Here is a 57671-nt window from a genome sequence, read left to right as displayed (position 1 = left end):
GTGTGCGTTTTTTCATGGACTGTTTGTTTTTCTGAAGCTCACATAGTATACTATCGTCAATTATTAGGGATGTGACTGCGTTTGAATCTACTGAAAAAATGGTTGAATACAGAGCCTTATTTAATTATCATGCTCATTGTTCTGACTCCGATTGGGGGAGAGCTGAAATTTTATCCATTTGAGGATAGCTTTCGGGTCAGCTTTGGAACCGTTGTCTTTTTCTTTATCCTGCTTCAAATGAAAAAATTCCCGGCATGGGCAAGCGGCATCATTGCGGGGGGATCAGTGTTTGCATTCCGGGTGCTTCTTGATACTGCTGTGTCAGGCCACCTAGCGCTGGAAGAGGCCGTTTCTTTAAGGTTTCCTTCCCTGCTGTATTACGTCGTCTATGGTACGCTTTTTTATGTATTACAGGTCAGACGTTTCCGTGATAAGCCTTGGCTCATTGGGGCGACAGGGATTATCATGGAACTATGTGCAAGTGTAGTCGAAATGATTGCACTCAGGGGAGCCATTGATGAAATTTTAACAGTGAGAACGCTGTTTCAACTATTTGTATTGGCGATTTTCAGAAGCTTTTTCGTATTGGCTTGTTATACGATGATTCGATTATACGAAGAACAGGCGAGAGAACGCCAAATGAAAAAGGAAAAGGAACACCTGTTGATGCTGCTGTCGAATCTTTATACGGAATCTACATATTTTTATAAAACCCTTGCACATGCTGAGCACATTACAGCTACTTCCTATCAATTGTATCAATCACTGCATCATGCAAAGGATACGGAATCATTAGATTTAAAAAAACTCGGAAAAACAGCCCTGCAAATTGCAGGTGAGGTACACGAAATCAAAAAGGATAATCAGCGGATTTTTTCTGCCTTATCAAAACTGATTCATGAGGAAAACTTTCAGGAGTATGCAAGTCCTGCTCATATCGCTGGACTTGTGATTCGTATCCATGAAAATTATACGGAATCTCTTAAAAAACACATCGTTTTTCATTATGATGAAGAAGGACAGCACCCTGCTTATCATGTGTATACCATTCTATCTTTATTAAATAACATTGTATCCAATGCCGTTGAAGCGATTCCAGTAAATGGAGAGGTATCACTATCCATTTTGCGGAAAGAGAATGATGTGATCTTTCAAGTCAGTGACAACGGGCCAGGCATTAAAGAGCGTAACCATCATGTGATCTTTAAACCGGGCTTCACTTTAAAATACGACCAAGCCGGGAACCCATCAAGCGGCATCGGTCTTTCCTATGTGAAAGACACAGCCGAGAAGCTTGGCGGAAGTGTTGAAATGAAGAGTATCCCAAATCAACAAACGATGTTCACTTTAACGATACCAATTGATCAAGTCAGCAGAAAAGAGGGGAATGGGAGATGAGATTTTTTATTGTTGATGATGATGAAGCTGTTCGTTCTTCACTGGCACAGCTCATTGAAGATGAAGAACTTGGCATTGTGGCAGGGGAAGCAGAGGATGGTGCTGAAGTAACAGCGAGCTATTTAAATGATTTGCACATTGATATCTTGTGTATTGATCTTTTGATGCCGGAAAGGGACGGGCTTGAGACGATTCGAGCGATCAAGGATGAATTTCATGGGAAATATTTAATGCTGTCACAAGTAGAAACAAAGGAACTCATCGGTCAGGCATATACACTCGGTGTCGAGTATTATGTGACAAAGCCGATCAATCGAGTAGAGGTCTTAAGTGTGCTCCACCTCATGATTGAACGTCTGCATTTAGAGCACTCAATTGAAAATATTCAGCATTCGCTCAAATCGGTCATGCAGTTCCAGCAGCGCGGACAGACCACGAAAACGAAGCAGCGTGGGAAAAGTCTTGCAGAGGCAGGTCAGTTTTTGCTGGCGGAGCTTGGGATTGTCGGCGAAAAAGGGTCTAAGGATTTACTAGATATGATTCTTTTCACAGATCAGTATTTAGCGTTACATGCCGATCAGCACGACTCTTTTCCTTCATTAAAAGTGATTTTCACTGGCATCACAGAGGATAAATTAAACGAACCTTTTACATCAGCAGACATCGCAAGAGAAGCAAAAGCAGCGGAACAGCGGGTAAGACGTGCGATCAACCAATCATTGAAACACATCGCCTCGCTCGGGTTAACCGATTTTTCTCACCCAACCTTTGAAAACTATGCATCAAAATTTTTCGATTTTACCATTGTGCGTAAGAAAATGAGTGAACTCACAAAAGAGACAACTGGAAGAGAAGAGCACACACGTATCAATGTGAAGAAATTTGTACAGGTGCTCTATTACGAGGCAAAACGCATTTTTATGGAAGATTAAAAAAGACATGCTCTCTATAAGGAGGGCATGTCTCAGCGTGTAGACAAACCCTCGCATTCTTTGTCAGTCCTGCGCTTCGGTGCTCACGAATGTCAAATTCGCTCCGCGCCAATGCTCGTCCTTCCTAGACTGCAAAGGTTTTCTATCACGCTGAAAAGAAGACATGCTCACTATAAGGAGGGCATGTTTTTTTTTGTGATGGATTGAAGATGCATCTGTAGCACGGAGCGCATGAGCTGAGGCGGTAAACGATGGGGCTGTACGATTCCATTCAATGCAAGCCCATTGATGACCGCATAAAGCCGCTCAGTTTCTAATAAAAGATCGACATGATCTAGCAGTAGCTCATCCTCTTTCAATTTCATTAAGCAAAATTGAACGGTTTGAAAAAGCTCGTCATACATCTTTGCATTGAGCGGCTGTAAATCTGGTTCAGTCAGTGCCTTGACTGTAAAAGCCTGCCACACCTCCATTTCAAATATTCGTTCTTCGTCTAGTGGAAGAACCTGCTCCAATAAAGTGAATACATTTTCCTCTGTTGAACCGTTTAATGGAAGCTTAGCGATTCGCTCCTTCACTCTTTCCTGAATTAAATTCATGGAGAATAGAAATAATTCTTGCTGTGTGGAAAAATAATGACGCATAGAGCCGGCTGAAATGCCAGCTTCAACGGCTATTTTTCGTACAGAAGCGCTTTCCAATCCCTCTTGTTTAATCACTCTCATAGCAGCTTGAGCGACCTTTTGTTTTTGTTTATGGTGATCGACGATTTTTGGCATACATTGATTTTAGCACAGCTATTGTTTTTTTAACACAGTTGTGTTATTTTTTATTTAATACAATCGTGTTAAAAAGGATGTGGGGAAATTGGTCGGTTTATTGATTGTGGCATGTGAAATTGGTTTTTGGCTGTTTATTCTTATGGGCTTAACACTGCGTTATGTGTTTAAACAGAAAAAATGGGGTGCTTTCTTTCTTGTCTGTACGCCGGTTTTAGATCTCATCCTTCTTGCGGCTACTTATATAGATTTAAAGCAAGGGGCTGTGGCGAGCGTCATTCACGGGCTTGCGGCTGTTTATATTGGTGTGAGTCTGGCCTTTGGACATCAAATGGTGAAATGGGCGGATGCTAAGTTTGCTTATCGTTTTGCAGGAGGCCCTAAGCCAAAGGGGAAACCAAAGTACGGGAAGGAGCGGTCTTTGTATGAAATGGTGGGCTGGACGCGTCATTTCATCTCTTATGTCATCGGAGCGGGGCTATTATATGGATTGACCTATCTCATCCAAGCACCAGAACGAACGGAATCTCTGATGCAGCTTGTCAGTGTGTGGGGGATGGTCTTAACCATTGATTTCATCATTAGCATCAGCTACGTCATTTGGCCGAAAAAACACCCGGAGAATATAGCAGGATGACAAAAAAGACAGGCGGATTTACTCCACCTGTCTTTTCTTATGATGACAGTCCTTTATAAATGGTGTCAATATTCCATTTCATCATCTTATAGTAGCTGTCCCCATCTTCACCTTCTTTGCCAATAGAATCCGTAAATACTTTCCCCTTAATCGGAACTCCGGTTTCCTCAGATAGGCTTTCAAGGCTGCGCTTATCTACACTTGTTTCAAGAAAAAGGGCAGGAACTTGATGGTCTTTGACAAAATGAATGATGCGCTTCATTTGTCCAGGTGTTCCTTCACTTTCTGTGTTGATCTCCCAAATGTAGCCGGCTTTCAGTCCATACGCATCCGCAAAATATTTGAATGCCCCTTCGCTTGTGACAAGGAGTTTTTTGTCTTTTGGTAGTTGATCAAACTTGTCTTTTGCTTCATCGTGAAGCGTTTGAAGCTTTTTGATATAGGTTTCAGCATTTTTCTCGTAATCCTCTTTATGCTCAGGATCTGCTTGAATGAGCGCATCTCTGGCATTTTGCGCATAAAGAATCCCATTCTCGACATTCAGCCATGCGTGTGGGTCCTGCTGGCTTTCAAGCCCTTTTGAAGACAAATGCTTCACTTTGACACCTTTACTCAGTTCGGCTACAGGTGCATCATCCCCGTCCTTGCCGCTCGATTCAAGCAGTTTTTGAAACCAGCCATTCCCTGTTTCAAGGTTCAAGCCATTAGATAGAACAAGGTCTGCATCCGTCGTATACTGAACATCCTTTGGCAGTGGGTCAAATTCATGTGGGTCTGTACCAATGGGAACAATGCTGTGAATAGAGACATGCTGTCCTCCTACTTCCTTCACAATGTCATAAAGAATGGAGTAGGTCGTGACAACTTTTAATGTACCGTCATCTTTTCCGGAACTTTTTTGCTGAGTAGAACAGCCTGTGATGACCAAAAGGGCAATACATACTGCGGTCAAACGGATTGCTAATACCTTCTTCATATATGTCCTCCTTTTACATAGACGCTTCCTTTTTTAACTGTGTTCGTTTTCGCTTCGATTTTAAGGATCTCCACAATATCCCTTGTTTCGGTGAAAAGATAAAGGCACTGCCGAATAATATGGTCGCGACCAGTACAATGGAAGCACCAGACGACAAGTTATACGTAAAGCTGAGCCCAAGTCCTACGACGGCTGAAACTGCTCCAAAAAAAGCAGATAAATAAATCATGATCCATAGCCGGTCTGTCAATAAATAAGCGGTGGCAGCTGGTGTAATAAGCATTGCAACAACAAGAATAATACCTACAGTTTGCAGGGATGCCACGGTCACTAAGGTCAATAAGGTCATGAGGAAATAATGGATCATGCGATTCGGTAAACCGTAAACGGAAGAAATCACTGGATCAAATGAACTAATGAGCAGTTCTTTGTAGAAAACAATGACAGCCAGCAAAATGAAAATTCCGATGCCAAGCGTGATCCACATATCAGATGAACGAACGGCTAGTACGTTTCCGAATAAGATATGATATAAATCGCTGGAACTTTTCAAAAATGTAATCAAAATGATCCCAATGGAAAAAAAAGCAGTGAATACGATCCCGATGGCAGAATCATTTTTAATGCGGCTGTTTTGACTGACATATCCGATGCCGATGGCTGTCAGTACACCGGTTAGAACCGCACCAAAGAAAAAGTTAATGCCGAGCATATAAGAGATGGCGACACCTGGAAGTACAGCGTGTGAAATCGCATCTCCCATCAAAGCCATTCCCCGTAATATGATAAAGCAGCCAATGACGCCGCAGATGATCCCTACCATAACGGATGTAAATAACGCTTTTTGTAAAAACGCATATTCAAAAAGTCCGGTTAAGAATTCCATTACGCGTCTCCTCCTGCTGATTTTAAAAATGGCAGCTGTGTTTCGTATGCTTGGAGCATGACCTCAGGACGAAGAATATCATGGACAGGCCCTGCTTTGACCAGCTTCTTATTTAGAAGAACGAGATGGCTGAAGTAATCATCAGCTTTACTTAAGTCATGGTGGACGACCAGAATGGTTTTTCCTTCATCTCGTAATTCCTTCAAAATGCCGATCATCGTTTCTTCACTTGCCATATCAATTCCGACAAATGGTTCATCTAAACAAAAGAGCTGTGCGTTTTGAGCGAGTGCTCGTGCAAGGAAGACACGCTGCTGCTGACCGCCAGATAATTCCCCAATCTGTCTTTTGGCAAAGTCCTGCATTCCGACTTTTTCTAAGCAATGGTACGCATAGGCACGGTCTTCTTTTTTCGGTCGTTTGATCAATCCGAGCTTTGGGTATGTGCCAAGCAGTACGGTATCCAGCACATGGATAGGAAACGTCCAGTCTAGATCATTTCTTTGCGGTACATAGGCGATCTGTTTTCTCACTTGTTTAAAGGGTTGTTCAAAAAAACGAATATCCCCTTGATCCTTTTCAATTAAATCTAAACATGCTTTCAATAAAGTCGATTTACCAGCACCATTTGGACCAATGATTCCAGTCATCGTTCCTTCCTGTATGGAAAGAGAGACGTTTTCTAGTGCATCCTGTCCGTGGTATGAGACATACAGGCGGTCGATTGTTAAAGCGTTTGACATCTCTTGCGGCCCCTTTCGATCATCAATTGCGTTTCCTAAAAATATATGCATACATTTAATAATTTTGACTAAAGGATGAAATGATTCTCTAACGCTAATTTGTTTCCTTAAGGAAACTTTTATCTTATTCTAATCGTATGTCCTTCTTTTGTAAAGAGAAATGCTGAATATTCCCATCAAGCGATCGTTTTTATGTTATGCAACGAAGAGGGGACATGAGCATGGATTATTGAAAATTCACGTGACATCCTTGAATACGAAAAATCTCAAACATTTGCTTATAAATGATTGACAGTTTGTAAGAACTCCTCATATAATAAGGGTAATTCAATATATGAATATGTGCTCATATATAATATCTACAGCAGCTGATAGGTTTGATTGAATCAGGGAAGGCTACTTATATAGAAAAAGGTGAGAACATGAAAAAGATGAAGGATGAATACGTATTAAGCGGTCTCGATTGTGGAAACTGTGCACGTAAAATTGAAACAGGTGTCAGCAAACTCGAAGGAGTGGAAGCTTGCTCAATTAATTTTGCGACGGGTACATTAACTGTGACACATGCTGATGCACAAGAAACGATGTCAAAGCGTATTGAAAAAACCGTTCAGTCCATTGAACCTCATGTGAGTGTATCACCAAAAGAAGAAGGACATCACCACGATCACGATCATGGAACAAAGAATTTAAAAACGATTGTACTGAAATTAATTGGTGGTGCAGTCATTGGAACGGCGGCTTATTTTATACCTGACAATGGCTTACTGAAGTTCATCATGTTTTTCGCCGCGTATTTACTAGTTGGCGGAGATGTTGTCTTGAAAGCACTGAAAAATATTGTGCGCGGTCAAGTATTTGATGAGAACTTCTTAATGACCATAGCTACAGTTGGTGCTTTTGTGATTCAGCAGTATCCTGAGGCACTGGCAGTCATGCTGTTTTACCAAATTGGAGAACTGTTCCAAGGGGCAGCTGTGAATCGCTCTAGAAAATCAATTAGCGAATTAATGAATATCCGTCCAGAATACGCAAACCTCAAAGTGGGGCAAGAAACAAAAAAGGTAAAGCCGGAAGAAGTCAAAGCTGGTGACCGTATTGTCGTTAAACCAGGTGAAAAAATTCCTTTGGATGGACGTGTGATAGACGGTTATTCTCTTGTGGATACCTCTGCACTAACTGGGGAGTCTGTTCCAAGAGATGTGGAAGCAGGAAAAGAAGTGCTTGCTGGATTTGTGAACCAAAACGGTATTCTTGAAATTGAAGTGCAAAAAGAGCTCAGTGAGTCAGCGGTTACGAAGATTTTGGATTTAGTCGAAAATGCAAGCAGCCGTAAAGCGCAGACAGAAAACTTTATCACAAAGTTCGCTAAATATTATACACCTGCTGTGGTCGTGCTAGCTTTATTGCTTGCCTTTGTACCACCGCTTCTCATCCCATCAGCTCAATTGTCTGATTGGGTGTACCGGGCACTTGTCTTTCTTGTCATTTCGTGTCCATGTGCTCTCGTTGTATCCATTCCATTAGGTTTCTTTGGCGGGATTGGTGCCGCATCAAAACGAGGCATTTTAGTGAAAGGCAGTAATTACTTAGAAGCCTTGAACTCTGTCCGCTATGCGGTGTTTGATAAAACAGGTACTTTGACAAAAGGGAACTTTACAGTCACTCATATCGAAGCAGCGAATGAGAAATGGTCAGAAGAGGAATTGCTTTCTTTTGCAGCGCTGGCAGAAGCGCATTCTTCGCATCCGATTGCGGAATCGATTAAGGCGGCTTACGGGGCGTCTCTTGATGAGAGCCAGATCGAATCTTACGAGGATATTGCGGGTCATGGGATCAAAGCGACAATTCGCGGAGCTCATGTATTGGCAGGTAACCATCGCCTGATGGAACGAGAGGGCATTGCTTTTGAAAAAGAAAAACGAAGCGGAACGGTTGTGTATTTAGCAATAGACGGTGAGTTTGCGGGATCGATCTTGATTGCAGATGAAGTAAAAGACGATGCAGTTGAAGCGATATCTTCTCTAAAAGCTGCGGGCATTCAAACCGTGATGCTTACAGGGGATGCTGCGCAAGTAGGAAATGCAGTCGCACAACAGATCGGCATTGACGAAGTTCACACTGAATTATTGCCACAGGATAAAGTCGCCAAAATCGAAGACATGTATGAGAAAAAAGCATCTCAAGACAAATTATTGTTTGTTGGTGACGGCATAAACGATACGCCGGTTTTGGCAAGAGCGGATATAGGTATTGCCATGGGTGGACTTGGTTCAGATGCAGCAGTTGAAGCGGCTGATATTGTGATTATGACAGATCAGCCATCGAAGGTAGCGGAAGCTATTGCTGTCGCTAAAAGAACGAGAGCCATCGTATGGCAGAATATTGCGTTTGCTCTTGGGGTGAAGGCCGTCTTCCTCATACTTGGTGCATTCGGTATTGCAACGATGTGGGAAGCCGTCTTCTCGGATGTTGGTGTTACTGTTCTGGCTGTTTTAAATGCGATGAGGGTCATGAAATAAAATTGTAAGGAAAAATTCATGAATAGCGTCTTTCATAATAGACCCCCTCTTGTTAAAATAGAAGAAGTTGGATAATGGCATTTTCCTGAGCTGTTATCCTTTTTCTTTGTAAAGGAATGAATGAAAAAGATAAGGTAGGTGCTTTTGTGAGTAAAAAAAATAATCAATCTTCATCCATCAAGTTTGCAGTTATATTAACCATCATTGCAGCTCTTCTCATCGGTATTTTCGTTGTGATCGGTAACAACAACAGCCAAGAAGCACAAACAGTCGACAGTAAGCCGTCTATTAAAGGACAGCCTGTCATGGGAGATCAAAAGGCAAAAGTGCAAGTTGTCGAGTTTGGGGACTACAAATGTCCATCATGTAAATCATTTGAGACAGACATTTTCCCAAAATTGAAAGCAGACTACATAGATAAAGGCGATGTATCCTTCTCATTTATTAACTTACCACTGCCTGTTCATGGGGACGGTGCGGTATTAGCAGCACTGGCTTCTGAAGAAGTGTGGAAAGAAGATCCGAAAAACTTCTGGGCATTTCATGAAGCGGTCTACAACGCACAACCAGATAGTGAAGCAGAATGGGTAACGCCAGCAAAGCTCACCGAATTGGCGAAGAAGACAACGAAAATTGATACGGACAAGCTGAAAGATAACCTATCAAAGAAAACATATCAGCCACAGCTGAACACAGATGATCAGCTGGTGAATCAATACAAAGTAAATGCAACACCAACTATTTTCATTAACAATAAACAAGTCCAAAACTTTTATGACTATGATGAAATCAAAGAATTAATTGATCAAGAGCTGAAAGGGAAAAAATCATGAAGAATAAACTGATTTACTTATACAGCGCTTGGATCGTCTCGATTGTGGCGACGATGAGCAGCCTGTATTTAAGTGAAGTAAAGAAGTTTATTCCATGTGATATGTGCTGGTTTCAGCGCATTTTCATGTATCCGCTTGTGCTTTTACTTGGAATTGCTACATTCCGTGGCGATGTCAAAGTGAAGTACTACGTTCTCCCTTTGGCCGGAATTGGTGCTTGCTTTTCCATCTATCATTATATGGAACAAAAGATTCCAGGCTTTGCATCGATTCGCCCTTGTCTAAGCGGTATTCCTTGTTCCGTTGATTATCTGAACTGGTTTGGTTTTATCACCATTCCACTCTTAGCTCTCATTGCATTTATTCTGATCATCATTAGTATGCTGCTTTTAAATGCAAAAGAAGATTGAGGAGATAGCCTGCTTTTAAGCAGGCTGCAGCGTGTAGACAAACCCTCGCATTCTTTGTCAGTCCTGCGTGCTGGTGCTCACGAATGTCAAATTCGCTCCGCGCCAGTACTCGTCCTTCCTAGACTGCAAAGGTTTTCTATCACGCTGAAAAGAAGACAAAGGGATAAAATCAAGTTCATTTTAGCCCTTTGTCAACAATCTGAGCCTGCTTTTAAGCAGGCTATTTTTTATTTTTGCAAAAAGATAAAATTTAAAGAAAATTTGTATTGCTTTTCATTTGTGTCAGATATACATTAAGGGGAGAGTGTTAGATGATCAGACAATGGTAAGGAGATAAGCGGAAAATGGCATGGGAAGTCTTAAGTATTATAGGCATTGTGGCATTCGCCATTAGTGGTGCGATTGTCGCAATGGAGGAAGAGTACGATATTCTTGGTGTGTACATTTTAGGGATTGTCACAGCATTTGGCGGTGGAGCGATTCGGAATCTATTAATTGGTCTTCCGGTGTCTGCTTTATGGTCGCAGGGCAAAATGTTTACCATTGCCCTTGTATCCATTACGATCGTGTTCCTATTTCCAAAGCTTTTACTCAAGCACTGGAGCACGTGGGGGAATTTCTCGGATGCGATCGGTTTAGCAGCCTTTGCGATTCAAGGTGCATTATTTGCTGTACAAAGAGAGCTCCCGCTCAGTGCGGTCATTGTGGCAGCCATTTTGACTGGAAGCGGCGGCGGCATTGTGCGTGATTTATTAGCAGGACGAAAGCCGCTTGTACTAAAAGCAGAGATTTACGCAGTATGGGCAGCCCTAGGCGGCTTACTCGTCGGACTCGGCTTAGCGCAAGGGGAGCTTGCTTTATATCTGCTGTTTGTCATCCTCGTCATATGCAGGGTTTGTTCCTACTTATTCAAATGGCGGCTTCCCGCAAGGTCTTATTTTTTAAATAAAGGGTAAAACGAAAAAAGGGCGATGTCGCTCTTTTTTTTATGTGTTATTCGAGCTTGATGTCAGCAGGTCAAGCTGTTTTCGTGTAAAATAAAAGTAGGTTCTTTATTCATCATTGGAACAATACACGAGATGAAAATGTTGTCATTTGACTGAATATGTAGATTCAGTCTTTTTTTGCCTAGATGGATTGTTATGTGTTGGTTTCGCTTTTTGCGGGATACTAAAGAAACGCTCATGACCGAACGGATGGATCTGAAAGAAATGAACACATCTTTGCATGTAAGCAAAACATGACGGAAAAAATGAAATGGGAGGGACATGTACTAGTGGAGATTTTTTTGGCAGTGCTCGTACTACTAGCACTCATTGCATCATCTAATATTATCAATCGTTTTCTGCCCTTTATTCCAGTTCCATTAATCCAAGTGGGTTTAGGGATATTGGTCGCAGCTTTTCCTTCAGGTTTACATATTTCTTTAAATCCTGAGCTATTCTTCGTTTTATTTATTGCACCGCTGTTATTTAATGATGGGAAGCGTACCCCAAGGGACGAGCTGTGGAAATTAAGAGCGCCCATTCTTCTATTAGCTTTAGGGCTCGTATTTGCGACAGTCATTGTCGCAGGATATACCATCCATTGGATGATTCCAAGCATACCACTTCCAGCTGCATTTGCGCTTGCAGCGATTTTATCACCGACAGATGTGGTTGCTGTAAGTGCACTTTCCAGCCGTGTGAATATGCCAAAGGGGATCATGAGACTGCTGGAAGGCGAAGGGCTGATGAACGATGCGTCAGGACTTGTTGCTTTTAAATTTGCTATTGCAGCAACGGTTACAGGGGCATTTTCCATTGCAGAGGCATCCTTTAGCTTTGTTCTGATTGCTGCTGGCGGATTATTGACCGGATTTATTCTGTCGTTTTTTATCATTCGTTTCCGCTATTTTCTCCGCCGTTTAGGCATGGACGATGTCACAATGCACATCATCCTGCAAATCCTCACGCCGTTTGTGATTTATTTAGCAGCGGAAGAAATTGGCGTATCCGGCATTTTAGCCGTTGTTGCCGGTGGTGTGACACATGCCATCGAGCAAGACCGAATGGAAGCGAATTTAGCAAAGCTGCAAATTGCTTCTTCAAACACGTGGAATATTATTTTATTTATTTTAAATGGCCTTGTTTTCGTTTTACTTGGGTTACAAATTCCTGATGTATCGACCGTCATTTTCCAAGATGAAGCCTTTAATAATATGCAGGTCATCAGTTACATTTTAATCATTACATTCTGTCTGATGATTCTCAGATTCCTATGGGTATGGCTGTTCTGGGCAGGGAACTGGAGTGTATCGAAAAAGAAGAACGCGAAAAAACCGAAGCTGCGTGCTTCCATGCTGATGACATTCTCTGGTGTTCGTGGTGCTGTTACATTAGCAGGTGCTTTCTCCATCCCATTTACGCTTGCAGACGGCTCACCATTCCCTGAGCGCCATTTAATTATTTTCCTCGCAGCAGGCGTCATTTTATGTACACTCATTTTAGCGAGTGTCTTGCTGCCTATTTTATCGGAGAAAAAAGATAAGCAAGTGGATGTGGACTTAGATACAAAGATTCAGCACGCAAAACGGAAGCTGCTGAGAAGTGCCATTAAAACCCTAAAAGAAGGAATGAATGAAGACAATCGAGAAGTCTCCCTTGCACTCATCAATGATTACCGAATGAAGCTACGAAATATTCAGCGGGAACCGTACCAGTTTGGGATGAGAAAACAAGAGAGAAAAATCAGACTGCACGGCATTAAAGCAGAACAGATGAAACTTCAGCAGTTGATTGAGGAAGAGAAAATCGACAAAGAAGAAGCATATGAGCTGCAGGAGAGATTTCATGAGCTGGAAATGCTCTATTCCAACTCCTTTAAAATTCGTTTCTCAAAAGTGAAGTTTCTGCGCTTACTACAATGGCTTCAACTATGGCGTCCGCATCAGCGTATTTCAAGCGGCATATTAGAAAACGAGGAATCGTATAAACAAATCCGCAAGAAAACGGCTGAAGCTGCGGTGGATTCTATTAAGCACCATATGACCGAAGACAATCAACAAACGTGTCATCAAGTCATTGGGTTTTACAATCAAGTGATATTCCGCTGTGAACATGGTCCTTCTTTCTTCCAGCAAAAGGATCGCACGTTTGACCGGAAGAAGAAAGAGCTTAACTTCCAAGCCGTACAGTCGATTCGTAATGAAATCCAAACCTTATATGAAAATGGCGAAATCAATCGTGATATTGCCCATCATTTAAGGGAGTATATCAATGACATGGAAGCAGTCTTACTGACCAATACATGATGTTGTCATCTTCTCCCCTATGTTTTATGATGAAAAAAAGAGACGAGCAGGGGGAGAGGCAGGATGACATATTACGGAGCGATTGAAGCTGGGGGGACAAAGTTCTGCTGTGCCATTGGCAATGAGCATGGGGATATCATAGAGGAATTAACCATTCCAACAGAGCACCCGGAAAAAACCATCCAATCACTTATTCCATTTTTTCAGCAACATGAAATTGCAGCATTAGGGGTCGGTTCCTTTGGACCGATTTGTGTCCAGAAAGACGATCCTTCTTATGGTTACATCATGAATACGCCGAAGGTTGAATGGAAGCATTACCCGTTGATACCTGAGCTGGAGAAACAATTAGGCGTACCGGTGTCCTTTACGACAGATGTCAATGCCGCAGCATTAGGTGAACTGACAAAAGGGGCCGCCAAAGGGCTAAGCAGCTGTCTGTATATCACGGTCGGTACGGGGATCGGTGCCGGGGCTGTTGTGAAACATGAGCTTCTTCACGGTCACTCACATCCAGAAATGGGACACATCCTGGTCAGGCAGCATGAATCAGATCAGTTTGAGGGTGTCTGCCCAGCGCATGGTACTTGCTTAGAAGGACTGGCGGCAGGACCAGCTATTGAGGCAAGGTGGGGAAAGCCGGCTAAAGAGCTTACCGAAGAAGAAGCAGTTTGGTCTCTTGAAGCAGATTATTTAGCACAGGCATTAATGCAATACACGCTGATATTAAGCCCAGAGCGCATCATAATGGGTGGAGGCGTCATGAAGCAAAAACAGCTATTTCCGCTCATTCGAGAGAAGCTGGCTGCGTATGTCAATGATTATGTCGACATGCCGCCGCTTGATACATACATTGTCTCTCCTGGACTTGAGGACAAGGCAGGTATGACAGGTGCTTTGCTGTTAGCGATTGAAGCGAAGAGAAACGCCTGATAATAGAGTTTTCAAACGCAACATGAGATAATGAAAAAGATGGAATCTATGAAAAGGTGGTTGTTAACATGGTCAAAAGCTTGAATGATACCGTAACACTAAATAACGGAGTAAAAATGCCATGGTTTGGTTTAGGTGTATTCAAAGTGGAGGACGGCAACCAAGTGGTTGATGCCGTCAAAGCAGCCATACGAAACGGTTATCGCAGCATTGATACGGCTGCCGTTTATAAAAACGAGACAGGCGTAGGGAAAGCCATTAAAGAATCTGGCGTCAAAAGAGAAGAATTGTTCATTACGTCAAAAGTATGGAACACAGATCAAGGATATGACAAAGCACTCGCTGCATTCGATGCAAGCTTAAACCGGCTCGGTCTTGATTACTTAGACCTCTATTTGATTCATTGGCCTGGACCAAATGCAGATACATTTAAAGAGACATGGCGTGCGCTTGAGAAGCTTTATAAAGATGGAAAAGTAAGAGCGATTGGTGTCAGCAACTTCTATGTGCAGCATTTAGAAGAGCTGTTAAAAGATGCGGAGGTTGTTCCAGCGGTGAACCAAGTGGAGTTTCATCCAAAACTGACACTTGTCGAATTACGACAATATGCGAAAGAAAAAGGCATTCAAATTGAAGCATGGTCTCCGCTGATGCAAGGAAAGCTTTTGGATCATGACGTATTAAAGGAAATTGCAGCACAATACAACAAATCTGTGGCTCAAGTGATCTTGCGTTGGGATCTGCAAAGCGGCGTTGTCACCATTCCAAAATCAATCAATGAAGAACGCATTAAACAAAATGCCGACATTTTTGACTTCGAGCTTTCACAAGAAGACATGGAAAAAATCAATGCACTTAATAATAATGAACGTGTCGGGTCTAATCCAGAAACGATGACGGTTGGGTTTGAATAAATATAAAATCCCCTTTGCGTGTAGACAAACCCTCGCATATTTTGTCAGTGAGTACTGGTGCTTCCTAGACTAGCAAAGGTTTTCTATCACGCTGAAAAAAGACAAAGGGCTAAAATTAAGTTCATTTTAGCCCTTTGTCAACAATCTGAATCCCCTTTCTCAAAAAGAGAAAGGGGATTTTTTAATTCCTGCTTCGGCGCACAGCCAACAGCATGAGAAAAGACAAGATCACAATACAAATGGTCCAAGCCCACGCAAGTTCCATTCGTCCAGAATCAATCGCCACATAGATGGCTGTTGGGAGGGTTTGCGTTTTCCCAGGAATGTTGCCGGCGAACATTAAAGTCGCTCCAAATTCTCCTAAGGCCCTTGCAAAACTTAGAACCGCACCAGAGAGAAGAGATGGCAGTGCGAGTGGGACGGTAATATAGGCAAAGACCTGGAAAGAATGCGCACCATCAACTTTTGCAGCACCTTCAATGTCTGACTCAATCGTAGAAAAACCAGCTTTTGCTGATTGATACATGAGTGGGAATGCGACAACCGTCGATGCAATGACCGCTGCCCAATAAGTGAAGATGACAGGCTGATGGAAGATCCATTCAATGGCTTGTCCAATCACACTGTGCTTTCCGAACACGACGAGCAGCAGAAATCCTACGACCGTTGGCGGCAGGACAAGCGGCATCATGAGGAGCGTTTCCACGATCATTTTTCCTTTGAAAGATGTACGCGCCATCCAAAAACCAATGGACGTTCCTAAAACGACAGCCAATAACCCGCTGAAAGCAGCCACTTGTACGGACAGCCAGATAGGTGAAAGAAAATCTTCGGTCAGCATCGGCATTATTTCACTTGAAAGCCGTACTTTTTAAAAATCGCTGCGGCTGGATCTGATTGGAGATATTGAAAAAATGCTTTCGCTTCCTTCATATGTTCGGTCTGTTTGACAATGCCAACTGGATAAATGATGGGGGAATGCATGTCCTGATTTGCCTCATCTACTATCTTTACTTTGCGAGAAACGAGCGCGTCCGTCTTATACACGACACCAGCTTCCACATTTCCTGTTTCGACATAGTTTAATACTTGACGAACATCCTTGCCATAGACAGCGTTCTGTTTCACTTGGTCCCATATATTCAGTTTTGTAAAAATCTCTTTTGCATATGTACCAGCAGGAACAGATTCAGGTGTGCCAAGCGCTATCTTTCCTTTTATGTGCTGAACATCGCGGAAGGTTTTGATAGAAGAGGAACCTTCTTTTGGCACGATGAGAACAAGCTCATTTTGTATGGCATCCTTTGTATGATCCTGATCGATGTCGCCAGATTGAACAAGGTTATCAAAAGGCTCTTCAGCTGCTGAGAAGAAGAGATCCGCTTTTGCTCCTTGAGCGATTTGCTGCTTCAATGCACCTGATGACCCGAAATTATTCGTTAGTTTCACGTTTGGATGATCATCTTCATAGGCAGATTCAATCTCTTTCAAAGCATCCTGCAGGCTTGCCGCCGCTGAAATCACAAGTTCTGTCTTTTTGCTTTGATCTGATGACGTCGACTCCGTTTGACACCCAGTCAGGAGCAAACAGATGGTGACGTAGGTTAAGAATAAATATTTCATGATCACACCTCTTTATCATTCAACATCATGTGTATCCTTTATTATAATCAAACTTATTTGACCATTCATAGGTTTTCAGGAAAAGAGAAAAGAAAAAGCCGCCAGAGGGCAGCTTTTAATGCTGATAAAAACGTAGTAAGTTCCCGTTGATCACTTTATCTGATAGAGACAGCTCTTTATTGGCTTTTTCTATATAAGGCTGGCATACTTCATCTTCTTCAACAGGTTGTTTTGTTTTTTGATCATAGCACGTGTTCTTTGTATAAAGATAATCATCTGTAATAAAGTTTCCATTTCTCAGCACAGCGAACGGTGTACGCTCATTGGAGAAAAGGTCATTTCCAAATTGAATGGCATCTTTTGATTCAATGCCGAGTAAATGAAGAAGTGTCGGTTTGACATCCATTTGACCGGCTGTTTCAGAAATGGTTTGAGGGGCCTCGTCTGTCACCCCAGGAATGTAAATCAAAAAAGGGACCCGCTGCAGTTTAACCGCATCAAACGGTGTGATTTCATCCTGCTTCAGCAGCTCTGCCATTGCCTCATGATGTGCTTCTGAAATGCCATAGTGGTCTCCCATCAGGACAAACATTGTATTTTCATATAGTCCTTCTTCTTTCATTCGTTCAAAGAACCTTTTGATGGCTTCATCTTGATAGCGGACGGTGGTCACATAGCGGTTTAAAATGGTGCTAGTCGAATCATATTCATCAATGAACTGATCCTTTGGATCAATTTCAAATGGGAAGTGATTGGTTAAGGTAATAAACGTGCTGTAATAAGGCGCCTTCAGCTTTTTTAAATAATCAATGGATTGGTCAAAAAAGTCGATATCTTTTAAGCCCCAGCCAGTCGAATTCTGTTCATTGACATCAAATGAATCGACATCATAAAAGCGGTCAATCCCAAGAGATTCATACATCACATCACGATTCCAGAACGTTTTATTATTCGCATGAAATTGGACGGATTGATAATTCTCTTTTTTCAATTGCTTGTACAGTGTGTCATATTCGTTGTCACTCGCTGTGAAAAAGACAGCGCCACTGCTAGATGGATAGAGGGAGTTTGCGACGATAAACTCTGAGTCCGACGTTTTGCCTTGCTCTGTCTGCTGATAAAATTCATCGAAATAGAAGCTTTTTTTGGCAAGTTGATTTAAAAATGGGGTGATGTATTGTCCATTCACCTTTTGATTCATGACAAATTGCTGTGTTGATTCAAGTGAAATGAACACGACATTTTTGCCTTTAGCAAGTCCAAAATAGTCTTCATTCGGTGCACTGTAATCAGCTTTTGTGTAGTTTGCCACTGTTGAAAGTGTATCTTCGTCAGCAAAGGCTTTTTGTCCAATACGTGCTGTTTGAGCGGCACCGTCATACAAATGGAATTGAAACAGCCCAAGGTTGCGTACAATGACTTCTCGATCATATGAGCTTGTCAAAAATCGAGGGTGATCCATCATGGCTGAGCTGACATGGAACAATAGAAAACTGCAGCAAACCACATAGTATGTTTTGATCGTCTTAAAAGACGCTTTTGGTGATAACGGTTTCCGTTTTAAGAGCCATGCCAGCACCACAAAATCAATCAGCATGAGTATAAATAGCGGATGAAACAATTCAGTCATACTGCTGCCCATATCTCCCATGTTCTTTGCTTGAAATAAGACAGGAATGGTAATGAAATCAATATAAAAACCGTAAAAGATCGTATTCGATATCAAAATGGCTGTCAAAATAAAATTTGTGGTCAATAAAAAGACCTTTTGTTTCGTTTCATTTAAGAAAAGAGCAATCCCAAACAAAGGGAGCAAAAAGCTAAGTGGATTGATCAAAAGCAGCCACTCGTGAAACAGATTGGCCGTTCGTATATGAAATCCGAATTGATAAATGATGTATGTTTTCATCCACATAAAGAGGATGGAGTACACTAAAAACCAGTGATTTTTGAAAAACGCTTTCATTTATGTAGCTCCTCACCATTCTGTATTCAGCTGCAAGGCAAAAACACTTATCTTAAAACTACTAAAAAAATGAGGAATGATCAATTCATATCCTGCTTTTTTGCAAAACTCTTTTTTCTTTTTCTAAAACGGCAATGGGATGGATATTCCGCAAATGACAGCCATGTAATAGCAGGTGACAATGGTCAGAGCAGCTAGTACGACTTGTTCTCCTGTGCTGCCTGTTTTGACATAAAAGGGGAGACGTACTTTTATGGTCGCGGGGAACAAAAATTTAATACCGTTCACTGTGCCTGCATCAAGGATGAGGTGGCTTGCCATCCCAACTAGTAACCCGGTACTGAGGCTGTCATTTGGAATGTATGTTGTCGCAATAAAATAAATGATCAGCAGAAATAATAAACTATGTGTAAAGGTGCGGTGCCCGAACACACTACTGATCAGTGTGGAAAGGAGCGGGAATTTCCTGCCGATTTTGCTTTTTGTATGACATAGATCTGGGATGAGGGCACCTACTGATCCTGCAGCAGCCATCGTCACTGGTTCGAATCCGTAATAATAGGCGACGGCTGTGGAGGCGGCAATTCCGCCCATAATATGTGTTTTTCCTGTCATGATGCGTACTCCTGTTCTGTTTTTTGTTCAAGTACTCACTATATCAAGGGTGAATCCATTCAGCAAGGCTTATTTCTAAAGAAAAATGGGATAAAATAGTTGGCTGTTTGGAAAAACATTCTATAATAAGAAGGAAGTCATGTTGACACTAACGATAAGGATGCGATTCGGATGAGTAATGCAGACATTTTAAAAGAAATTGTTCTTGTACATTATGAAGTCAGCCGTAAATTAAACCGCAAGTTACTTGAGTTAGAAAAAGACATCACGCCTCCACAGATATATGCTCTTTCTATATTGATACAAGGAAAAGTATCATATGCTGAAGAGCTCAAACAAAGACTCTCTCTCAACCCAGGTGCCGCTTCTATTGCCCTCAATAAATTATGTGAGCAAGGCTACATTCAGAGAGAAAGGGACAAGGACGATCATTCCCTGGTCCGGCTAGAAGCCACGGAAAAAGGGCTGGCTATTTACGAAAAGCATACACGTCTTTTTGGAAAGGTAATTCAGCATATGATGTCAGACTTCACAGAGGAAGACTTAAAAACCTTTCTAACATATTTACAAAAAATGAGACAGACCTTTCACGATGAATGAACCGCTCCTCTTTGTATAATGCTGAGCGCTGTAGCACAAATTAAACAGGCAAAGGCATTTTAAGAAAAGGGGGGAAATAGCGATGTCATTTTTCCAAAAGGATAAAAAGGCGAAAAGCGAGAAAGACCATCAGCAGGTAGATCAGCTGTTAGAAGAAGCAAGTAAAGAACTAGCAGGCGATCCGCTTCAGGAAGCTGTCCAAAAGAAGAAAAACAACCATCAATAAGCTGACAGAAAGGCGGAGAATCATTTCTCTGCCTTTTTTCTATGTTTTTCCCTTTGACAGATATGAGAATGTTTGATAACCTTCGTGTAGTAAAAATGAATAGAAATCCTCACGCTATGTCTCAGTGAGGTAGAGGTTGCGCGGATGATGAGTCACTCATGGGAGAGATGGAATCGTTGATCATGAGAAAAAAGGCATCAGCGCCGAAGTGTAGAGAGAGCTCCAACTTTCTTTATGCTGGGTCTGCATTGAACAAATGCAGGACTGCCACGTCTTTGAAGCGTGGAGGGCTATCCGGAGATCAAGGTGTATGTTTTGAAAAGCATGGACTTTTGTTCAGGCTTTTTTTTATGTTCTGATTGCCTAAGAAAAGGGTATGCTGGTAAGAAAGTGACCCAACATGAACATAAAGAATGCAAGTCATTGCTTCACAAATATATCAATGAAGATACTGCCGGGTCTGGTCCAAAGTGAATATAACGGAGGTACGAAAATGGAACAGACAAAAAAATGGGGTTTTTGGTTATTGACGGCTTTTGTCGTCGGAAATATGGTAGGTTCAGGTATCTTTATGCTGCCTAGTACACTTGCCCAGCATGCAAGTCCTTTAGGTGTGACGATGGCATGGCTTGTCACAGGTGGTGGCGTACTGATGATTGCCTTTGTGTTTGGACATTTGTCCATTCATAAACCGCAGCTAACAGCTGGACCACAAAGCTATGCAAGAGCGCTTTTTAAAGATCCGAAAAAAGGAAAAGCAGCCGGTTTTACAATGGTTTGGGGATATTGGGTGGCAAGCTGGATTAGTAATGTCGCCATTATCACAAGCCTAGCCGGTTATTTAACAACCTTTTTCCCAATTTTAACCGTGAAAACGGAGATCTTTACTTTTGGAAAAGAAGCGATCACACTTGGTCAGCTCACAACGTTTATCGTATGTACAATCCTTCTATGGGGGACTCATACGATTTTAATTACAAGCTTAAGCGCAGCAAGTAAGCTGAACTTTATTACGACCTTTTCAAAGGTGCTTGGATTCGTCCTTTTTATTGTCGCAGGCTTATTTGCATTCCAAACAGCATTATTTGAACATTATTACTTCCCTGTTGAAGCAGCAAGTGGTGAAGGAGTGCTCGGACTTGGAGGCCAAATTCATCATGCGGCCATTTCCACACTATGGGCATTTATCGGCATCGAATCTGCTGTCATTTTATCAGGAAGAGCTTCCTCGCAGCGTGATGTCAAACGTGCGACGATTACAGGACTTTTAATTGCACTGTCTATTTATATGATTATTACCTTGATTACAATGGGCGTTCTGCCGCATGATCAATTGCAAGGTTCTGATAAACCATTCGTAGACGTGCTTCAGCTGATTATCGGACCGGCTGGCGGCATTGTCATGGCACTTCTTGCGATCATTTGTTTATTTGGTTCGATGCTTGGCTGGATTTTGCTTGGTTCTGAAGTCCCTTATCAAGCAGCAAAAGCTGGCGATTTCCCAGCAGTGTTTGCGAAAACAAACAAAAAGGGGAGCCCTGTTTTTGCTTTGACTGTCACAAATATCATGTCTCAGCTGTTTATTTTCTCAGTCATGTCACGTACGATTAATGAAGCCTTTACTTTCTTAACAACATCAGCGACACTTGCGTATCTCATTCCGTATATCGTGTCGTCGATCTACAGCTTTAAGGTCATCATGCAAGGTGACACATATGAGCTCCAAAAAGGAAACCGGACAAGAGACGGGATCATTGCGCTTGTGGCCATGGGGTATTCCGCTTGGGTCATTATTTCAGGCACAGCTGATTTCAAAACATTTGGTCTTGGTATTGGATTGTTCTTAGTTGGCATTTTACTCTACCCATTCATGTCCAAAAAATTTGCCAAAGGTACAGTTTAAAAAATACGTTTCTCCAGCATTGGAGAAACGTATTTTTTTATGAGGCAGATGTTAATTGATCCACAATAAATTCGAGCTGACCTTCTAGTGACACAGGGTCATTAAAGAAGTAACCGACTGTATCTGTTTCAAATACGCGTTTGTTTTGGACAGCAGGAAGTGATGCCCAGATGCTGCTTTTATACACTTGATCGCCATTACTTTTTGATCCACTCCATGGGCTGGTGAAAATATAATCACCTGCAAATTCTGGAAGCTTTTCAAGAGAAATGTTTGCATAACCGACACCACTGTCGATGGCTTCTTTTTGGACGGCCTTCGGAGCTTTTAATTTCAGCTCGTCATAAATGATTTCACCACCGCGTGCAAAAGTGTTACCGAAAATGTAAATGCCCTTATCGAATGGTGATACGATCGAAACGGTTTTGTTTCCTACAGCTTTTGTTACTTTTGGTTTCACTTCAGCAATTTTGGCATCCCATTTTGTGATCCAATCCGTTGCTTTTTTTGATGTGCCTGTCATTTTACCGAATTCTTTTAGCTGGTCTTTAAACGAATATTGATTGTATTGAATGGCAACTGTAGGTGCAATTTTTTTGTATTGATCAAATTTCTCATCTTCTCCCCAAGCAATGATCATATCTGGCTTCAAAGAGGCTACTTTCTCAACAGAGGGAGATTTTCCGAGATTTTTCACTCCATCTGTTTTCCCTTTATAGAAAGGGTTTTTAAAGATGGGCGCAGTGGCAGCAATTGGGGTTTTGCCGAGTGTGACGAGATCCCCGTAATAGCTTTCCGCCAGAAGCACAATTCGTTGTGGGTTTTGAGGCAGTTTCACTTCACCCTTTACATCTCGATAGGTGATCGTGTCATTTTTTTTGGCTCCCGATTCTTTATTGGAAGTGCTGCCGCAAGCAGCAGTAAAAATCATAAGGGTCATGAAGGAAATCAAAAGAAGTCCAGTTCGTTTTTTCACAAAAGTTCGCTCCTATTCAATTGTTTATGATAATGATTCTCATTCGCGATTATATCTTAACATGATAGAAGAAAAAATGCATCGGCTATTTTATGACCAAAATGAAAATGGTGAAATTCTCCCGGTTTTTTGATGAAAATAAAGAAATTTATCAGAACAAGGATTTCAAAACGTGAAGAAAGTGATATACTAGACTCCGAGATTGATAATCATTATCACTAATAACGAATAGATATGAACGGAAAGGAAGAGACTGGTTTTGGGCTCACAATCGAATAAACAGCTGTCAGCTAAAGATGATGCGATAGATATTGTGACAAAGCCTTTTGGTACAGCAGCTGTTGTCATCATAGGAATCATTGCTTTAGCATTCGGTCTTTTTTTATCAGTATCGCTAGGAGCGGCAAATATTCATTTACACACGGTATGGGAAGCCGTCTTTCATTTTGACTCACAACAAACCTCACATCAAATCATTAGGGAACTGAGGCTGCCGCGTACAGTTGGTGCCGCACTTGTCGGTGCCTTTTTAGCAGTATCGGGTGCCATCATGCAAGGCATGACAAGAAATGCGCTTGCGTCTCCTGAAATCATGGGTGTGACAAATGGCTCTGCATTTGCGATTGCCATTGCGTTTGCTTTTTTCCCAGGCCAATCTTCTTTTACATTAATTCTTTGGTCATTTTTGGGTGCAGCACTTGGCGCCTCTATTGTATTTGGGGTTGGAACCCTTTCAAAAGGGGGGCTTACTCCTGTGAAGCTCGCATTAGCCGGTACGGCTGTTGGCGCACTTTTAAGCTCAATTTCCTCAGCGATTGCCATTCGATTTGACGTCGCGCAAGATATGAGTTTTTGGTACGCAGGCGGTGTGGCTGGTGTGAATTGGAGCAATATTAAGATCATCATTCCAGTTGCGGTTGTAGGACTGATCATCGCTATGATTCTTGCCCGCTCCATCACGGTTTTAAGCTTGGGCGATGAATTAGCAAAAGGGCTTGGACAATATACACGAACAGTCAAGGTACTTGGCATATTGGTCGTGATCCTTTTAACAGGTGCAGCCGTGTCAGTTGCAGGTTCTATTGGCTTTATCGGGCTTGTGATTCCTCATGTTACGCGTTTCTTGGTCGGCGTTGACTATCGCTGGATTATACCTTGCTCAGCTATTTTAGGGGCTATTTTGCTCATTTATGCAGACATTGCGGCAAGGCTTGTCAATGCGCCGTTTGAAACGCCAGTTGGTGCCATTACAGCCATTATAGGCGTTCCTTTCTTCTTATATTTAGCGAGACGTGAAAGGAGCGGAATTTAAATGGAAATGGTGCAGCAGGCAAAGAAAAAGAAATACAAACGAACGATGGTCATGATCTTTTTAGCCATCGTGGCTGTGTTCCTGATTAGTTTAAATACCGGAGAGATAAGGATTTCTCCGATGGATACATTCAAAACATTTTTTGGACTCGGAAGTGAAATGGATGAGCTTGTATTATTCGAGTTCAGACTTCCAAGGATGGTCATCGCTTTACTTGTTGGCGCTTCTATCGCTGTATCAGGTGCCATTTGGCAAGGTGTTTCTCAAAATGGTTTAGCTGATCCCGGCATTCTAGGTGTAAATGCGGGTGCAGGTTTTGCGGTTGTTTTGTTTATCTTTGCCTTTCAGGGCTCGATGTCGAACTTAGGTGATTTTACGATATTTGTACTGCCGCTTTTCGCTTTCGCAGGTGCAGCCTTTGCTGCATTTCTCATTTATGTGCTAGCGTGGAAAAAGGGCATTACGCCTGTTCGATTGATTTTAACTGGTATTGGGATCAATGCTGCATTTTCGGCAGCGATTGTGGTCATTCAATTAAAGATGAGCCCAAATGATTTTAACCAAGCCATTGTGTGGCTGTCAGGAAGTATTTGGGGCTCAAGCTGGACATATGTCTTATCAGTCGTGCCATGGATGCTGATTTTTCTTGTATTAGCGATGGTGAGGGCACGCTACTTAAATATCATGAATTTGGGTGACCAGATATCTTATGGTTTAGGGATTTCAGTTCATAAAGAAAGAAGTTTTCTCATGCTGATTGCAGTTGCATTAGCCGGTGCAAGTGTCGCTGTTGCAGGGAGTATATCGTTCCTAGGGTTAGCGGCACCACACCTCGCAAGAAAGCTAGTTGGACCGAAACATCAAGGAATGATACCGGCGTCCGCTATGATTGGTGCACTGCTGTTATTACTTGCAGATACACTTGGGCGTGTCATACTTGCTCCATCAGAGGTGCCCGTTGGACTTGTCGTTTCTGCTTTAGGCGCACCTTACTTCATTTACTTATTGATGAAAACGAACTAATGAGGAAGGAGAGTACAACAGATGAAATCACTTGAAACAGAAAAGCTTTGTATTGGCTATCATGACCGTTTGATTGTAGACGATTTAAATATCAGCATCCCAAAAGGCAAGGTGACCACATTAATTGGGCCGAATGGGTGCGGGAAGTCAACGATTTTAAAAACAATGTCTCGTATTATGAAGTCCCATCAAGGTGCTGTTTATTTAAATGGCCAGGCTATCCATCAAACACCAACAAAAGAAATTTCAAAACAAATGGCTATCTTACCGCAGACGCCTGAAGCCCCAAGTGGTCTGACCGTTTATGAGCTTGTGTCATATGGACGTTTCCCACATCAAAATGGATTTGGCCGTTTATCAAATGAGGACAAACGAATCATCAGATGGGCACTTGAGGAGACGGGAATGATTGCATTTCATGACCGGCCAATTGAAGCACTCTCCGGTGGACAGCGTCAGCGGGTATGGATTGCGATGGCACTCGCTCAGGAAACAGAGCTGCTTTTATTAGACGAACCAACGACGTATTTAGATCTTGCTCATCAGCTGGAGATCCTTCAGCTATTAGAACGCTTAAACAGAGAGCAGGGCAGAACGGTGCTGATGGTGATTCATGACCTGAATCATGCTGCACGCTTTTCACATTACATGATTGCCCTCAATCAAGGGAAAGTTATTAAAGATGGTACGCCTCATGAGGTCATGACAAAAGAGGTGCTCAGTCAGGTGTTCCACATCGATGCAGAAATTGTTCTTGATCCGAGAACGAATAAGCCGATCTGTTTAACATATGACTTAATGAATCATGAAAGAAAGCTTGAAGCTGTGAACGGATAATAGATGGACAAAAAACTCGGTATGTATGACCGGGTTTTTTTTTGCATTTTTTGATATTACCTTGTTATGCCATTTTCTCCAGTCGATCTTTTTTCGCTTTTATGTAGAAAAGAGGTACTTTTTTACTTTGGACAATGGTAATATACGGTTAGAGATCATAGCTAGAAAGGAAAGAGATGCGTGGAAACAGCAAAAATATTGATTGCAGATGACGAAGAAGCAATTGTAAAAATGGTTGAACGCGTATTAAAAAAAGAAGGGTTTCAACATATTTATAAAGCCTATCATGCAGATGAAGCATTAGATATTGTCAAAAACGAGGACATCCACCTCTTACTTCTAGATGTGATGATGCCCGGTAAGTCTGGCTTTGATGTTCTGCCTGACATCAGGAAAATGACGAAGGCACCGATTTTCTATTTAACAGCAAGAACGTCTGATGTAGACAAATTGACTGGATTTGCACAAGGTGCAGACGATTACATCACAAAGCCATTTAATCCGTTAGAGCTAGTAGCTAGAATTAAGGCGCACTTAAACCGAACTTATATCTCCTTACAGGAGGAGCAGGAAGAAGCGCACAGTCAATATGAATATGCTCATTTCTCGTACCATCCTCATGCAGCCGAATTGAAAGTAAGGGGAAAGGTGACGGCTTGCTCAGCGCAGCTTTTGTCCTTGCTGAAGTATTTTTGTGACCATCCGAATGTGGTACTTTCAAAAGATCAAATCTATGAGAAAGTATGGGGTGTTCCGTCATATGGTGACAACAACACCGTCATGGTTCATATCCGAAAGCTGAGAGAAAAAATAGAGTTAGATCCAAGTCAGCCTGAATATATTGTGACGATCCGTGGTATGGGCTATAAGTTCGTTCCACAGCCTGTGAAGGTTCTTCAATAGTTTATGAATTTACGAACAAAACTTTTCTTTCACTTTGTCGGACAAATGTTTATTGTCATCGTTATTCTGACGATCGGACAAACATTCTCTGAAAATCTTTATTTTCAAAAACGCTATGAGAATATGACTGAAACTGGTTTAACGAAGGCAGATGGAGATACACTCATGAGCTGGCTTTATTTTAACGAGGATGGAAAAATGGAAGCCGATGATCAGCTCAAACAAGCAGTGAAAAAACGTGATGGCTGGCTGCAAGTGATTGATTCCAAAAAACACAACGTCTATAGCTATCAACTCCCTAAAAACATTCCAACATCCTATCAAAAGGATGAAATGATCAAGATCTTTGAAAAAAGGCAATTTAAAGATTACAAGATGTACTTTTGGCCAATTGAGATTGATCAAGAAAGCTTTATCGTCTTATATGGATTTAAAACGAACAGCACAAAGGTAGCCAATTATCTCAAGCAGCATGAGAAAAATCTGGCTGCATTGTCTCAATATTCAGTTGAAACAAGAGAATTTTTGAAAAGAATGAATGGATCGGTGCATCTGTTTAATGAAGAAGGAAAATACTTAAAAGGTATCCGAGCCAAAAGTAATTTGAAAAATAACGTAACGGATGTTGAACTGCTCAAGTATCAATCGAAGCCTTGGGAGTTTAGAAGTGACCTGTCTTATATCAGAGTGAATAAAGATCTGTATATGATTGTTTCGGTGCCAAACAAAGTATACAGCCCAGACGAGCTTTATGATAAAGAGACAGAGGCTTTAAACCAATATACAACGCTTTTGATTGCAGGTCTTGCGCTTACGATTATTATCGTTATGACATTATGGTACTCGTATCGCTATGGGCTACCGATCTATCACATTATCCGCTGGCTGATTTTCTTATCAAGAAATAAATTGCAGGAGCCAACAAATAGAAAAGGTATTCCAGTAAGTAAAAATAAAAAGGGCCGTATTAAGCGGGAGTACCGGCTGTTTGAGGATATCCTCAAAACAATGGATCAGCTCACCAATACGTTAAAAGAGAATGAAGCAAACCGAAGAAAAATTCAAACCACAAGGGAAGAATGGATCGCAGGGCTGTCTCATGATCTAAAAACGCCTCTTAGCACGATTTACGGCTATGGATTAATGCTAGAATCAGATCAATACCAATGGTCCAAGGAAGAAGTCATGGAAATGGGACAAGTCATTCGTGAGAAATCAGAATACATGTCGACCTTGATTGAGGATTTAAACCTCACGTATCGATTGAAAAATGGTGCATTGCCTATTAATCGAAAACCTGTTGAGCTTGGTGAATTTTTAGCCTCCATTATGGACGAGTTTTCAAGAAGCACGCTTTCTGAAGATTATATGTCATCCTTTGAAGACCAAACAGAGGGTGTCATGTTTGAGATCGATAAAGCCTGGTTTAGACGAGTCATTGAGAACCTGCTGGCGAACGCAGTGAAGCATAACCAGAAAGGTACTCTTATTCAAGCTGTTCTATCTGAAACAAATGATGAAGTTCGGATCGAAATGAAAGATAACGGACGCGGAATGGCGCAAGAAACGGTGGATCATTTATTTAATCGTTACTATAGAGGGACAAATACGAATGATCCAACAAATGGAACAGGATTAGGACTTGCGATTGCAAAAGAGCTTGTCTTACTGCACGATGGCGATATTCAAGTAGAAAGTGAATTAGGTCAAGGAACAACTATTGCGATTATCCTAAAGAAAACACCATCTGTAAAATAGCCAAAAAACGATTTTCTTTTCTAAAGGAAATCGTTTTTTCTTGTTTTAGGATTGAAATCGATTTTGTAAACGATTACAATAAAATTGTTAACGTGAACAAATTGATTTTCATCATTATAAGAGATGGGGGAGTTTGATGAAAGCCTTTTTAGATGAACAGTTTTTATTAAACAGTCAAACGGCAGAAAAACTATACCATGAGTTTGCAAAGAACCTTCCGATTATTGATTACCATTGTCATTTAAGTCCAAAAGAAATCTATGAAAATAAAACGTTCCAAAATATAACCGAAGCATGGCTTTACGGAGATCATTACAAATGGCGAGCCATGAGAGCAAATGGGATACCTGAAACACATATCACAGGGGATGCCTCAGATTATGAGAAATTTTTAGCATGGGCGAAAACTGTTCCGATGACGATTGGAAATCCTCTCTATCACTGGACCCATCTAGAGCTAAGACGATATTTTGATGTCGAAGAACTTTTGAATGAAGAAAGCGCAGACATCATCTGGAAAAAAGTAAATGAAAAGTTGCAAGGAGACGGATTTGGTGCGAGAGATTTCATTGTGAAATCAAATGTTGAAACGGTTGTGACGACAGACGATCCGGTTGATTCGCTGATTTATCACCAACAACTGCGGGAAGAAGGCTTTTCTGTGCAAGTACTGCCAGGGTTTCGGCCAGATAAGGCATTAGATATCACAAATGACTTGTTTATCGAGTATGTTCATCAGCTGGCGGAGGTTTCATCTATCCAGATCGAATCCTATCAAGACTTCATAAAAGCACTTCATATGCGAATCGATTTCTTTCATGAACAGGGCTGTTTGATTTCAGATCATGCCATCAATGAAATGACGTACGAAGACACGACGGAAGAAGAAGCTGCGATCATTTTTCATAAAAGGATGTCAGGGCATCCATTGACGGAAAAGGAGAAGGTTCAATTTAAAACGCACACATTCATTGAACTAGGTCAGGCATATGGTCAGCGGGGATGGGCGATGCAGCTTCATATCAATGCGCTCAGAAACAACAATTCGAAAATGTTTGAGCGGCTTGGACCAGATACCGGATATGATGCAATGAATGATGAAGACATTGCAAAACCTCTTTGCCGCGTATTAGATCGGTTAGAACAAGCACATGCATTGCCAAAAACCATCCTCTATTCCTTGAATCCAAGGGACAATGTGGTGATTTCAACGATAGCTGGAAGTTTTCAAGATGGAAAGACTCCTGGGAAAATGCAGCATGGAACAGCCTGGTGGTTTAATGATACAAAGCAGGGAATGACAGAGCAGATGATGGCACTCTCCAGTATCGGACTGATCAGCCGATTTATTGGGATGCTGACAGATTCACGAAGCTTCCTGTCTTACACAAGACATGAATATTTCCGTAGACTGCTATGTGACATCATTGGAGATTGGGTGGAAAAAGGAGAAGCGCCTAATGATCTCAATTTGCTAGGGGGAATGGTAAAAGGAATCAGCTATGAAAATGCAAAGCAGTATTTTCAATTTGAACGGGCAAATGAGCTACCGCATAAAAGCAAGATGATATGAACAAAAAGCAAGAATATGAAAGCGTTTTTATGATAAGATGATAAAAAATCATAAAAGGCGGAATAGCATGACAGTCACAATCAAAGATATAGCAAAATTGGCAAACGTTTCTCATACCACAGTATCAAGGGCTTTGAATAACAGTCCTTTTATTAAAGAGAAAACAAAACAAAACATCTTGTCGATTGCAAAACAGCTGAATTACTCACCGAATGTCCATGCCAGAGGCCTTGTCTCGCAAAAATCATTTACAATTGGTCTGTTTTTTACGAGTTTAACAGAAGGCACATCCTCAAGTTTCTTTGTTGATGCGTTAAAAGGCGTCAACAGTGTGATAACAGAAAACTATCATTTGGTTGTAAGAGGAATTGACGATTTTCACGATTACACAACCATTCATAAACAGCGGTATGATGGTATTTTGCTCATGAGCCAAAGCGAGCATGATGAAGCGTTTATCCATCATGTGAAAAAGCAGGGCATTCCCATTATTGTACTGAATCGCCGTGTAGAAGAAAGTAATCAAGTGATGAATATATTAGCGGATGATGGTGAAGGGGCATACCAAGCTGCACACTATTTCATTCAGCAGGGGCATAAACAAATTGCCATTATTGAAGGGAAACAGGGATTTAAATCCACACAAGAAAGAAAAGCTGGTTTTCTGCAAGCACTCATTGACCATCATGTACCCATGAAGAAAGAATACATGATCACAGGCGACTATCATATGAAGAGCGGCTATGAATCAATGGAAGCCTTACTCACTCTTGATGATCCGCCAACTGCCCTTTTTTGCTCAAACGATGACATGGCGATTGGTGCGATGAATGCATTGTTTGCAAAAGGTAAAAGGTGTCCTGATGATCTCTCTATTATCGGTTTTGATGATATTTCATTTTCATCTTATACAACGCCTGCCCTCACAACAGTCAAAAAGCCAATTGAAAAAATGTGTGCGCTTGGAGCAGAAGCTATCCTTTCAGTCATAAACGGTGAAAAGCAAGAAGACGATCATCTGGAAAAAGTGTATGTCCACACAGAGCTGATGATTAGAGATTCAGTCAAAAAGGTGCAGTAATCAGCATCTTTTAAATGAAAATGTTCACGTGTGCAAAAAATGCGGGGAGGAAAAGCGTTTGAGACGATTATCCAAAGATGTGTACCCAGTGGCTGAATATCCTGAAACCATTCTACAAATTGGCGAAGGGAACTTTATGCGAGGATTTATGAATTGGCAGATCCAGAAGCTAAACGACTGTACAGATTTTAAAGGAAGAGCAGTGGTTGTTCCTCCTCGAAAAGGATCAGTGACCGCTCTAAATGAACAAGATGGTTTGTACACTTTATGTATTCAAGGGTTTCATGACCAAAAAGAAATGAACGAACGGATCGTCATTCAATCCATCAGCAGGGGAATCAGCACATATACAGATTATGAAGCCTTTTTACATGTAGCGGAAAGTCCTGATGTGCGCTTTGTCTTTTCTAATACAACAGAGGCAGGACTTGTGTTAAGAAAAGAGGACCGATTAGAAGATCGGCCGCAAGCAAGTTTTCCAGGAAAGCTGACAGCCTTATTGTATCACCGCTTTAAAGCTTTTTCTGGAGATGAGAAAAAGGGCTTGATCATTTTACCTTGTGAATTGATTGAACAAAACGGTGATCGATTAAGAGAATATGTGATCACAATGGCAGCTGAGTGGAATCTTCCGCCTGATTTTGTGGCTTGGGTCAAGGAAGCCAACACGTTCTGTAATACGTTAGTTGATCGGATTGTCCCAGGATTTTCTCAGGAAGCAGCGGAGACTGTTCAAAAAGAAGAGGGGTATATCGATGAATTGCTTGTCACAGCAGAATATTATCACCTGTTTGTCATTGAAGCACCTGCGTTTGTTCAAAAAGAGCTTCCTTTTCAAGAAGCAGGGTTAAACGTACTTTTTGTGGAAGATATCGCTCCCTATCGTATGAGCAAGGTTCGCATTTTAAACGGTGCGCATACAGCGATGGTGCCGATTGCATATTCATGTGGCTTGGATACTGTCAAAAAAGCGGTGGATGATGAGCATGTTGGTGTGTTCATTCGCCGCATGCTTGAGGAGGAAGTGCTGCCAGGTTTGCCACTTCCTGAAGAAGAGCTTCTTCTTTATACACAATCCGTGTGGGATCGATTCTGCAACCCTTTTGTCAAACATCAATTACTCGATATTGCCTTAAATGGTGTATCTAAATTTCGGGCGCGTATTCTCCCGTCTCTTCTAGATTATATAGAGCTAAAAAAACAGTTGCCTACGAAGCTTATGTTCTCACTGAGCAGTTTGATTTATTTTTATCAAGTCCATGCAGATCAGATAAAGGATGATGAGTCTGTGATGACATTCATGAAGGAAGCATGGGAGGAAGTGGACCATTCCTATGAATTAATGGTCGATCAACTTCTTTCAAACGAAGTTTTATGGGGGATGGATTTGACGAGGATAGCAGGGCTGAGGGATGCAGTAGCCGAGCAGCTCACCTTCATACATGAAAATGGCATGAGAGCTGCTGTTCACCAAATTCTTCAATATGAAAGTCAGGGGGAGAAGGCATGAGAGACTTTGTTGTGATTCATCCTTCAGATAATGTTGGTATCGCTTTAAAAGTGCTTGAGCAAGGCGAAGAGCTTCAGCACCAAGGTCATACAATCATTTTAAAAGAAACCGTTGCTAAAGGTCATAAATTTGCATTGGCTGAGATCAAAGAAAAAGAGAATATCATCAAATATGGCTACCCCATTGGTCATGCAGCCACTAAGATTTCTGCTGGAGAATGGGTGCATACGCACAATATCAAAACGAATCTATCAGGTAAGCTCGATTACGAATACCGCCCTTCTTTAACAACAAATCCCTATGAAAAAACGAATCTGACATTCAAAGGGTATAAACGAAAAAATGGTGCAAGTGGTATACGAAATGAGCTTTGGATTGTCCCAACAGTCGGGTGTGTCAATGGCATTGCTGATCAAATCATTCAAATATTTACCGCTGAAATGGGTGGAGACATCCATCCTTTTGAAACGGCTCTCGTATTAAAGCACAATTATGGGTGCTCACAGCTTGGGGATGATCATGAAAACACAAAAACCATTCTTCAAAATGCCGTAAAGCACCCAAATGCTGGAGGGGTTCTCGTTCTAGGTCTTGGCTGTGAAAACAATGACATTGAGGATTTTCAGGCAACATTAGGGGAGTATGACCAGGCGAGGGTGAAATTTTTAAGAAGCCAAGAAGTAGGGGATGAGATTGAGACGGGTGTCGCTTTGCTCAAGGAAATTTATGACGCAGCGAAAGAAGATCAGCGTGAAGACATTCCGTTATCTGAGCTGAAAATTGGCTTGAAATGCGGAGGATCAGATGGGTTTTCAGGCATTACCGCAAATCCACTTTTAGGTAGACTGTCCGATTTCATTGTGGCTCAAGGCGGAACCACCGTCTTAACAGAAGTACCAGAAATGTTCGGGGCTGAAACAATCTTAATGGAGAGAGCGGAATCAAAAGCGACATTCGACAATATTGTGCAAATGATCAATGACTTTAAACAATACTTTATGGATCATCGACAGCCAGTATATGAAAATCCTTCCCCGGGAAATAAAGCAGGAGGAATTTCGACATTAGAAGATAAATCTCTCGGTTGCACACAAAAAGCTGGTACTTCCGTTATAAAGGATGTTTTAACATACGGGGAGCTGCTAAAACGAAAAGGATTGAATTTATTAAGTGCGCCTGGGAATGATTTGGTTGCTTCATCTGCTCTCGCAGCGTCTGGCTGTCAGCTCGTCCTCTTTACAACAGGCAGAGGCACACCGTTTGGCACATTTGTTCCAACGATGAAGGTATCGACCAATACGGCTTTATATGAAACAAAAAAACATTGGATCGACTTTAATGCGGGGGAATTGCTTGAGGATGTACCAGAAGATGTGGTGCTAGAGAAGTTCATTGCCACGGTGATTGATGTTGCGAGTGGAAAGCTGTTAAATCATGAAAAAAACAATTTTAGAGAGTTGGCTATTTTTAAAACAGGTGTGACACTTTAAGGCGTCTGGGGGATAAGGAAATGTCTAAAAAACGGAATTTGATGTATGTGACAGCAGGAACAGTACTAACAGGAATTGGACTCGCACGTTTAGCAAAGCAAGGGAAAAAAGACAAAGAAACAAATGGCATAGATCATGTGTTAAAGCAGATAAAAGCGCCAAAGTTCCCAGATCGTGAATTCAATGTCATTCATTATGGTGCAGATAACAAAGGGATAGAGCTTTCGACAAATGCTATTCAGTCTGCCATCGATGATGCACATCGTTTGAAAGGAGGGCGTGTGCTGATTCCTGAAGGGACATTTTTGACAGGCGCTCTAGAATTGAAAAGCAATGTAGAGCTTCATCTTCATGAAGACGCCTATGTGACCTTCAGCCAAGATACACGTGATTATCTCCCGCTTGTTCTAACAAGATATGAAGGAATTGAGCTTTATAATTATTCACCACTTATTTATGCCCATCATGCAGAAAACATCGCGATTACAGGAGCAGGCACGCTGGACGGGAGAGGGGATGAACACCACTGGTGGCCTTGGAAGTATGGAACAAATGGTCAACCCTCTCAGGACCGGGATCGTCAGCTTCTTTTTGAAATGGCTGAAAAAAGAATACCAGTGGAAGAAAGAGTGTTTGGTGAAGGACATTATTTAAGATCAAGCTTTATCCAGCCATACAATTGCCAAAACATTCTCATTGAAGGAGTAACCGTAAAGGATTCACCGATGTGGCAAGTCCATCCGGTGTTAAGTGAAAACGTCATCGTCCGCGGGGTGAATATCATCGGTCATGGTCCAAATACAGATGGTGTGAATCCAGAGTCGTGCCGACATGTGCTCATTGAAGATTGTTATTTTGATAATGGCGATGATTGTATTGCCATTAAATCGGGCAGAAATGAGGACGGCCGGAGAATTGGTGTTCCATCTGAAAACATCGTCATTCGTAGAAATACGATGCGTGATGGTCACGGAGGAGTAACGATCGGGAGTGAAATCTCTGGAGGCGTCAAGTATGTATATGCAGAGGATAATGTCATGGACAGTCCAAATCTCGACAGGGCATTTCGCATTAAGACCAACTCTGTCAGGGGCGGTACCATTGAACACATCTATTTTAAAAACAATCTAGTGAAAAGCTTAAAGCATGAGGTGGTCTGTATCGACATGATGTATGAGGAAGGGGATGCCGGCCCGCATAGGCCTGTAGTCCGTCATATTGAAGTAGAAGGGCTAAAAAGCAGCGGAGGGCGATATGGTGTCAAGATCGCCGCATACTCACATTCCCCGGTCACACACTTTAAAATGAAAGACTGTGTCATTGACGATGTCACGTACCCTCTTTCATTGGAACATGCAGTATCTCCTTCATTTCAGAAAGTTGTCATTAATGGTGAACATATCAACCAATAGCGGAAGTGAAAACAGCCACGTCAAAGGCTGTTTTTCTTTTATCAGGGCAAAAAAACGTATTGGCCGTCACATATACAACCTATCTGCACTGTAGTATAATATTCCCGAAATTAGAAAAGAATTGACGAAAGAGATGACGTCAAGCAGTACATAAAGCAGGGGGTTTATTGATGAAGAAGTTAACTGGTATTTGGCTATCATTGTTACTTGTGATCGGTGTTTTAGTAGGGTGTGCAGGTGCGGAAACGGACCAAAAAACAAACAGTTCAAAGCCTAAAGAGACAGCGGCTGCCGCATTTCCTGTATCCATTAAAGATGCAGCTGGTAAAACAGTTGAAATCAAAGAACAGCCTAAACGAATTGTTTCGTTAATTCCAAGTAATACAGAGGTTGCCTATGCCCTTGGCCTTGGAAATAAAATCGTGGGTAGATCAGATTTTGACAACTATCCAAAGGAAGTAGAAAAGGTAGAGAAGATTGGCGGTCTTGATTTCAATGTAGAGAAGGTTATTTCTTTAAAGCCTGATCTTGTCTTAGCACATGCATCACAAATGAGCTCAAAAGACGGATTTAAACAGCTTGAAGATGCAGGTATTCAAGTGCTGACTGTTAATGATGCAGCTTCCTTCAAAGATGTGTATAAGTCTATTAATATGATTGGTGAAGCAGCTGGCGTAAAAGAGGCATCAACGAAGCTTGTAGATGAGATGAAATCAAAACTGAATGACATCAAAAAACAAGCAGAATCCATCTCCAAAGACAAACAAAAAACAGTTTTTGTCGAAGTATCAGGTGCGCCTGAAATTTATACAACAGGTAAACAAACGTTTATGGACGAAATGCTGTCTGTCATTCATGCAAAAAATGCCGCTGGCGATCAAACGGGCTGGGTGCAAATGACGGAAGAATCAATTATTAAACGAAATCCTGATGCCATCGTCACGATTGATGGTGCAAGCTTAGCTGATCTGAAAAAAAGAGACGGCTGGAAGGCGATCAAAGCAGTCAAAGAAAAACAAGTCTTTCAATTGAATACGGATCTGGCATCACGACCCGGACCGCGATTGGTTGAAGGAGTGGAGGCTCTTGCGAAAAGCATCTATCCTGACACGTTCAAATAAGATCATCATCGCATACACAGTAAGTGCTTTACTTCTTGTGGTGAGCATTGGAATGGGAATCTCATTTGGTAGCTTAGGGATTCCCATTCCTTCTATACTTCGGATCTTTGTTCATGAAGTATTTGGAATCCAGGTCGGAACCATTGATGCAATTGACCGCAATATTATGATGAATATCCGGCTGCCGAGAGTGATATTAGCGGCGTTAGTCGGAGCAGCTCTGGCGTTATCTGGTGCAGCCTTTCAAGGTTTATTAAAAAATCCTCTCGCTGACCCTTATACACTTGGGGTATCTCAAGGGGCATCTGTGGGGGCTGTAGCCACATTGTTTTTCAGTTTGCAGTTTCCTTTGCTCGGCAGTTTTACACTGCCTTTTTTGAGTATGACAACAGCGCTTGTCACACTATGTCTCGTCCTCTTTTTTGCCCGTCTGGTTCACCGAGGAATGAGCATTTCTTCTTTAATTTTGACGGGGGTCATCTTCAGCTCTTTTTTAGGAGCGCTCATTTCATTAATGATTGCGTTAACAGGTGATGATTTAAAAGAGATTATTCATTGGCTTCTAGGCAGTGTGTCTATGAGAGGCTGGCGATATATTGCTCTTTTCCTTCCTTTTTTCCTCATTGGTACATTTGCATTGATCTTGATGGGAAGAGATTTAAATGTGATGACATATGGCGAAGAAAAGGCAAAACTGTTAGGGGTTCATGTGAAACGGAGCAAATATGTGGTGCTGCTTGCTGGTTCGATTCTGACTGGAAGTGCGGTGGCTGTGTCAGGAACGATCGGATTTGTAGGACTGGTGATTCCGCATTTTATCCGTCTTTTATCCATTACGGATCATCGTCATTTGCTGCCTTTGTCGATGCTGAATGGTGCTTCCTTTCTCGTTTTAGCAGATGTGCTCTCCCGTACGATCATTGAACCGACTGAATTGCCTATTGGCATCATTACAGCGTTAATTGGTGCACCTGTCTTTGGCATCATCCTCATTCGCAGATATAGAGGAGGGACGCATCTATGATTCAAGTGAAGGAAGTTAGAGGAGGATATGGAGAAAAAGAGGTCATTCACGGCGTGAGTTTTGAAGTGGAGCGAGGGGAATTCCTCGGCATCCTTGGTCCAAATGGGAGCGGTAAGACGACGCTACTTAAAATGATCGCAGGTATTTTAGCACCTGAGAGCGGCCAAGTAACACTAAGTGGCCATCCAGTTCAATCCTACCGGCCAAAGGCACTTGCGCAAAAATTGGCGGTTCTTCCCCAGAAGACCGATCAAGCCTTTTCATTTACAGTGGAAGAAACGGTCCAGTTTGGGCGTTATCCTTATCAGAAAGGTTGGCTGCAATCTGTTACGAAAGAAGATATCGAGATTGTCAGCAAGGTGATGGACCTAACAGATATTGCTCAATTTAAGAATCAATCCATCCAAGAGTTAAGCGGTGGAGAACAGCAACGGGTTTACTTAGCTCAAGCGCTGGCTCAGTGCCCTGACTATTTATTGCTGGATGAACCAACCAGTTTTCTTGATTTAGCTTATCAAAAAGAGTTACTCGATTTGATTAAACAAGAGACCGCTTCCTCTAACTTAACGGTGATCGGTGTGTTTCATGATGTGAACATTGCCAGTTTGTATTGTGACCGTCTGCTTTTGCTGAATGAAGGAAAGACGGACATGCTGGGAGAACCGCATCATGTGTTGACCACCGAACGGGTGAACCGGGTGTATGAAACAGATGTAACACCTCTTCAACATCCACTGCGGGCCAACCCTCAGCTGGTAATTGAACCTGCGTCCATCTCTGAACATTCAAGACTGAACTTAGCGGATGGGTGGAAAACATATGGCGCAAACGGAATGACATTTTCTACTCATCAGCCATTGCGCATCCTTTCATCACATAAGAAAAGCGGGGGTTTCTTTTGGACACGGTCCCTTGGAACGGGAACTGAAGCACTCCATGACATGCTGGATGATGAGGAAGGGTACTTATTTCTTGGTCAATCTGATGGGCCGAAGCAATACGCCGCTGAAGATGATGATGAAGATGTCCTTCTTTATGGGATGCATCAAGAAGGAGAGCTGTCCGTTTGGCTTGTGCTGAAAGGAACGATATCAGATGGTGCGTCTGTCCAGCTGATGGGCGAGCTGACGCACTTCATTAAACAAGAGACAAGTATCCAGGTACATCATCTTTGTATCGCTGCTGCCAATGCAGAAGAAAAGGAGCATGCTGCTCATTTACATGAAAGAGTCAGACTGAAAGTGAAGCATCTTCTTCATACGTTAAATGTAATGAAAAAGTGAACCGGTTGGTTCACTTTTTTGTTTAGGGATTCAGATTTTATATATAAATCACAGTGGTTTTAGTAAAACAAATACATCCTGTTCACTTCAGGGTATACTAAAAGGAACAAGCAATGGATAAGGGGGAACCTCAATGAAACTTTATACAAAAACCGGAGATCAAGGTCAAACAGGCTTGATTGGCGGGCGGGCTGATAAAGATGACGCGAGAGTTGAAGCGTACGGTACATTAGATGAGGCGAATAGTTTGATTGGACTTGCCCAGGCAAACTTGAGGCAGCATGGCGAATTGTTTCAAGATGTTCTGTCAGAGCTGATGGTCATTCAGCATGAACTGTTTGACTGCGGCGGTGATTTAGCAGCGGTGAAACCACCGAAAGCAGGCAAGTTAACAGAAGAATCTGTCACAGTCCTTGAAAAGCGAATGGACGTGTATGTAGAAGAAGCCGCACCGCTGACTAAATTTATTTTACCTGGCGGCCAGGAAGGCGCTGCCCTCTTACATGTGGCGCGAACAGTCGTCAGGAGAGCCGAGCGGCATATTGTGACACTCGCAAAGCAGGAGGAGATTCCAGCAGTTACGCTCACATATGTGAACCGTCTATCCGACTATTTATTTGCTGTCGCCCGTATTGTGAATCATCGGCTTGGTGAAGCAGATGTTGAATATGAACGAAGTGCCAACGTGTTTCGTTCTAAATGAGGAAAAGCACTCTTCAAATGGAAGAGTGCTAAACGTCCTCCTTCTGTAAGTAGAGAAGGAATTCTAAGTCACTTTTGTTCAATGAACACTTTATTTCGTATACAAATGCTTCATCAGCTCTTTATTTTTTTGAATAAATATGTCATTGTGCGAAGATACCATCCCATGAGCACCAGCATCGGGCATTACGTATTGTTTGGCTTGGTTTACCGCATTTGCGGCATCCTGAAAAGCCCCAGCAATCAAATGCAATTTTCCTTCATGATGCAAAATATCGCCTGCTGCATAAATGCCCTGAACTGACGTCTCACTCAGTGGAGTTCCTGCAATCCAATAATCCTTCTGTTCTAGCTTAATGGTACTATTCGCAAGTAATTCTTTGTCTCGCTCGTATCCATGATTGATAATGACTTCATCTGTTGCTAGCTCAAATAAGGCCTCGTCTTGATGATCTTTGAGGACAACCGTTTCAATCCGCTCATGATCGTCTGCTGCAATGAGCTTTTCAATCGAGGTATGAAGAAGACATTGGACAGAGCTGTTTTTCAGGCGCGATATTTCAGCTTCATGTCCTTTCAAGGCATCTTTCCGATAGGTCAAATACACTTGTTTGGCAATTGGCTCCAGCTCATTTGCCCAATCAATGGCTGAATTCCCACCTCCTGAGATCAACACGGTTTTATCTTTAAAGCGTTCAAGGGATTTGACCGTATAATGCAAATTTTGAACCTCGAATCGTTCTGCACCCTCAATATCTAATTTAATCGGCTTGAGGATACCTCCTCCAACAGCTAAAATGACAGTTTTGGAGTAATGTTTTTGATTGGAGGCGGTGTGGAGAACAAAGTGACCTGCTTCGTCTTGAGAAATAGAGGTAACCTTTTCTCCGAGTACGACCTTTGGTTCAAAGGTCAGCCCTTGAGCAATAATCTGTTCAATGAGCTGTGAGCCTGGAACAGGCGTTAATCCTCCTATATCCCAGATCATCTTTTCTGGATAAACATGAACCTTTCCCCCGAGGACTGGCTGGAATTCAATCAACTTCGTTTTCATTTCACGCAATCCACTATAAAAGGCGGAAAACAATCCAGCAGGTCCACCGCCAATAATTGTTACATCATATACTTCCATGTCTTTCATCGTACACGTCGCCTCGCTTCTTTTGCTTTAAAAATGACGATGGGGCATCGTTTTGGAACAGCCACATGATTTCATAGCTGACTATACGCAGTCTCATTTATTTTCTAATTGCTGCTGCAAGACTTCTAAAAAATGGATGCGGCTATAAGCAGGTCCTCCTTCAAGAAGTGGATTCACTACATTGATATAAACCTGATCCTTTTTAAAGGCGGTCATGTTTTGAATAACAGGATTCTTTTTCATGTCATCAAATGCATGTTGTGCCTCTTGATTTTCATCCGTAGAAAATTGTACAAATAGATAATCCGGATTCATTTCCCCTAGTTGCTCGACAGAGATTGCTTCTTGCGTCTTTGCCAACCTAATCGGTTGAGGAACGGCAAGACCCAATTCGTTATACAAGACAGGATTGAAATACACATCTTCTGGATATACGAAGGCTTGTGCTCCCCGAATTCGAATGATGGCTACTTTTTTATTCTTGAGCTTCTCCTTTAACGAGGCTTTTGCGTCTTTGACATCTGTTTTGTATTGAGTGAGGATTTTGTCTGCTTTCGTCTGTTTCCCTGTTAAATCGGCCATTAGCTCTAAATTAGCCTCCCAATTTGTCGCGATATGGGATATTGGAATGGTCGGAGCAATTTTCTCTAACTTGTTTAGTACGACTTGTTGAAATTTAGAGGAACCTAAAATAACGTCAGGTTTCAATTTTAATATTTTCTCAAAATTCGGCTGCTGTTTTTCACCAATTGATTCGGAATCGCCTGTGATCGAAGCAAATATTTTCGGAAACTTTCCTCCTACTGATATTGCCCCTGTTGGATGAACATCAAGTACAAGTGCATCTTCCATCGCTTCCATCGCCCCAGTAATGACGATTTTTTCGGTTTTTTTCGGGATGGTATACGTTTTCCCAAGATACTCTATTGTTTTCGTAGCAGCATCTCCTAAATCTTCAATTCCGATATTTTTGCTTCCGGAGGCCGTAGTTGATTGCTTAGGTTTGTCTCCGCCACCGCAAGCCGCCATGATCAGCATCAGTAAGGAAATGAAGCCGATGATCATTAATTTTTTATTCATCTTTTCAAAACTCCTCTCAAACTGTCTATTGTGGTCGTGCTTTATTTCATCCCCATATGTTCACGCAAGGTGGATCCTGTATATTCACTCCTAAACAAGCCATGTTGGACAAGTAAAGGGACCAATTCGTTAAAAAATAGTTCTAGTGATTGTACTGAGCCCGGAAGTGCAATGAATCCGTCTAAAGCACCTGTTTCAAACCATCTGGTTATTTCTCTCTGGGCATCCTCAGTTGTTCCCACGATTACCCAGTGTGCCGATCCAATGACCTCAGGCCTAGAGAGTAGTTCTCTTACGGTAGGCTGCGTTTGTACAATCAACCTGCGCAGCAAATCAGCATGGGTCTGACTGCGTACCTGCTCATCCAATCCTTGTAGCATATCGGCAGGAACGGGTTGATCTAAAGGGAGATGGCGAATATCGAGACCTAGAATCGATTGAATTGCTGCATAACCTTGTGCAGTGCTTAGATGGGAATGTGCCTCTCTATACATTTCATGCGCCTCGTCACGTGTTTTTCCTAAAAAAAAGTACAAGCCAGGCAGCACACGGATGTCATCCGGCTGGCGGCCATGCTTGCATGCTCTTCTCCTCATGTCTTTCCGTAATTGAATAGCTGAGGCCATATCAGGGGTGGATGCAAACATCGCATCTGCAGTTGAAGCGGCAAAATCACGCCCCTTTTCCGAAGCACCTGCCTGAAACAAAGGAATGGTTCCTGACGGATGGGCCGGCACATTGAGCGGACCCTTAACATGAAAGAAATGCCCCTCATGTTGAATAGAAGAAATTCTCTTCTTGTCAGCAAATTGTCCTGTCGTCCGATTGATGAGTAGCGCCTCGTTTGGATAGCTCTCCCAAAGCTTGCGTACAACATCCGTAAATTCCATCGCCTTCTTATATCGTTCTTCTGATGATGGCATGGGTGAATGGCTAAAATGATCGGCTCCGTCGATCGAAGTGACAATATTCCAGCCGGCACGTCCATTGCTGATCGAGTGCAAGGATTGAATCTGTCTTGCCACTACATATGGAGGATTGAACGTAGTCGAAGCGGTTGAAACAAGTCCAATTTGATTCGTCTCATGTGCAATCGAAGCAAGTAGAACCGTTGGATCAAGACCTCCAAAGCCAGGGGAATGATCCAAAGACTCTATGTGGAGGACCAGCGCATCCGGCTTAAAAAGAAAGTCAAGCTTGGCCATCTCTGCTCTCTTTGCAAGCTCGACGTAGAAGTTGGTTGAGAATAAGTGTTCTACCATGCTGTTTGGATGCTGCCAGCCTTTTCCCTTCAGCCAGGTCGCTGACAAGGACAATCCGATACAAAGCTGCCTTTTTTTGTTCACATCATCTGCCTCCCTGTCGTTGCTGAATATCACTCAGCAATAATTGATATTGATAATCATTATCATCGAATAGTATAGCAAGGACCTCGTGAAATGCGAATGCACAAATAACGAATATCACATGCATTATTATCTAATCAGGGCTGACAGAAGAGAGATGATCTATTTCTGAGGCAGTTAGGCTGGTTGTTTCATAGAGAGCTGTAGAAACCCTCTAAGGAATGAGGCTGACATCCATCGTTTTGAGAAGAAATACGACAGATTTATCTAACGGTATATGCGCTAGGTGGCACTCCGAATTTCTTTTTAAATACTCTGCTAAAATAGAGCGGATTAGGGTAACCGACAGTCATAGCAACATCACTTATCGGAATATTGCCTGTCTTAAGTATTTCACGCGCTCTTTCCATACGATACTGGATCACATAGTCAATTGGGTGAAGTCCGGTATATTTGTGAAAAAAATATGAGAAGCTTTTGGGATTCATATCGCACAATTCAGCGAGATCCTGAAGTGTTAATGGATTCATATATTGTCCTCTAATATAAGCGACAGCTTCCTCGATGACCCTTTCATTAGGAGAGCTATCTTTCTGCTTACAGCCCATTAGAATTTGATATAGGAGACGCAAAAATAATTCTTTGACTCGAAGTTTTCCCATCCCACCAGGTGTATGGATATTTTGATGGAGCATGGTGAGTATTTCTATGATTCTCGGATTTGCTCCCGTTTCCAGCTTGAAAGTATTGTCAAAGTCAGATTCTTTATCACAATTCAAATGATAAAAAAGTGAATGGTATTCGTATTCTGATTGACTGATTACCTGCAAGGCAAGCTGGCATCCCGGTGTTACATGCATGACAGATCCTGGCTGCAAATTGTAAATTTTTCCATTGATATTCAGTCTAGCTTCTCCACGAATGCTGAAAAGAAAGCCAGCACTTTCTGTCTTAAATTCACTTAATGTACTATGGGGCTGGATGACTAAACGATAGATTTCTTGTATGTGAAAAGAATGACTAGCAAATAGATCAGCTAGTTGATCTCTATTGATCAATGTACGACACCTGCCTATTTATTTAATCTATATACTACTTATTTTGTGATTTTACCATACGTTTAGCACCCACAAGAGCTAGAAATGGTAAATAAGTGAGCGGTTTTGTCTTCATGTTGATGTTCTTCTTTTCGAAGAGTGTTTTTTGTTTGATTCAACCGTTCAGTCTGAGCCATGTTACGACTCTGGTCGCAATTAAAGATCAATCTACGACACGTTTTGCCGGCTTCCTTTTTTGACTATAGTGAAAGCAAGGAGCAAGAAAGGAGGCATGAAGATGAAAATCACAAGTAAAACCATCATCGGTTCAATCCTGATGTTCATCGGTTTATCCATCTTCTTTGGTGGTTCATTGGGCGGGCTGATCCCGACTTTGATTGGGGCGTGGCTCATTTATGTAGGTGTCAAAAAATATGATAAAGGCAGTAAAACAACAGGGGTCATACTCACTATTATCGGTGTATTGCTCGTCGCACAGTCGCTGCCATTTTTACTCGGAATCGCATTTGCTGGAGTACTTCTCTACTTTGGCTGGAAGATGATCAATGGTGAATCTGCAAAGGAATCATCCGGCAGAACAACATATATATATATGGAGCCAAACACGGCACCGAACATGGAAGAACCCATGCACACGTCATTTGATCAAGAATGGGAAGACTTTTTAAAGAAAAAATAAAGGGAGGAATATGAAATGGTATTAAGAAGAGTACGTGATATGTTTGTTGCAACAGTCAATGAAGGCTTAGATAAATTGGAGAATCCGCGTGTCATGCTGAATCAATATGTTCGTGATATGGAGGACGATATTGCCAAAGCGAAGCATGCGATCATTAAACAGCAAACCATTCAGCAAGGTTTCTTGAGAAAAGCAGAAGAGACAGAAGCATTTGCTGATAAGCGAAAGAAACAGGCGGAGCTGGCGTTTCAGGCAGGAGAAGAAGAACTTGCACGGAAAGCACTGACTGAAATGAAGTATTTTGAAGAAAAGCACAACGAATATCAAGAAGCCTATCAGCAATCTGTTAAACAGCTGAAAGAGCTGAAAGAACAGTTGCAGCATCTAGAAACAAAGCTGCGTGATGTTAAAGACAAGAAGCAAGCGCTGATTGCAAGAGCCAATGCCGCACAGGCAAAGCAGCATATGAATGAATCTATGAATAAGGTTGATAGTGAAAGTGCTTATAAAGAATTTCTACGCATGGAGAACCGTATAGAGGAAATGGAGACAAAAGCGGGCAGTTATGCACAATTTGCCGATCAGGGTGCTTATGCTCATCTTGATTACGCTGATGAGGTTGAAAAGGAATGGCAAAAGCTTCAACGATCAAAGCAGCTTGAGAAACAGCCGGCAAACTAATGGAAATGTGTCAAAACGGAAGAAAAACAGGATTTTTCTTCCGTTATTTGATTTCTTTCTGTTTCGCTTTTCCTTATAATAAAAAGGTCAAAGGATAAAGGGATGATATAAATGAAACGGTTCATTGGTCTAATTTGTATACTTGTTGGTGTTTTTTTGATGATTGGGATGCTTTTCAAAAATGGAGATCTCTTTCATTTGAGCTTTTCTCGTGATAAAGCGGTCACAACAGCTTCAGCGAAAAAGGATGAGGTTGAACAATTAGATATCTCTCTTTCTGGATTTCGCATCAAGGTGGAGCCGGAAGATCGTTCGGATATTTCTGTGATGGTTGTGAATGGAAAAGGGAAAATGTATGCGGAACAAACAGGCGGAACATTCAAAGTCCGTGCTGAAAATAAAGGATTTTTGTTTTTCTCTGCATTTGAAAAAGGAGAACTCTTAGTCAAAATTCCAACAGATTATCATAAAGATGTGAAAATAACAGGTGGAATCGGCGTGAGCGAAGTAAATGGCGAAGGAAAGCTGTCTCTTCAAGATGTGACGCTCAAATCAACGAGCGGAAACCTCACAGCTGAGAACTTCTCAGCAAATCGTGTGGAAATCAAGGCGACTTCTGGCAGACTTTCAGTGTCTCATATTGATGCGAAGGAAAGTGATATTGGTGCCACTTCTGGTCGTGCTGATATTCAAGATGTAAAAGGAAAGCTGCAATTAGGCATGACAAGCGGCAGGCTGACAGCAAGCTTTGATACAATTGATTCACCAGTCGACTTTCACATGACATCAGGCAGTGCGAAATTGAACTTGCCAGATGAGGGAGATTTCAAAGTTCAAGTGAAAAAAACGAGTGGACGTATTGATCATTCGTATGATTTTGACCAAGCGGATAGTGAAGGCCGAGGTTTTACAGGCACGCATGGGAAAGGGACACACTTAGTCGATATTGAGATGACAAGCGGAAACTTAAAATTGCGGTAAACAAACGTAAAAAGGAAGGAGGCGAGTCAACTGCGTTTTTCTAGAAATCAAATTTTAGGCATCATTGTGGTGATTTTCGGTATTAATCTTTTTCTCAAAATTATTGGGATTGGGGCAGACCTATTTTGGCCAGTGTTTTTTGCTCTAGCTGGTTATTGGCTGCACTCTCGATCTAAACGTTGGCTCGGTTCGGTTTCCTATATTTTTGCAGGCTTTCTCTTCTTGAAGTTTCTACTAAATATCACGTTTAGTTTGACTGGGTATTTATTTGCTGCCTTTTTGATCTATGCGGGCTATCGTTTATTGAAAAACAAACCTGTTTTTGATGTCGATAAAAAGGATTCATCAGACGATGGAAAGCCTTCCCTGAAAGTCAATCTTGAAAAAGAGGGCGATCAGAAGAAAACAAAAAGCCAGACGAAGCCGCGCAAGGAGCATGATTTCTTTATCGGTGAAGTCAGGCTGATGAAAAAACCATTTCAATTAAGCGATTTGACCATTTCAGGTTTTATTGGCGATGTCAAAATCGACTTATCAAAGGCGATTATTGCTGAGGAAGAGAGCACGATCGTCATTAGTGGACTCATCGGAGATGTCGATATTTATGTACCTCAGGATATTGAAGTATGTGTGAGTGCTTCGGCCGCGATTGGTGATATGAAAATCATTGATGAAAAAAGAAGCGGGTTCGGCAGTAAAGTGTATGTCATGACAAATGATTATGACGAAAGCAAGCGAAAAGTGAAAATCTCCATTTCTCTCCTGATTGGGGATGTGGATGTGAGGTACTTATGAGGAAACTGCATTTAGGCATCCAGTGGCAATCTGTTCGTCTTGCAGTCGGTATCTCGCTTGGTGTTGTCATCATGACGACACTCCCGATGTTTTTTTATTACCAGCTTGATCCCATGATTTTGCTGTCTACGCGGTGGTTCGGCATCCCGTTTTTTTGTATTTTACTCATTATTAGTCTCGCCATTGGTGTATCAGCTGGGCATGTGTTTGGCTATCAGCATAAGAAGCGGCTGGATCAGCTTGTAGAGTCGATTTTGAAGTTTGAAAATGGGAATTTTGCCTATAGACTGCCTTCTCTAGGTGATGATGAAATTGGTTTGGCGGCAGATCAATTAAATGAAATGGCGAAACGAGTGGAAGGGCAAGTAGCCTCCTTACAAAAGCTCTCAAATGAGCGAGCTGAATGGCAGGTTCAAATGAAAAAATCGGTTGTCTCAGAAGAGCGTCAGCGTCTAGCGCGTGAGCTGCATGATGCAGTCAGCCAGCAGCTATTCGCCATTTCGATGATGACGTCTGCGATTCTTGAAGGGATGAAGGAAAGGGATGAAAAGATTTTAAAGCAAATGCGTCTTGTGGAACGAATGGCTGGCGATGCACAAAATGAGATGCGTGCACTCCTTCTGCATTTAAGACCGATCACCCTTGAAGGAAAAGACTTGAAAAAAGGCTTGATTGAGCTACTCAATGAATTTCAGGCAAAGCAGCCAATTGATATTGATTGGGAAATAGAAGATGATGCTCCGCTGTCTAAAGGGGTGGAGGACCATCTGTTCCGAATTGTGCAAGAAGCCCTTTCCAATGTGTTTAGGCATGCAAAGGCGACAAAGGTGACAGTACGTCTGCTTATTCGGAACCGTCAAGTTCAGTTGAAAATTATCGACAACGGGATTGGTTTTCAAACAGATCATGTGAAGACTGCTTCCTACGGACTTGAATCGATACGAGAAAGAACAAGTGAAGTAGGCGGTGTCGCAGAGATTATGTCATTTGAGGGAAAAGGCACACAAATTGATGTGAAGGTTCCCATTTTTGATGAAGGAAAAGGAGAGAACGTTCGATGATTCGAGTGCTTTTAATTGACGATCACGAAATGGTGAGAATGGGTCTTGCTGCTTTTTTAGAGGCACAGGCGGATATTGAAGTCATCGGTGAAGCGTCAGATGGACAAAAAGGTGTAGAACTAGCGGTTGAATTAAAGCCAGACGTGATTTTAATGGACCTTGTTATGGAAGGCATGGATGGCATTGAAGCTACGAAAAGAATTTGTCAGGAAATAGAGGATGCCCGAATTATTGTACTGACGAGCTTTATTGATGATGATAAAGTGTATCCAGTGATAGAGGCTGGTGCTTTAAGCTATCTTTTAAAAACATCGAAAGCAGGAGAAATTGCTGATGCCATCAGGTCTGCGAGTATCGGCGAACCAAGACTTGAATCAAAAGTAGCTGGAAAGGTCATGAACAAACTCCGCCATTCATCAAATGGGTCCATTCTGCACGATTCGTTAACCGCAAGAGAAATGGAAATATTAAAGCTGATTGCCGATGGAAAATCGAATAAGGTCATTGCTGAGGAATTGTTTATTACCATCAAAACCGTCAAGACACATATTACCAACATTCTTTCCAAGCTTGATGTAGAAGACCGCACACAAGCAGCCGTGTATGCACATCGCCATAAGCTGATTCAATAAAAAAACAGCTTTCAAATGAAAGCTGCTGGAACATGCGCAAAATTAGTCCTTCTGTCCTGTGATTGGACGTTCGGATAGTTGATGGAGCTCAGGAACTGGAAAAGCCTCCTGCTCCTCGGCCGATTTGTCTTCCAGGGTTTTCTTCATCTCGGAAAGCAGTTTGACGCTTTCCTTTGCCACTGCCGCTTTTTTCTCTTGCAAATCAATGATCTGTGAAAGTCCAACAAATAAACCGCCTCCAATCAGAAGGAGCGCAGGGGTTTGTCCATAATAAATCACGATCAAAAATGTGCTTGAAAAGCTGTCGGCTTCAATGAAGAAATCTTCTTTTGATTGCATGAATACCACGACTAATAGAAGTATTCCTAGAATCAAAAATAGAATGCCGGCCGAAAGTAAAGCTCGTTTCATGATTGACACCCTTTTTTTCTTACCATTTTAACATACTCTATAAGGATTGTGTTGCGCCCTTAGTCCCGAAGTCACGGATTTTCACATTTACCTTGTAACGAATATCCGATTCACTAAAAATGTCATCCCAATGTTTTGCTTCTTTTCGGAATTCCTTCGGATAGGCAATACTCGCTTTTTGATAAAATCCACAAATATCTGCTTTGATCTCATGCTGTAATTCCCCGATAAAATCTTTCACATTTTCCTCAAGTCGATGTGCCACGACTTTCTCAATTTCTTGGAGGTATTTTTCATTAAATGAATTTTCCCGTTCATTCCAATCCTCAGACAATCTGCCATCAAGCTCCACTGACACATCAAATTCATATTTGCCACTGGCTGTTTTATGGGTGTCAATGTTGTGTTTGATTTTAAAGATCTCAAAAGAATAAATGCTATGTTCATATTGGAATTCAATCACTCCGCCTGTTGCATCTCCAGTCAGCAGGTTGTAGGACTGCACCGCTAAAGGAGAGATGTTGGTGAGAAATCGTTTGTTCTGAATAATCGAGGCACCATCCAGCATTAATTTGCCCTGACTGACACTGACTTTCGGAATGGCAAAGGATACGTTGTTTTGCATAGCAGAAGAAATATCTCCTAAGGAAACGGGCTTGAACATACGAATGGTCGTTTTTGTATTCGAAGAAATATCGTATAAGGTGGAAGCGGCAGGCTGGCCGTCGTCATTGATTTTCAGCATATCTCCAGGCTTCTCAGAGGCCATAAAGACAAGGCTTCCTCTTCGTGTTTCATTGTCCCGAATGAATTGATTGATGACCAAATCGAAATTATTTTCATTGATAAGGTCTTGAGAAAACAAATAAACCCTCAGCTGCTGAGCAAAAATGCGGTGTGTTTTTAGGGCCGTTGTACGAAAAATTTGGTGTATGGAATCACCGCTTGTCTCAATAATCTTCGTCGGATCTTTCACGCTTGATTCTTGCTCAATTTTTTGCGGAACGAGCACCTGCATAGACAGCTTCAATTTATGTCCGTCATCTCCTTTATCTACAGCAAATCCAATTGCCATGTTGAGCTCCTCGATATTTGTACTATCCCAGCACCCGCATAATAGAATCAGTGAGAAGAGCGCAAGAACCGCTTTCTTTTTCATGCTGTTTTCCGCCTCCTTTTGAAAAATACGATGATAAATAAAAGAAACGGGAGTATACCAAATAGAAGAAAGAACAAGTTGTTTACGTAGGTTAAATAGTCTCGGACCGTATCAACATCTTTTGGGAAAAGAGCGGCAAAGAAGATCACAATGCCCATCAAGGCGAGCGCGATTTTTTTAGGGAATTTAGTCAATTTGATGACTCCTATCGTAGCAAAAAACGTATATCCTACAAAGCTCGTATAAAGCTGGACAAGCCAAACAATCAGCAAAAAGGATTCAATCCGTTCAATAAAAATCCCCTGAATATCAAATGATTGAAATAAGGCAATGGTCGGCCACGTCAGAGTCGCCGTTTCTTTCACCGTGAGCGCACCAACCACAAGAATATAGGTGAAAATATAGATGATCGCAGGAATCAAAAAGCCGATGGAGCCATATGCAAAAGTGTGTTTTTGCGTATTCATATAGGCAGGCATGAAAAGCATCATTTCAATGCCGACAAACGAAATGGCCGAAGCATTCAAGGAATTGAAAACAGGGGAAATGCCCTCTCCTAAAACTGGCCGTAGGTTATCGAGCTTAAACTCTTGTACACTAAGTCCGTAGGCTACAAATAAGATGATGAGTGTGACAATCAGAAAAAAAGGGCACAGCCGGGCAAAATCACCAATCCCCCCAATCACAAGGTAAAAACCAACCAAAATAAAGCTGATCATCGTCACGGCTACCGGTGTGTTTTGAAGTAGAAAGAATTTCACCATCTCAGACATGGCTCGTACTTCATAGCTGGCAACGCCGAGAAAGTAAATAATAATCAACAGGTTGGCAAGTGAGCCAATCCATTTCCCAAGTCCTTCTTTTGTATAGTCATAGTAGGAAGAAAAGGAGACCTTTTTCATCATGAGCACATTGACAAAAATGAACACAATGTATATCACACTCATGAGTAAGAGTGCAATCCAGCCGTCAGGTGTAGGCGCAGCTTGAGCCATTGATCTTGGCAGAATCATCATACTTGCGCCTAGCGTGGTATTGGCGATAATGGCACTTGCCTGATAGCTTGTGATCGACTCTTTATGATTGACCATGTCGTTCCCCTTTCTTTTGATTTTTCAAAGGCAATCTGATGATGGAATTGTCCTCATTTTTATAACTGAACACAAAATCTGGTGAAAAATATGGGGTGCCAAAGCTTTTTTGTCTGGTCAAATGAGTGAGTAAGACGAGCATAAACAGGACAAGTCCATATAAACCGAATGCAGCTGCAGTAAACATGGATACAAAGCGAAGGACACGAAATGATATCCCCATTCCATATTGAGGAAAGGTAAAGGATGCAAGTGCAATGACGCTGACAATAATGACCATAATGGAGCTGACGATATGGGCTTGTACGGCTGCCTGCCCAATGACAACACCGCCCACAAGTCCGATTGTTTGTCCAAGTGGATTAGGAAGTCTTAACCCGGCCTCTCGCAGCAGCTCAATGGTCATTTCCATGATGAGTGCTTCCACAATAGGAGGAAAGGGGACATTCTCTCGTGTGCTTGAGATGGAAATAGCTAAAGTTGTGGGCAAAAGACCTTGATGGAAGGACACAAGGGCAATATAAATGGCTGATAAAAACAATGTGAGAAAGATGGACGTAAAACGCAGCAAACGAATAAGAGAGGCGGCGATCCATCTTTCATAATAATCATCAGGTGACTGCATAATTATCGCAAGGGAAGCAGGCACAATTAAGATAAAAGGCGAATGATCAACAAAGATGGCGACGCGCCCATTGTTTAAAGCAGATGCGACTTTATCAGGCCGTTCTGTGTTTTGAATTTGCGGAAAAGGAGAATATACATTGTCTTCAATGAGCTCCTCAAGAACGCCTGAGTCTTGAATATCATCAATGGTGACTTGTTTGAGACGCTTTTTTACCTCTTTTAAAACAGAGGGCTCAACGATCCCGTCAATGTACATGATCGATACTTGGGTGTATTTCTTTTCGCCGATTTTCATGTCTACTGTTTTGAGATCAGGATTTTTCAAACGCTGTCTGACGAGAGCTAAGTTCGTGTTGATATCTTCAATGAAACCAATCTTTGGTCCTCTTACGACGGTTTCAGATGTAGCATCTCCTAAACTGCGTTTCTTCGTTCCGTGCGTTTCTAAAATATAAGCGTGCTGAAATCCATTAATCAGTACGACACAATGTCCTTGAAAAATAGCATCTACTAGTTCTTCAGAGGTTTTTACCGTACGGGTAGTCATCATCGATAAATTGGATTCTAGCTTCTCTTTTGTTAGAGAGGCATGATCTTGCAATAGCAGCTTTAAGAAGGTTTGAATCTGCATCGCTTCGTTCATTTCTTTAATGTATAAATAGTAGACAACCTGTCCATGAGGCAATGTTTTTTTCTCATGGATCAAATCATCCATGTCCTTTAACTGAGGGAGAATGACAGAGAGATTATCGTATAAGTGCTCTTTCAATGGAGTTTGATTCAAATGGATCACCCGCCTCAATTTCTTTTTCTTAGCATTACCTGCTTGAAAAAACAATATTCTGTGTTACATTATTTTGTGGTATATGAAAGAATCACGGTGTTGGAGGAAAGAAGATGGCGCAAATTCGTTTAGCAGGAACAAAAGAGGAGATCGACCTTATTCTACAGTCGTTTGACAAGCATTATGAGGTGACTTATACGTCAAAAGATTACGGAAAAACAAATCCAAAATACAAATATTCCAAAGATGTTCGTGTTTATATTGAACTAAAATTAAAATAAAGATAAAATTTTAATTGAAAACGCTTAAAGGATTTTCGTTTTTTGTATAGAATAGAGTTGAGTGATGAAGCTATGGAGGGATACATAATGACAGAATTTAGAATCGAAAAAGATACAATGGGCGAAATCAAGGTGCCACAGGACAAGTTCTGGGGTGCACAAACACAACGAAGCAAAGAAAATTTCAAAATCGGTTCTGAGAAAATGCCAAAGGAAGTTGTGAATGCGTTTGCAATTTTGAAACGTAGCACAGCGATTGCGAACGAACGTCTAGGCAACTTAGAAAGTGAAAAAGCAGAAGCGATTGCTGCTGTATGTGATGACATCATCAGTGGAAAATATGACGAGCATTTCCCGCTTGTTGTATGGCAAACAGGAAGTGGAACACAAAGTAACATGAACATGAACGAAGTCGTTGCAAATAGAGCAACTGCTTACTTGAAAGATAAAAATAGTGAATTCAGCATTCACCCGAATGACGATGTCAACCGTAGCCAAAGCTCAAATGATACATTCCCAACGGCTATGCACGTGGCAGCTGTTTTAGCTGTGTACAAAAAGCTATTGCCTGCGATTGACCAGTTAAGAGCGACGCTTGATGAGAAAGCAAAAGCATACCAAGAAATCGTGAAAATTGGCCGTACGCATTTGCAAGATGCAACACCACTTACAGTTGGCCAAGAGATTAGCGGCTGGGTGTACATGCTTGACCGTTCAAAAGAAATGATTTTAGAATCTACTGAAAAAATGAGAGAACTTGCAATTGGCGGAACAGCTGTTGGGACAGGAATTAACGCACATCCTGAGTTTGGCAAATACGTGGCAGAAGAAATCAGCCAGTTAACAGGTCAAACGTTCAATTCTTCACCAAACAAATTCCATGCGCTCACAAGCCATGATGAAATCACATATGCACACGGTGCGCTTAAAGCACTTGCAGCTGACTTAATGAAAATTGCCAATGATGTGAGATGGCTTGCAAGTGGTCCTCGCTGCGGAATTGGTGAATTGATCATTCCTGAAAATGAGCCAGGCAGCTCCATTATGCCAGGAAAAGTCAACCCAACTCAAAGTGAAGCTTTAACAATGATTGCCGCACAAATCATGGGGAATGATGCAACGATCGGTTTTGCCGCAAGCCAAGGAAACTTCGAGCTGAACGTATTTAAACCGGTCATCATCTATAACTTCTTGCAGTCAGTTGAATTGCTTGCTGACGGCATGAACTCATTCCATGACAAGTGTGCCGTTGGAATTGAACCAAACCTAGAAACAATCGAGAAAAACCTGAATAATTCATTGATGCTTGTGACGGCACTGAACCCGCACATCGGATATGAAAATGCAGCGAAAATTGCGAAGCTTGCGCACAAAGAAGGTTTAACGTTAAAAGAAGCTGCCCTTCAATTAGAGCTATTAACAGAAGAGCAGTTTGAAGAGTTTGTGAAACCAGAAGAAATGGTGACACCGAAAGCAAAATAAGACACCAGAGGCCTCTGTGCCTCTGGTTTTTATATGGAAACATAGCGAGGTGAATGGTGTTTGAGGCAGCTAAAGACAAGATTTATTAGGTGGTTACGGACACGGGATGTTGAATTTTTCCAATTGGTATCACAGGATACGGAGGAGTCTGCTTTTTTATTATATGTTGATCAAAGGTGCCAAAAGAGTGGAAATCATATTGATATATACTTGATTTCTCATTTTGAACTGTCAGAAGAATCGTATGAAGATGTGTTAAGCTTCAATAACGATATGCTTGGTAATAAACCAGCCTGTTCGTATTATATGGACATACTGCCGGTGGAGGAAGAATTTGATTTTGATTTTCCGTATGACATGCTGGCTGTTCAAAGATATGTAGATGAATTGCTTGAAAGAGTCCAAGCGAACAAACTTCCTGACATAACAGAAAAGAATTTTGATTATTTGTCACAATAAAACCCAGGGCAAGCAAGCCCTGGGTTTTATAAATGATCTTCTTTTAGAATGCGTAATAAGGAGCCGGAGACCGACTGAAGCGGTGTGTATAATTTCAATTGATAAAGCATGCCTTTGACGATGACTTGTCTTGGTTTTTGTTTGTTTAACTCGTTTTCTAAAATGCCAAGCGCTTCAAATAAATCTGGCTCGTCTTTCACTTCATAATGTGCTTCTGCCAGTTCTCTTAATTCTTTTAATAGAGATTCTGTGAGCGGGTCAAATGATCTTTCATAAATAGGGCCGAACCAGTCGCTTGCTTGGTCCACAGAAATGAGCGGATGGTCATTGCGCTTCATCATACCGCCCATTAGATCATCGATACGGTGAATCATTGTTGAGGCAAGCTCCTCTGCTTCGAGCTGAAAATCATATAAAATGGCAAGCTCAAAGTAAACGTGACTCATGCCCTCGATCGTTAAACAAAGATCAGCCATATAAGGAATGGCTGCATCTCCATACATTTGCTTCATGTTATCAATGTGCAACTGAATCGTCGCAAGCCGAATTTGCTTTGCAAGCTGCTGCGTTTCTTCGTTCAATGGGAGCGCCCTGTCGCTTAGCTGCATTTTAATAAAATCCTTTTGCTGCAAAATATTATCGTAATAGACAGTGAGCTGTTTCCGGTAGGCTTCTTTTGGTGTGCCACCCTCTGTTTGAACCTCATGAATCCGGGTAAATACCTTATCGTAATAGTAATGCAAGATCGAAATAAGCAGTGCTTCCTTCGATTTGAAATAAAGGTAAAACGCACCCTTTGACATGTGGCATTCATCCGCAATTTCCTGAACAGACGTTGTATTATAGCCTTTGCTGGCAAATAACTTCATACCAGCCTCAATGATCATTTTTTCTTTCTTTTTCAATATGAATGTCATCCTTTCTTACCGAGAGACAAATGTCTTAGGAAACGTGCGCAAAGAGATGTGACTTATCGGTCATAAACGACAAAACTTTTCAAAAATTAATCAGATTGTAACTTGTTTTTTACAGTGTGATTCTTTATATTATAAAGTAAGGTGACCAACTGGTCAAAAAATGTGAAAGGATGATGTTCCATGAGAGAAATCGATGATATGATTAGACGCTTGAAAGCAAAAGGAATTCAAGTAGAAAAAGTCAAAATGCCGAAAGAGACAACAATTGAAAAGAAATGGATGTATCAAGCTGGCAAGAAGATCAAAGCCACATACCGGGATTTCAATGGGTACTCATTCATCTAAAAAAGACTGCGGTTTAAAACCTACAGCCTCTTCTTTGGAACAGTGATCGTATAGCGTACACCTAGTTCATCATTTTCAATTGATATGGACGCTTGATGCATTGAAAGAATTCGTTTGACAATGCTTAATCCAATGCCGAATTCGCCCTTTTTTCCCTTACTAAAAGGTTCGTATAGGCTGGATAGCATGTGTTCTTCAATTGGAGGACCATCATTACGAATAACGATGCGGATTTGATCCTCTTCCTGCTTCATATGAATGTCAATTTTATTTTTTGCGTAGCGAAGTTGATTTTCTAATACATTTTCAAATAATTTGCTCCATTGTTCTGGATCGCCTTCAAGTGCAGCCTCATCATCTAAGTCCACGTTCCACTGCAATTCATTTTTCGACCAGCGTAAACGGTCAACCACTTCCAGCATTGTATTACTAACAAGGAAGGGAGAATGCGCCGGATGTTGTTTTGAT

At 41.7% G+C, this 57671-nt stretch carries 56 protein-coding genes and 1 riboswitch (1 of these 57 only partly in view); of the genes, 37 read left to right on the top strand and 19 right to left on the bottom strand.

The window, feature by feature from the left end; genetic code table 11:
* Positions 1-81: 81 nt before the first annotated feature.
* Entirely contained in the window at positions 82-1398 is a 1317-nt protein-coding gene (locus NST15_RS15625) for a sensor histidine kinase (protein WP_342498642.1), read from the top strand.
* A complete protein-coding gene (locus NST15_RS15620; RefSeq protein WP_007500228.1) occupies positions 1395-2330 on the top strand; it encodes a response regulator in 936 nt (311 codons plus the stop codon). Before NST15_RS15625 ends, NST15_RS15620 begins: the two co-directional genes overlap by 4 nt.
* A gap of 170 nt (positions 2331-2500) precedes the next feature.
* On the opposite strand, the gene NST15_RS15615 is transcribed toward NST15_RS15620, so the two are convergent.
* A complete protein-coding gene (locus tag NST15_RS15615; RefSeq protein ID WP_098680759.1) occupies positions 2501-3109 on the bottom strand; it encodes a TetR/AcrR family transcriptional regulator in 609 nt (202 codons plus the stop codon).
* Positions 3110-3197: 88 nt separating this feature from the next.
* Here NST15_RS15615 and NST15_RS15610 point away from each other — a divergent pair, with 88 nt between their 5' ends.
* Positions 3198-3746 carry a hypothetical protein gene (locus NST15_RS15610; protein ID WP_047945414.1) on the top strand — a complete coding sequence of 183 codons (549 nt, stop codon included), beginning with the start codon at positions 3198-3200 and terminating at the stop codon, positions 3744-3746.
* A 37-nt stretch (positions 3747-3783) separates the two neighbouring features.
* Here the strand turns inward: NST15_RS15610 and NST15_RS15605 are convergent, their stop codons facing one another.
* From NST15_RS15605 to NST15_RS15595, 3 genes are read right to left on the bottom strand one after another with little or no spacing between them, the layout of a single operon-like run.
* Positions 3784-4722, bottom strand: a complete 939-nt coding sequence (locus NST15_RS15605) for a metal ABC transporter substrate-binding protein (RefSeq protein ID WP_206115752.1) — start codon at positions 4720-4722, stop codon at positions 3784-3786.
* Between the two features lie 13 nt (positions 4723-4735).
* Positions 4736-5608 carry a metal ABC transporter permease gene (locus tag NST15_RS15600; protein WP_007500236.1) on the bottom strand — a complete coding sequence of 291 codons (873 nt, stop codon included), beginning with the start codon at positions 5606-5608 and terminating at the stop codon, positions 4736-4738.
* A complete protein-coding gene (locus tag NST15_RS15595) occupies positions 5608-6351 on the bottom strand; it encodes a metal ABC transporter ATP-binding protein (protein WP_008347622.1) in 744 nt (247 codons plus the stop codon). Before NST15_RS15595 ends, NST15_RS15600 begins: the two co-directional genes overlap by 1 nt.
* A gap of 422 nt (positions 6352-6773) precedes the next feature.
* On the opposite strand from NST15_RS15595, the gene NST15_RS15590 reads away from it, so the two are divergent.
* The 7 genes from NST15_RS15590 (at position 6774) to NST15_RS15560 (ending at position 15255) form a co-directional block, all read left to right on the top strand.
* Positions 6774-8873, top strand: coding sequence for a heavy metal translocating P-type ATPase (locus tag NST15_RS15590; protein WP_144666047.1), 2100 nt, complete (start codon positions 6774-6776; stop codon positions 8871-8873).
* 116 nt (positions 8874-8989) lie between these two features.
* Positions 8990-9706: a DsbA family protein gene (locus NST15_RS15585; RefSeq protein WP_007500240.1), complete on the top strand. Its 717-nt coding sequence runs from the start codon at positions 8990-8992 to the stop codon at positions 9704-9706.
* Positions 9703-10116, top strand: coding sequence for a disulfide oxidoreductase (locus NST15_RS15580; RefSeq protein ID WP_007500241.1), 414 nt, complete (start codon positions 9703-9705; stop codon positions 10114-10116). Before NST15_RS15585 ends, NST15_RS15580 begins: the two co-directional genes overlap by 4 nt.
* 344 nt (positions 10117-10460) lie before the next feature.
* Entirely contained in the window at positions 10461-11072 is a 612-nt protein-coding gene (locus NST15_RS15575; RefSeq protein WP_007500242.1) for a trimeric intracellular cation channel family protein, read from the top strand.
* 320 nt (positions 11073-11392) lie between these two features.
* Positions 11393-13408, top strand: coding sequence for a Na+/H+ antiporter (locus NST15_RS15570; RefSeq protein WP_048001831.1), 2016 nt, complete (start codon positions 11393-11395; stop codon positions 13406-13408).
* A 63-nt stretch (positions 13409-13471) separates the two neighbouring features.
* A complete protein-coding gene (locus tag NST15_RS15565) occupies positions 13472-14341 on the top strand; it encodes an ROK family protein (protein WP_048001832.1) in 870 nt (289 codons plus the stop codon).
* A 68-nt stretch (positions 14342-14409) separates the two neighbouring features.
* A complete protein-coding gene (locus tag NST15_RS15560; protein WP_342498641.1) occupies positions 14410-15255 on the top strand; it encodes an aldo/keto reductase in 846 nt (281 codons plus the stop codon).
* A 181-nt stretch (positions 15256-15436) separates the two neighbouring features.
* On the opposite strand, the gene modB is transcribed toward NST15_RS15560, so the two are convergent.
* The 4 genes from modB to NST15_RS15540 form a co-directional block, all read right to left on the bottom strand.
* Complete coding sequence (gene modB, locus NST15_RS15555) at positions 15437-16102, bottom strand: molybdate ABC transporter permease subunit (RefSeq protein WP_058213607.1); 666 nt, start codon at positions 16100-16102, stop codon at positions 15437-15439.
* On the bottom strand, positions 16102-16878 hold the full coding sequence (gene modA / locus NST15_RS15550; protein ID WP_025207971.1) for a molybdate ABC transporter substrate-binding protein: 777 nt from the start codon (positions 16876-16878) through the stop codon (positions 16102-16104). Before modA ends, modB begins: the two co-directional genes overlap by 1 nt.
* Before the next feature lie 115 nt (positions 16879-16993).
* Positions 16994-18844: an LTA synthase family protein gene (locus NST15_RS15545; protein ID WP_025207970.1), complete on the bottom strand. Its 1851-nt coding sequence runs from the start codon at positions 18842-18844 to the stop codon at positions 16994-16996.
* Between the two features lie 123 nt (positions 18845-18967).
* The gene (locus tag NST15_RS15540; protein ID WP_007500253.1) at positions 18968-19459 is read right to left on the bottom strand and encodes a metal-dependent hydrolase; all 492 of its coding nucleotides are present in this window, start codon (positions 19457-19459) and stop codon (positions 18968-18970) included.
* A gap of 171 nt (positions 19460-19630) precedes the next feature.
* Between NST15_RS15540 and NST15_RS15535 the strand changes: the two genes are divergently transcribed.
* From NST15_RS15535 to NST15_RS15525, 3 genes are all read left to right on the top strand, one after another.
* Complete coding sequence (locus tag NST15_RS15535) at positions 19631-20059, top strand: MarR family transcriptional regulator (protein WP_144626113.1); 429 nt, start codon at positions 19631-19633, stop codon at positions 20057-20059.
* Positions 20060-20141: 82 nt separating this feature from the next.
* On the top strand, positions 20142-20285 hold the full coding sequence (gene sspJ, locus NST15_RS15530; RefSeq protein ID WP_008347117.1) for a small acid-soluble spore protein SspJ: 144 nt from the start codon (positions 20142-20144) through the stop codon (positions 20283-20285).
* A 122-nt stretch (positions 20286-20407) separates the two neighbouring features.
* A riboswitch (Lysine riboswitch) is annotated at positions 20408-20586 on the top strand.
* Between the two features lie 192 nt (positions 20587-20778).
* Positions 20779-22188 (top strand): amino acid permease, encoded by a 1410-nt coding sequence (locus NST15_RS15525; RefSeq protein WP_024719806.1) that lies wholly within the window; start codon positions 20779-20781, stop codon positions 22186-22188.
* A 37-nt stretch (positions 22189-22225) separates the two neighbouring features.
* Here NST15_RS15525 and NST15_RS15520 read toward each other — a convergent pair whose 3' ends face one another.
* Positions 22226-23164 carry an ABC transporter substrate-binding protein gene (locus tag NST15_RS15520; protein ID WP_317328004.1) on the bottom strand — a complete coding sequence of 313 codons (939 nt, stop codon included), beginning with the start codon at positions 23162-23164 and terminating at the stop codon, positions 22226-22228.
* Positions 23165-23423: 259 nt separating this feature from the next.
* On the opposite strand from NST15_RS15520, the gene NST15_RS15515 reads away from it, so the two are divergent.
* From NST15_RS15515 to NST15_RS15450, 14 genes are all read left to right on the top strand, one after another.
* Complete coding sequence (locus NST15_RS15515) at positions 23424-24476, top strand: iron ABC transporter permease (RefSeq protein WP_144626112.1); 1053 nt, start codon at positions 23424-23426, stop codon at positions 24474-24476.
* The gene (locus NST15_RS15510) at positions 24477-25499 is read left to right on the top strand and encodes an iron ABC transporter permease (protein WP_007500263.1); all 1023 of its coding nucleotides are present in this window, start codon (positions 24477-24479) and stop codon (positions 25497-25499) included.
* 21 nt (positions 25500-25520) lie between these two features.
* Complete coding sequence (locus NST15_RS15505) at positions 25521-26336, top strand: ABC transporter ATP-binding protein (RefSeq protein WP_017368048.1); 816 nt, start codon at positions 25521-25523, stop codon at positions 26334-26336.
* Between the two features lie 180 nt (positions 26337-26516).
* Positions 26517-27239 (top strand): response regulator transcription factor, encoded by a 723-nt coding sequence (locus tag NST15_RS15500; RefSeq protein ID WP_057079089.1) that lies wholly within the window; start codon positions 26517-26519, stop codon positions 27237-27239.
* Between the two features lie 3 nt (positions 27240-27242).
* Complete coding sequence (locus NST15_RS15495) at positions 27243-28997, top strand: HAMP domain-containing sensor histidine kinase (RefSeq protein WP_113746993.1); 1755 nt, start codon at positions 27243-27245, stop codon at positions 28995-28997.
* Positions 28998-29133: 136 nt separating this feature from the next.
* Complete coding sequence (uxaC, locus tag NST15_RS15490; RefSeq protein WP_243824516.1) at positions 29134-30570, top strand: glucuronate isomerase; 1437 nt, start codon at positions 29134-29136, stop codon at positions 30568-30570.
* A gap of 67 nt (positions 30571-30637) precedes the next feature.
* A complete protein-coding gene (locus NST15_RS15485) occupies positions 30638-31651 on the top strand; it encodes a LacI family DNA-binding transcriptional regulator (RefSeq protein WP_336619515.1) in 1014 nt (337 codons plus the stop codon).
* A gap of 58 nt (positions 31652-31709) precedes the next feature.
* Entirely contained in the window at positions 31710-33161 is a 1452-nt protein-coding gene (locus NST15_RS15480) for a tagaturonate reductase (RefSeq protein WP_342498640.1), read from the top strand.
* Positions 33158-34651 (top strand): altronate dehydratase family protein, encoded by a 1494-nt coding sequence (locus NST15_RS15475; protein ID WP_065461057.1) that lies wholly within the window; start codon positions 33158-33160, stop codon positions 34649-34651. Before NST15_RS15480 ends, NST15_RS15475 begins: the two co-directional genes overlap by 4 nt.
* 20 nt (positions 34652-34671) lie before the next feature.
* A complete protein-coding gene (locus tag NST15_RS15470; protein ID WP_342498639.1) occupies positions 34672-36063 on the top strand; it encodes a glycoside hydrolase family 28 protein in 1392 nt (463 codons plus the stop codon).
* A gap of 170 nt (positions 36064-36233) precedes the next feature.
* On the top strand, positions 36234-37184 hold the full coding sequence (locus NST15_RS15465; RefSeq protein WP_342498638.1) for an ABC transporter substrate-binding protein: 951 nt from the start codon (positions 36234-36236) through the stop codon (positions 37182-37184).
* The gene (locus tag NST15_RS15460) at positions 37150-38208 is read left to right on the top strand and encodes an iron ABC transporter permease (RefSeq protein ID WP_217967841.1); all 1059 of its coding nucleotides are present in this window, start codon (positions 37150-37152) and stop codon (positions 38206-38208) included. The genes NST15_RS15465 and NST15_RS15460 overlap by 35 nt, the downstream gene beginning before the upstream one ends.
* Entirely contained in the window at positions 38205-39491 is a 1287-nt protein-coding gene (locus tag NST15_RS15455) for a heme ABC transporter ATP-binding protein (RefSeq protein ID WP_342498637.1), read from the top strand. The genes NST15_RS15460 and NST15_RS15455 overlap by 4 nt, the downstream gene beginning before the upstream one ends.
* Before the next feature lie 133 nt (positions 39492-39624).
* Positions 39625-40194, top strand: a complete 570-nt coding sequence (locus tag NST15_RS15450; RefSeq protein ID WP_342498636.1) for a cob(I)yrinic acid a,c-diamide adenosyltransferase — start codon at positions 39625-39627, stop codon at positions 40192-40194.
* Positions 40195-40284: 90 nt separating this feature from the next.
* Here NST15_RS15450 and NST15_RS15445 read toward each other — a convergent pair whose 3' ends face one another.
* The 4 genes from NST15_RS15445 to NST15_RS15430 all read right to left on the bottom strand — a co-directional run bounded on the left by NST15_RS15445 (position 40285) and on the right by NST15_RS15430 (position 44818).
* Complete coding sequence (locus NST15_RS15445) at positions 40285-41334, bottom strand: NAD(P)/FAD-dependent oxidoreductase (protein ID WP_041091883.1); 1050 nt, start codon at positions 41332-41334, stop codon at positions 40285-40287.
* A 93-nt stretch (positions 41335-41427) separates the two neighbouring features.
* Positions 41428-42414, bottom strand: a complete 987-nt coding sequence (locus NST15_RS15440; protein WP_317327996.1) for an ABC transporter substrate-binding protein — start codon at positions 42412-42414, stop codon at positions 41428-41430.
* Positions 42415-42455: 41 nt separating this feature from the next.
* Positions 42456-43760 carry an NtaA/DmoA family FMN-dependent monooxygenase gene (locus tag NST15_RS15435; protein WP_249670063.1) on the bottom strand — a complete coding sequence of 435 codons (1305 nt, stop codon included), beginning with the start codon at positions 43758-43760 and terminating at the stop codon, positions 42456-42458.
* 263 nt (positions 43761-44023) lie between these two features.
* A complete protein-coding gene (locus NST15_RS15430; protein WP_342498635.1) occupies positions 44024-44818 on the bottom strand; it encodes an AraC family transcriptional regulator in 795 nt (264 codons plus the stop codon).
* A gap of 277 nt (positions 44819-45095) precedes the next feature.
* Here NST15_RS15430 and NST15_RS15425 point away from each other — a divergent pair, with 277 nt between their 5' ends.
* The 6 genes from NST15_RS15425 (at position 45096) to NST15_RS15400 (ending at position 49647) form a co-directional block, all read left to right on the top strand.
* Entirely contained in the window at positions 45096-45497 is a 402-nt protein-coding gene (locus NST15_RS15425) for a hypothetical protein (RefSeq protein ID WP_342498634.1), read from the top strand.
* Positions 45498-45512: 15 nt separating this feature from the next.
* On the top strand, positions 45513-46178 hold the full coding sequence (locus tag NST15_RS15420) for a PspA/IM30 family protein (RefSeq protein WP_046527521.1): 666 nt from the start codon (positions 45513-45515) through the stop codon (positions 46176-46178).
* A 111-nt stretch (positions 46179-46289) separates the two neighbouring features.
* Complete coding sequence (locus tag NST15_RS15415; protein ID WP_046527522.1) at positions 46290-47159, top strand: DUF4097 domain-containing protein; 870 nt, start codon at positions 46290-46292, stop codon at positions 47157-47159.
* Between the two features lie 30 nt (positions 47160-47189).
* Positions 47190-47954, top strand: a complete 765-nt coding sequence (gene liaF / locus NST15_RS15410) for a cell wall-active antibiotics response protein LiaF (protein WP_242732097.1) — start codon at positions 47190-47192, stop codon at positions 47952-47954.
* On the top strand, positions 47951-49015 hold the full coding sequence (gene liaS / locus NST15_RS15405) for a two-component system sensor histidine kinase LiaS (protein ID WP_342498633.1): 1065 nt from the start codon (positions 47951-47953) through the stop codon (positions 49013-49015). The genes liaF and liaS overlap by 4 nt, the downstream gene beginning before the upstream one ends.
* Positions 49012-49647, top strand: coding sequence for a response regulator transcription factor (locus NST15_RS15400; RefSeq protein ID WP_007500305.1), 636 nt, complete (start codon positions 49012-49014; stop codon positions 49645-49647). Before liaS ends, NST15_RS15400 begins: the two co-directional genes overlap by 4 nt.
* A gap of 42 nt (positions 49648-49689) precedes the next feature.
* Here NST15_RS15400 and NST15_RS15395 read toward each other — a convergent pair whose 3' ends face one another.
* From NST15_RS15395 to NST15_RS15380, 4 genes are read right to left on the bottom strand one after another with little or no spacing between them, the layout of a single operon-like run.
* Positions 49690-50058 (bottom strand): hypothetical protein, encoded by a 369-nt coding sequence (locus NST15_RS15395; RefSeq protein ID WP_007500307.1) that lies wholly within the window; start codon positions 50056-50058, stop codon positions 49690-49692.
* Positions 50059-50095: 37 nt separating this feature from the next.
* Entirely contained in the window at positions 50096-51217 is a 1122-nt protein-coding gene (locus NST15_RS15390) for a Ger(x)C family spore germination protein (protein ID WP_041507750.1), read from the bottom strand.
* Positions 51214-52308 carry an endospore germination permease gene (locus NST15_RS15385; protein WP_008347081.1) on the bottom strand — a complete coding sequence of 365 codons (1095 nt, stop codon included), beginning with the start codon at positions 52306-52308 and terminating at the stop codon, positions 51214-51216. The genes NST15_RS15390 and NST15_RS15385 overlap by 4 nt, the downstream gene beginning before the upstream one ends.
* A complete protein-coding gene (locus NST15_RS15380; RefSeq protein WP_342498632.1) occupies positions 52295-53719 on the bottom strand; it encodes a spore germination protein in 1425 nt (474 codons plus the stop codon). The genes NST15_RS15385 and NST15_RS15380 overlap by 14 nt, the downstream gene beginning before the upstream one ends.
* A gap of 113 nt (positions 53720-53832) precedes the next feature.
* Between NST15_RS15380 and NST15_RS15375 the strand changes: the two genes are divergently transcribed.
* The 3 genes from NST15_RS15375 to NST15_RS15365 all read left to right on the top strand — a co-directional run bounded on the left by NST15_RS15375 (position 53833) and on the right by NST15_RS15365 (position 55941).
* The gene (locus NST15_RS15375) at positions 53833-54000 is read left to right on the top strand and encodes a YvzF family protein (RefSeq protein WP_017359274.1); all 168 of its coding nucleotides are present in this window, start codon (positions 53833-53835) and stop codon (positions 53998-54000) included.
* 87 nt (positions 54001-54087) lie between these two features.
* Positions 54088-55482 carry a class II fumarate hydratase gene (gene fumC / locus NST15_RS15370; protein WP_017359275.1) on the top strand — a complete coding sequence of 465 codons (1395 nt, stop codon included), beginning with the start codon at positions 54088-54090 and terminating at the stop codon, positions 55480-55482.
* A 123-nt stretch (positions 55483-55605) separates the two neighbouring features.
* On the top strand, positions 55606-55941 hold the full coding sequence (locus NST15_RS15365; RefSeq protein WP_065461031.1) for a hypothetical protein: 336 nt from the start codon (positions 55606-55608) through the stop codon (positions 55939-55941).
* Between the two features lie 26 nt (positions 55942-55967).
* Here the strand turns inward: NST15_RS15365 and NST15_RS15360 are convergent, their stop codons facing one another.
* Complete coding sequence (locus NST15_RS15360) at positions 55968-56846, bottom strand: TetR/AcrR family transcriptional regulator (protein WP_113747005.1); 879 nt, start codon at positions 56844-56846, stop codon at positions 55968-55970.
* 192 nt (positions 56847-57038) lie between these two features.
* Here NST15_RS15360 and spxO point away from each other — a divergent pair, with 192 nt between their 5' ends.
* Positions 57039-57203 carry an anti-adapter protein SpxO gene (spxO, locus tag NST15_RS15355; protein WP_008347070.1) on the top strand — a complete coding sequence of 55 codons (165 nt, stop codon included), beginning with the start codon at positions 57039-57041 and terminating at the stop codon, positions 57201-57203.
* A gap of 20 nt (positions 57204-57223) precedes the next feature.
* Here the strand turns inward: spxO and NST15_RS15350 are convergent, their stop codons facing one another.
* Positions 57224-57671, bottom strand: partial view of a HAMP domain-containing sensor histidine kinase gene (locus NST15_RS15350; RefSeq protein ID WP_065461027.1) — the end only. Its footprint extends 884 nt past the window's final position; only the last 448 of its 1332 coding nucleotides appear in the window; its start codon lies beyond the right edge, outside the window; it ends in the stop codon at positions 57224-57226.

This window comes from Bacillus sp. FSL R5-0820, from assembly GCF_038593385.1.
GTDB classification, from domain to species: domain Bacteria; phylum Bacillota; class Bacilli; order Bacillales; family Bacillaceae; genus Bacillus; species Bacillus altitudinis.
This window is presented reverse-complemented; position numbering and strand designations above follow the sequence as displayed.

Bases quoted from the DNA above. Each gene is read 5' to 3' on its own strand.
- NST15_RS15620 (WP_007500228.1), top strand. From the start codon at position 1,395: ATGAGATTTTTTATTGTTGATGATGATGAAGCTGTTCGTTCTTCACTG.
- NST15_RS15615 (WP_098680759.1), bottom strand. From the start codon at position 3,109: ATGCCAAAAATCGTCGATCACCATAAACAAAAACAAAAGGTCGCTCAA.
- NST15_RS15605 (WP_206115752.1), bottom strand. From the start codon at position 4,722: ATGAAGAAGGTATTAGCAATCCGTTTGACCGCAGTATGTATTGCCCTT.
- NST15_RS15600 (WP_007500236.1), bottom strand. From the start codon at position 5,608: ATGGAATTCTTAACCGGACTTTTTGAATATGCGTTTTTACAAAAAGCG.
- NST15_RS15595 (WP_008347622.1), bottom strand. From the start codon at position 6,351: ATGTCAAACGCTTTAACAATCGACCGCCTGTATGTCTCATACCACGGA.
- NST15_RS15590 (WP_144666047.1), top strand. From the start codon at position 6,774: ATGAAAAAGATGAAGGATGAATACGTATTAAGCGGTCTCGATTGTGGA.
- NST15_RS15585 (WP_007500240.1), top strand. From the start codon at position 8,990: ATGAATGAAAAAGATAAGGTAGGTGCTTTTGTGAGTAAAAAAAATAAT.
- NST15_RS15580 (WP_007500241.1), top strand. From the start codon at position 9,703: ATGAAGAATAAACTGATTTACTTATACAGCGCTTGGATCGTCTCGATT.
- NST15_RS15575 (WP_007500242.1), top strand. From the start codon at position 10,461: ATGGCATGGGAAGTCTTAAGTATTATAGGCATTGTGGCATTCGCCATT.
- NST15_RS15565 (WP_048001832.1), top strand. From the start codon at position 13,472: ATGACATATTACGGAGCGATTGAAGCTGGGGGGACAAAGTTCTGCTGT.
- NST15_RS15560 (WP_342498641.1), top strand. From the start codon at position 14,410: ATGGTCAAAAGCTTGAATGATACCGTAACACTAAATAACGGAGTAAAA.
- modB (WP_058213607.1), bottom strand. From the start codon at position 16,102: ATGCCGATGCTGACCGAAGATTTTCTTTCACCTATCTGGCTGTCCGTA.
- modA (WP_025207971.1), bottom strand. From the start codon at position 16,878: ATGAAATATTTATTCTTAACCTACGTCACCATCTGTTTGCTCCTGACT.
- NST15_RS15545 (WP_025207970.1), bottom strand. From the start codon at position 18,844: ATGAAAGCGTTTTTCAAAAATCACTGGTTTTTAGTGTACTCCATCCTC.
- NST15_RS15540 (WP_007500253.1), bottom strand. From the start codon at position 19,459: ATGACAGGAAAAACACATATTATGGGCGGAATTGCCGCCTCCACAGCC.
- NST15_RS15535 (WP_144626113.1), top strand. From the start codon at position 19,631: ATGAGTAATGCAGACATTTTAAAAGAAATTGTTCTTGTACATTATGAA.
- sspJ (WP_008347117.1), top strand. From the start codon at position 20,142: ATGTCATTTTTCCAAAAGGATAAAAAGGCGAAAAGCGAGAAAGACCAT.
- NST15_RS15525 (WP_024719806.1), top strand. From the start codon at position 20,779: ATGGAACAGACAAAAAAATGGGGTTTTTGGTTATTGACGGCTTTTGTC.
- NST15_RS15510 (WP_007500263.1), top strand. From the start codon at position 24,477: ATGGAAATGGTGCAGCAGGCAAAGAAAAAGAAATACAAACGAACGATG.
- NST15_RS15505 (WP_017368048.1), top strand. From the start codon at position 25,521: ATGAAATCACTTGAAACAGAAAAGCTTTGTATTGGCTATCATGACCGT.
- NST15_RS15495 (WP_113746993.1), top strand. From the start codon at position 27,243: ATGAATTTACGAACAAAACTTTTCTTTCACTTTGTCGGACAAATGTTT.
- uxaC (WP_243824516.1), top strand. From the start codon at position 29,134: ATGAAAGCCTTTTTAGATGAACAGTTTTTATTAAACAGTCAAACGGCA.
- NST15_RS15485 (WP_336619515.1), top strand. From the start codon at position 30,638: ATGACAGTCACAATCAAAGATATAGCAAAATTGGCAAACGTTTCTCAT.
- NST15_RS15475 (WP_065461057.1), top strand. From the start codon at position 33,158: ATGAGAGACTTTGTTGTGATTCATCCTTCAGATAATGTTGGTATCGCT.
- NST15_RS15470 (WP_342498639.1), top strand. From the start codon at position 34,672: ATGTCTAAAAAACGGAATTTGATGTATGTGACAGCAGGAACAGTACTA.
- NST15_RS15465 (WP_342498638.1), top strand. From the start codon at position 36,234: ATGAAGAAGTTAACTGGTATTTGGCTATCATTGTTACTTGTGATCGGT.
- NST15_RS15455 (WP_342498637.1), top strand. From the start codon at position 38,205: ATGATTCAAGTGAAGGAAGTTAGAGGAGGATATGGAGAAAAAGAGGTC.
- NST15_RS15450 (WP_342498636.1), top strand. From the start codon at position 39,625: ATGAAACTTTATACAAAAACCGGAGATCAAGGTCAAACAGGCTTGATT.
- NST15_RS15445 (WP_041091883.1), bottom strand. From the start codon at position 41,334: ATGAAAGACATGGAAGTATATGATGTAACAATTATTGGCGGTGGACCT.
- NST15_RS15440 (WP_317327996.1), bottom strand. From the start codon at position 42,414: ATGAATAAAAAATTAATGATCATCGGCTTCATTTCCTTACTGATGCTG.
- NST15_RS15425 (WP_342498634.1), top strand. From the start codon at position 45,096: ATGAAAATCACAAGTAAAACCATCATCGGTTCAATCCTGATGTTCATC.
- NST15_RS15420 (WP_046527521.1), top strand. From the start codon at position 45,513: ATGGTATTAAGAAGAGTACGTGATATGTTTGTTGCAACAGTCAATGAA.
- NST15_RS15415 (WP_046527522.1), top strand. From the start codon at position 46,290: ATGAAACGGTTCATTGGTCTAATTTGTATACTTGTTGGTGTTTTTTTG.
- liaS (WP_342498633.1), top strand. From the start codon at position 47,951: ATGAGGAAACTGCATTTAGGCATCCAGTGGCAATCTGTTCGTCTTGCA.
- NST15_RS15400 (WP_007500305.1), top strand. From the start codon at position 49,012: ATGATTCGAGTGCTTTTAATTGACGATCACGAAATGGTGAGAATGGGT.
- NST15_RS15395 (WP_007500307.1), bottom strand. From the start codon at position 50,058: ATGAAACGAGCTTTACTTTCGGCCGGCATTCTATTTTTGATTCTAGGA.
- NST15_RS15390 (WP_041507750.1), bottom strand. From the start codon at position 51,217: ATGAAAAAGAAAGCGGTTCTTGCGCTCTTCTCACTGATTCTATTATGC.
- NST15_RS15385 (WP_008347081.1), bottom strand. From the start codon at position 52,308: ATGGTCAATCATAAAGAGTCGATCACAAGCTATCAGGCAAGTGCCATT.
- NST15_RS15375 (WP_017359274.1), top strand. From the start codon at position 53,833: ATGGCGCAAATTCGTTTAGCAGGAACAAAAGAGGAGATCGACCTTATT.
- fumC (WP_017359275.1), top strand. From the start codon at position 54,088: ATGACAGAATTTAGAATCGAAAAAGATACAATGGGCGAAATCAAGGTG.
- spxO (WP_008347070.1), top strand. From the start codon at position 57,039: ATGAGAGAAATCGATGATATGATTAGACGCTTGAAAGCAAAAGGAATT.